We start from the raw sequence: 55,595 nt of genomic DNA on the forward strand, positions 1-55,595 counted from the left end.
TCGCCGTCGCCGTCGGGGTCGCCCATCGCCAACCCGTAGCCTTTGGTGCCGAACGCCACTTGGAGGCCGACATCGGCGCCAACCGGGGTGAATTGGCCGTTCGCGTCCTGGAGGTAGATCTCGTGCTTCTCGGGCCCTTCCATCCCGATGATGAGGTCGAGGTCGTTGTCGTTATCGATGTCGGCCCATCCCACGTTCTGATGGAAGCCCGGGTCGGCAAGACCGGTGAGGAATCCGGCGTTGGAGAAGGTCGACCCGTTGTTCCGCAAAAAGCTGCCGGTATTCCCGGAGCTGTTGCTCTGGCCAACAAAGACGTCAACCAAGCCATCGCCGTCGTAGTCGGCCCAGCCAGCGCTCCACGAAGCGCTCAGGCCCCCGGGGAGCATGGTTGAGGAGACGTCGGTGAACGTGAACGATCCGGCGCCGCCGGCGTTAACGATGTTGTTACGTAGAATTCTTCGGTCGGACGACGACGAGCCCTGAAAATAGGCGTCGAGGTCGCCATCGTTGTCGATGTCGGCGAGCGAGACGCTACGGGCGGAGTAGTTTACCCCTCCGAGGATTGTCGACCCTTGCTCCGAGAAGGTGGCGCCGTTTCCGTCGGCGGCTAGGCAGCAACCGAGCGTGACGATTGCAATCGTCTTACCGAGGGGGAGAAGACTCGAACGAAGCATATCGTGGTCTCTTTTCCGGAGGCGCCGATAGTCGGTAGGTTCCAAACCAATCGTAGTTGCTCGTCCAGTGTGATTGGAAGGTCGGCGCACGCAGAGAAATCACGCCTAAGAGACAGGGGAATGGCCCAAAGCAGCCCGCGTCGCCCCCTTACCAAGCCCGAGTCGGCCCCGAGTCGGCCGACCCCCCTCGATAGCCGCCCCAATCCACAGCCGTCAGGAGGTCGCCACTCCTCAGGCGAACTGCCGCCGCGATTGCCGGCGCCGTCTTGAAATAGCGCAAGGATCAAGAACCTGCCGCTCTGGGCGGCGATCTGAAGCCCTAGGCCGTCGATTTCAGGGCCGATCTGCTACTCAACCGCAAAGGCGGCGTGAGCCGCCCGCCGCGACCGAGGCGGTCGACAAGGCTCGACGGTGACTTCCGGAGCCCAAGAACGACAAAAGCCTTGCATTGCAAGGCTTTTGGCAGCGACGCCGACGGGACTCGAACCCGCAACCACTGGATCGACAGTCCAGTACTCTAACCAATTGAGCTACGGCGCCTCACTCGGCGAAGGAGAGACCCGACTGACTGGCAGCCGGTTCGCTCAACCGAGACTCGTAATCTTATTCGGACTTGGCTGGCCGTCAATTGGGGGGCCAAGTTCCCGGCGATCGGCGCCTTTTTTCTCCGAGAAGAGCGGTCGGAGGGGTTACGCCGGCTGGGAGAGTCTCGGAGCGGCCCACGAGGCGGGTCGGGAGCCCTAATGCGGATTGCCGTGGCCTACGGTTGCCGTGGAAGCGACTACTTTTCCCTCCCCCCACCAATCGCACGGCGCCGCCATGCAAGACTGGCAGGATTACATCACCGGGTTCTTCGCCGGCAAGGCGGGGGATCTCTGGGTCTGGTTCGATTCGCTCAGCCGGCAAGAGTGGCTGATTGTGATGGCGGCTTGCTGTGCGTTTGGCTTCCTGTTCCTCAAGAGCGGGGGCCACCGCGGCCCCTGCTGAGACGCCTCACGCTGGCCGGCCCGGCCGAACCCCTTTCTCACCCGCTATGAACATCGTCTCGGTATGGGGCGGAGGCTTCGGCCTTCCCGAATCGGTCGCCCTCGGCGCGGTTGCGCTGATCGGCTACCTGTTCGGCCGGCGGACCCGCAGCGAGACGCCCGCCGACGCCAGTGACGAGGTGGTGCGGGCCTCCGAGATCGCCCGCCAGCTCGAGGCGGTTGCCGTGGCGTTGCGTAATGATCTCGCCATCCATCGCTCCGAAGTGGAGCGCTTCAAACGCGTCGTCCGCAACGCCGGGCAGACGCCCGACGACGGGGCGTGGATCGCCCTCCGCGACGAAGCCGACCGAGTGCTGGAGCCGACCCTGCGGCTGGTCTCCCGCGTCGCCTCGGCCTACGACCAGATCCGTCGCCAGTCGAGCGCCCTGGCGCGGTTCAGCGGCGGCCGGACCGATTCGCTGACCGGCCTCGGCAACAGCCGGGCGCTGAGCGAAATGCTCCGAATCGAGTTGGCCGGCCATTCCGCGACGGGCGGGCAGCTTTCGATCGCCATCCTCGGAGTTCACCAAGAGAAGGGAGCGACTCCCGAGAACCGGTCGGAACAGCAAGCCCGCTTGCTGCAGATGACCGAGCTCTTGCGGTCTCAGTTACGCGACGCCGACGTGATGGCCCGCTACGGGATCGACGAGTTGGTGGTCGTTATGCCGCACACCAAGCTGTACGGCGCCTGCATCTTCGGCCGCCGCGTCCGCAAGCTTCTCGGCGACGCCGGTATGACGATCAGTTGTGGACTGGCTCAGTCGGCGCCCGGCGATACCGCGGCCGCCTTTCTGGGGCGGGCCGACTCGGCCCTCTACAGCGCCCGGGCCAAAGGGCAGGGGGCCCAGTTTCTCCATACCGGCCAAGCCATCCGAGAAGACGCCCCGCAGACGGCGTCCGCATCGATCGAGTCTCCCGAAATCGCCGAGTCGGCCTTACAGACGCCCGCCCAGGAGGCGGAAGTCGCCGCGCTGAGTGATTACAGTTAGGCCACGGTCGTCTTTGCCCTCTCCCACCGCTTGCTCACCATGTCATTGCGTCGCATTCCTACGGCTCGTTGCCTGCTTGCGCTGGCGCTCGTCGCGACGGCTGCTCGGTCGGCCGAGCCGCAACAAGCGCGGCTAACGATCGACGAGGCCGTCTATAACGTGCCGCTCGGCAAGGCGTTCGCGGTGCGGATCGGCGGCGAGCGGGTGACCCTGCGGATTGATCCGCAGAGCGACAACGCGTTCGAGGCGGCCGGCGTGGCGTTCCGTTACCCGTCGAGCCTCAAAGCGAGTGACACCGCCGGCGGCGACGACGTGCAGGTCTGGACCCTCCAGGGGCTGTCGGCCGCCGTAATGCTGCAGAAGTACGCCGCGGGGCTCGACGCCAAGTCGCTCCGCGATGTGTTGGTCGAGAACCTCATCGAGCGGGAGGGGGTGTCGGACAAGCAACAGCGGGTCAAGTTGACCGGCGCCGAGCGCGGCTACGAGGGCGCCCAGCTCCGCTACCAAAAGCCGGCCCAAGGCAAGGCGCCCGCCACCGAGACGGTGCAGAACGTCTTTACGTTCGCCAATGCCGAGGGGATCTTCGCCCTGATGGTGCAAGACGTGCATGCCCCGGGCGAGGAGGAATCGGACGAGTACGCCGAAACGCTAAGGCTCCTGGGCGAGTCGCTGGTGACGGGCGAAGAGCCAGCGCCGCCAGAGGCGCCCGCCGAGCCGCCTCGTTAGAAACCCCGCGCCGACACCACAACCGTTGTGGGAGGGGCGGCAGCCCTGTAGGAGGGGTCTCCGACCCCGATAACGCGCAACCAACTCTACCGGCTTGGAGACCGAAATCGGGGTCGGAGACCCCTCCCACCGAGAGACAGGGAGGAGGTCGCCTCTTCCCAGCGAAAGGGAGAGGCGGAGTCGCTGCCTCAGCGGCGCTGCTTCGCCGCGGCGAGGAGCAAGGCCGCCATCGCGGCCACGAGCGTGGTTGGCTCGGGAATCGCTCGTTGCCCAGCACTACTCCCGGAGTTCGGAAACTGGCCGACGTTGAAGCCGTAATGTTCTCTGAAGAGGGCCATCGCGTCGCCCGCCATGCCGGCGTCGCGGAGGACGGTGTAGTCGGCCGCGTCGATGCGGCCGTCGCCGTTGAAGTCGCCTTCGGCGTAGTCGGTGAACCCAGGGACATAGAAAAGATTCTCTTGGAGCCCGGTGACGGCCGTGTTGGCTTCGATGATGTCGGCGAGCGTCACCGCGTCGAGGTCCACCAGTTCGGCGATCATTGGATCGAGCACGCCGTCGAAATACAGTCCCGCGGCGGCGCCGTTGTAGAACAGCCGGTCCCCTTTGCGGAGGCGTTCGAATTGGCTGTCAATGACGGCGTAGAAAAGCGGCCCGACGCTCGCGCCGGCGACATGATCCTCAGCAAGCCCGCCGACCCAAGCGTCGAGGTTGCCGAGGTTCCCCTCGTACAAATCCGACAGCGTCGCGGCGAGCAGAGGGTCGGAGGTGATGTCGGCAAACGACTGAAGGACTCCCGCCTGGTGGTTCGCCCGAAGCGTGCGGTAGTTGGGCAGCCCCGCGTCGCGGCCGCGTTGGATGTTGATCGCCGCCAGGTCGAGCCCGCCCGCACCGGGTGGGCCGAACAGGGCGTTCCGTAGGTCGTCGACGACGAGCGTATCGATTTCTTCCGAACGCTGTTTCGCGGCGCCGCGCAACAGGTCGTCGACCAGCGTGGGGTCGCCGTCGATCAGCGTCGGATTGTGGAACGCGTTGCGGAGAGGGAGGGCCGATGCGGCGCCGGTATCGTCGATCAAGGCGAGGTTGCTCGAGACCTGGCTATGCCCCAAGCGGAAGGCGGCGTTGGCGAACGCGTTGGTGACCGAAGCATCGACTCCCGTGTACAGATGCGTGCCGAGGACCTCCGTGCTGCGACCGCCGCCGATCAGCGACGGCAGGAACTCTCGATAGGTGATCGCCTGTAGCTCGGCTCCCACGAGCTTGCGGGCCAACTGGTAGCGTCCCTCGTCGTCGAGCGACGGCTGCTGGACGCCGATCGCGTCCACCAAGCGGTTGTGCTCCCGGGCGAACACGGTCTGAAGCGACGTCAGCAGCGGATTCTCATTCGCCCGGATGTCGCCGGCGAGAAACATCGAGGTCGATGGCAACGGGCCGTTGTTCTCGACTTCGAGGCCTGCGCTGTTGCGCGGCAGCAGGCCGTTCGCATCGAGCAGCAGCTTGCCGCCGGCGCCACGCAGGGCCGCGGCCCGCGCCGCATCGGCGCCATAGACAACCGAACCGTCGAGGTAGCTTGACGTGTAATTGATCGGCGTCCTCCCGCCGCCTCGACCACCGCTAGGGAGGGAGTCGGCGCGGGTGAATGGGATTGGGCCCGGCGCCAACGGGTCCGTTGGGTCATTGACGGCGATGGGGGCGGCGCCGTTCACCTCGGGGCCGGCCGAGGTCTTGATCAGCTCGATGTCGTGAGTCACGAACTGCCCCCACGCCCAGGCGTAGTCGCTGAGCCCGCGTAGGCTCTTCACGTCCGACGATTGCGAGAAGACCGCATTGCTGATGTCGCGGGCGTTGGCGCGTTGGTCGTCGGTGATCATCGCCCCGCCGGAGTTGAGAAACTCCGCGCCGTACCCGAAACGGATCAACCCCGTGCCGGCCGACCCACGCAGGGGGACGTTCACGTTGTTACCCGTGCCGTCGAACGAACGGTCCTCGGCAAGGACGGCCGACGTGGCGAAGGCGAGAACGCAGCAACCAAAGCGGGCGAGCATCGTGGGACCCCTGGGTCAAAACCACTAGACGAGACGGACGCGCTGGGCGCCGGCCACCTAAAGTAACGCCCTCCGGCGTGGTGCGCGAAGCATAAAACCGAAACTCCCCACCCGTCGCGACGCCGCACGCCGGAAGACCTTGAGTCATCGACGCCGCCCCAGGGCGAGCGGCGAGAGACATCTTCGGCTAAGAAACCACCATCGAGACCCCTCCCACAGGGAGGTCTGCCGCCCACCGGTCGGGAGCGGCGAATGGTCGGTGTCTGCTCAGCGGCGCCGCTTCGTTGTGGCAAGGAGCAGCGTCGCCAGCGTAGCCACGAGCGTGGTTGGCTCGGGGACGGAATGCGGGATCAGCGAGGCGATGATCTCGCCGTAGTGGGCCTGCCAGAGGGCGAGGTCGGCGTGGTTGACCCAGCCGTCGCCGTTGGCGTCGGCCAGACCGCCGGTGAACTGGCCGAGGTGGTCCCGCCACATCGTGTAGTCGGCGATATCGACGCGGCCATCGGCGTTGAAGTCCCCCTTCCAGCGGTACTGGTAGACCCCCAACAGCGCGTCGGCGTCGGCTTGGTCGATGCGGCCATCGGCGTTGAGGTCGCCATCGGCGTAGAACACGGCGCCGTCGTCGGCCGTGACGCCGAGGTTGCCGACGAGCCGCTGGTAATCGACTTGATCGACGTCGCCATCGAAGTCGATGTCGCCCTCGGGCGTGTTGCGATCGAGCACGGCGCGCCACGCCTCGATTTGGCCGTTGGAGTTGCGCCCGTTGCCGATGATCGTCGTGCCGTCATCGCTGATGCCGGTTGCCTCGTCGAGTTGCCAGCCGGAGAGGTCGAGCCCGTAGTCGAGCCGTAGCACGTCGGCGAGCTCACGCATGCCGCGGGCTTCGTCCCAGATGAAGGGAGTCTCGATTGTCGAGAAGGGGCAAAACTCGTTGAAGCCGCAGGTCACGGTCGCCTCGCCGATCACGGTGCTTCCATCGCCCGAGACCCCCATCGCCTCGGCGCCGATGAAGGAACGGAAGCTTGTGGTTTTGAGCTCTCCGAGGTCGATCCAGCCGGTTTCTTCACGCCAGAGGATGGCTGTCTTGCTTTCTGAATAGAATGACGGTGGGTAATAGACGTCCCGTGAGTAGCTGTCGGTCGCGGCGTAAAGAACAAAGGGGCTCGTCGTCTCAACGCCCACCACCGTCCGCCCATCGGCCGAGAGGGCGTTGGCGGTCGTCGTCCGTAACGGTTGGAAGATTGGCGGATTCGGGAAATACGGGGATAGGTGAACGTCGTCGGTGGCCGTATTGCCGGGTGCAGGAAGTGACGGCCAAGGACGTATACCGAGGCCAACCGGCTCGCCGTTACGCCACAGGACAGGCTGCTTTTGCAGAATCAAATTGGGTGAAACGAACACGGCGTTGGACGATGTATTGCCAAGGACCACGTCACCGCTTGAGGAGACATCCACCGATTCTGACCAGCTATTTCCGAGGGGCAGGTCGAGTTCCTCGACCCCACTCGCTCTCGTGTATTGATATGCCTGATTGAAGCCGCCAACCGGATAGAACGGAAGGATGGTGAGGGGCGTCAATGGAGTGGGGCCGACATCGTCTGCTGAGACGTTGGTAGTGACATCGGACTGGTTGCTGACGGCAACGATCTGGATTGTCATCTCCGTCGTGCCGACCACCACCCGGCCGTCGCCCGAAATCGCCGCCGCCGTACGACTGCCGTTAGCCGGCGCCGGGATCAATTCCCTCCCCGCCAGCGACCAGCGGAACGCCGGGTTGTCGGCGAATGTTGATCCAGGCGTAGTGATGTTCCCCGCGACGTAGACGCCATCGGCGGAGATGGTGGTCGCCACGGTGTCGCCGGTCACGCCGTTGGGGAGCATGTTGTAGGCCGTCCGGCCGGTCCACGGCGACCAGACGAAGCCCCGGCTACCGCCCGTGCTATCGACGTTGGCGCCGACCACGACGCGGCCGTTCGCCGAGAGGTCGTACGCCTGGCTCGACCCGCCGGCGATGGCCCCGAGGCCATGGAACTCGCCACGGAAGGGGTGCGTCGCCCAGCTCAGTCGGTCTCGGGAATCGGCCAGCGCCCGGGCCGTGGTGTCACGCACCGAATCGGGCACAACGGCCGGCAGATCGACCGCCGGAATCGGACCCCCTGCGACGGCGCTGGCGCCCATGAGGAGCGGCAGCAGCCATCCGAGGCGGGGTTGATCGAACATGCCGGGGATCCTTGCGGAGCGAGCGATTTACTGACAGGCGAGGGCTTTCCTACCCCCAGGGCCGAACAGTCGGTCGAATGTCACGGTCTTGTCTACTAGCAGGAAGCGCTAATCGGGGCCACACGGCGGTTCGTCGATCGACGCTCGTTCGCCTATAACGGTAGTCGCTACTCCCTCACATCGAGCTCCTTATCGAGGGCCCCGCCCATGTTCGGTTTCTTCAGCGCGTCGCCCGCCGCAAAGAAGGCGAAACTTGAGAAGCGCTACATAGCTCTGCTTGCCGAGGCCCACCGCCTCAGCACGATCGATCGGCTCAAGAGTGACTTGGTGACGGCCGAAGCGGAGGAGGTGCGGCAACAGATTGAAGCGATCGAGGCGTCTGAAGCGGGCTAGGTTGTGTCGGCATCCCCATGGCGACGAGGTCGCCCGTTTCTCCTCTCGCTTTAGGGGGAAACAGGCTAGGCGAGGGTGCTGAAGCCGATTACCCGTGACGCCCCCCAAAAAAAGGAGTGGGTGAGAGGCAATCGCTACCGCAGCTCAGCGGCGCTGCTTCGCTGCGGCGAGGAGAACCATCGCCAGCGCGGCGACGAGCGTGGTGGGCTCGGGGACCGAGAGAAGTGAGATCGTCGCGATTACTTGGCCGAAGTTGGCCCGCCAAGCGAGCAGGTCGGCGTGGTTGACCCAGCCATCGCCGTTGGCGTCGGCGAGGCCGCCGGTGAACTGGCCGAGGTGGTCCCGCCACATTGTGTAGTCAGAGGCATCGACGCGGCCGTCGGCGTTGAAGTCCCCCTTCCAGCGATGCTGGTAGACCCCCAACAGTGTGTCGGCGTCGGCTTGATCGATGCGGCCATCGGCGTTGAGGTCCCCATCGGCGTAGAACACGGCGCCGTCGTCGGCCGTGACGCCAAGGTTGCCGACGAGCCGCTGGTAATCGACTTGGTCGACGTCGCCATCGAAGTCGATATCGCCCTCGGGCGTGTTGCGATCGAGCACGGCCCGCCACGCCTCGATTTGGCCGTTGCGATTACGCCCGTTGCCGATGATCGTCGTGCCGTCATCGCTGATGCCGGTCGCGTCGCTGAGCTGCCAGCCCGAGAGGTCGAGCCCGTAGTCGAGCCGTAGCACATCGGCGAGCTCACGCATGCCGCGGGCTTCGTCCCAGAGGAAGGGGATGACACCCACCGCCCCGAATCCGTAGAGCACATCGTCTATGAACAATCCCTTTACAATTTGGCTGAAGCCGATAACTGAGTTTCCGTCTCCCGAGACACCGGTGGCTTCGGCTTGAATCGAGAATCGATCGTCGGTGGTTTGGAGGTTTCCCAGATGCATCCATCCAGTTGCTTCACGCCACAGCACTGCGAGCGGTTGTGCGAAGATGCCGCTCCCGTCGTCGTAACCATCGACTCCTACAACCGTTGATCCATCGGCTGAAATGGCGTTGCCGACGGTATAGCGCTTGCTACTATCAGCTAGGCCATAATTACCGAGGCCTTGAAGGCCGCCATTGGTAGTCCAGAGGAAAGGTTCACTGCCGTAGTCTTCGGATGAGTCGAAACCATTGATAAGGACCGTCCCGCCATCGCTCGTGACCTCCACCGCGGTGGAGTTAACGTAGTAACCTTGGCTACCGCTTGGCAGCACGCCTGGCTCCTCCATTCCTCCGGTGCGGTTGTGGCGGAAAGCCCAGTTCCGCTTCTTTGCGAGAGGGAGTGAGGTAACGTGGCCTTCATCGTGCAGGTCGCTCAAGAAGGACGGATCGGGACCGTAATCGGAAGGCACATAAGGAGTACGGTACGTCCCAGCAAGGACACTGCCGTTGCGTGATAAGGCAGCTGGATAGATGTCCTTTGATTCAACGGAGACGGAGTTCTCCGGACCTGCAAGAGACCAGCGGAAAGCAGGATCGCCGTATTTGATGTCAACTTCGCCCGCGACATAGACGCCGTCGGCGGAGATACTGGTCGGCGTCGCATTGCCAGTCACGCCGCTGGGCAGCATGTTGTAGAACGCCTTGCCGGTGGCGGGGGACCAGACGAACGGTCGATTGCTATTTGTTGGTCCGCCCCGGTCGTAACCAATAACCACGCGCCCGTCGCCCGAGAGGTCAACGGCATAGCTGGGACCAGTGGGATTGACCCCCAGGCCATGGAACTCACCCCGGAACGGGTGCAGCGCCCTGCCGAGCGTGTCGCGACCTAAGGCGAGCGACCTCGCTACTCGGTCACGGACGGCGTCCGGGGTTTGCGCCGGCAGGTTCACCGCCGGGATGTCGATCGCCGCCGCTGTCGTGACGATGCCGGCAAAGAGGCACAGCGCGATCCCAGCGGTTGTTTTCCGTGAAGCCATAACGAGTCTCTCCCAGTTGCGTCCGAGCAAGCCGCCAAATCATGCCCCGATCGGGCCGTGACGCCAACCGCAGTTCCGGGGGGCGACTGTTGGCGAGCCGGCGATGTCAGTCGTCGGTGGGAACCACGATTGGCCCTCCACCGACCACTGACGTGGCCGGCTCGCCGAATGCTGAGGAGGAGTCTGGACGCCCCTATACTTGAGCTAGCCGCGGGTGGCGCCGGGTACCCGATTCACCCGCGGCTAGCGCCGACGGCTCGAGGGATCGGCTAGAACAGCCGTGGAGGGGCTTCGTCGCTCTCGTCCGGCGGGGGCGAGTGGCCGAGGTGCTCGTACGCCTTGGCCGTCAGCTTGCGGCCCCGTGGGGTGCGGACCACCAGCTCGCTACGCAGGAGGAAGGGCTCGATCTCGTCGGTGAGCGTGTCGACCGCCAGGTTGAGCGTGTGGGCGATCGCCTCGACGCCGGCCGGGCCGCCGCCGAAGACGCGCAAGATCGTCGTCAGGTACTTGCGGTCCTGCGGGTCGAGTCCCTTCTGATCGACACCGAGCATGCTCAGGGCGTCATCGGTGACGACCAGGGTCCCCTCGCCGTCGGCGCGGCTTTGGGCGTAGTCGCGGACCCAGCGGAGGCGGTTGTTGGCGATGCGCGGCGTCCCGCGGCTGGCGGTGGCGATCTTTTCCGCCGCTGCTTCGACGATCGGCAGGCCGAGCTTCTTGGCGTTGATCGTGACGATGCGCGTCAACTCGCTGATCGAGTAGAAGTCGAGGTGTTCCCGTACAGGGAAGCGGTCCCGCAACGGCGCCGACAGCAGGCCGCTGCGCGTCGTGGCGCCGATGATCGTCATCGGCCGCAGCTTCATGTTGACGGTCCGGGCGTTGACGCCTTCGCCGAGGGTGATGTCGACCCGGAAATCTTCCATCGCCGGGTACATGAACTCCTCGACCGCCTTGGGGAGCCGGTGGATCTCGTCGATGAAGAGGACCGACCCTTCCTCGGCGTTCGTCAGGTACGGCAGCAGGTCTTTGGGGGCGGCGAGCGCCGCGCCGCTGGCGATCTGCAGGCTGACGTCGAGCTCCCGGGGGATGCAGGTGGCGAACGTCGTCTTGCCCAAGCCCGGCGGGCCGTCGAGCAGGACGTGGCCGAGCGGTTCGCGTCGTTTGGCGGCCGCCTCGACGGCGATGCCGATCCGCTCACAGACGTCGCGTTGGCCGATGATGTCGCGCAGGTACTTGGGCCGCAGGGCGACGTCGTCAGCAAAGTTGCCGGGCAGGTCGGTCATTGGCTTGCCGCTGGGGGCGGCGTGGTCGTTGGCGAGCCGCGTCGTCTCGGCGCGGTTAGCGGCCCCGGCGGAATCGGCCGCGGTAAGGATCGTTTCGCGGGCCATCGAGCGCCCTCCGTGGTGCGTGTCCTAGAGGTGAACAGCCTAACAGAGAGACGCCGGCGGGCGGAGGGCAGACGGGGAGGCTCTCGGCCGCCCGAGCGCCGCGGGCGCCAGCGTGCCCTGGTGCGGGTCGGCGGAAGGGGGCTAGCCCCGGGGGGCCGGCCAAGCCAGCCGGTGTCGGGAGGCGACGGCGATCGCCCAGGTCGCCATGGCGAGCGTAGCCGCCGAGGGCTCGGGGACCGTCTGAGCGGGCCCACCGAGGGTCGCGCCGTAATTTTGCTGCCACAGGTTGCGATGGCGGCTGTTGATTGGCAAGCCGGCGCCGCGGTCGTTCGGCAGCACCACGTTGACGCGGACGTTGTCTCGCCAGACCGTGTAATCGGCGGCATCGACGACGCCATCGTCATTGAAGTCGCCCGCCAGGCTGAGTGGCGAACTGAGGCCGGTGTGCAAGAAGGCCCGGGCGACCGAAGCCATGTCGTTGAGATGCCACTCGCTCAAGGCGCCGACCTGGGCGCCCTCACGTCCCCAGAACTTGCCATAACGCCCGTTGGGGTCCTGCTTGTTGGCGTGGAGCCATTCCATCGCGTCGCCGACGGCGTCGATCCAGCGGGAGTTGTCGTCGTGCTCGTAAAGATCAACCAGCGCGTCGGCGAGCTCGAACGCCCAGTAGCCCTCGTCGTTGAGCGAGCCATTGGCGCCACTGAAGTAGCGGTTGACCGAAGCGTTGGCGATGCGCTGGGCTTCGGTAAGCCGCGACAGATCGCCCGTGGCGTCGTAGGCGGCGAGGTTCGCCGAGATGCCGAAGCCGGCGAAGTTCACCAACGGGTAGTCGCCTACCGTTCCCGCCTTCGGGCCGGTGAGGAAGAGTTTCTCGTAGAAGGTCCCCTCGGATAGTTGCGTGGTGTTCTCCGCCCAGGCGAGCCGCTGCTCGGCGTCTTCCCGATAGGCGACGTCGCCGGTCTCCTCGTAGAGCATGAAGCCGGCGCGAGCGCCCTGCAGCACCGCGGCGGAGTCGATGAAGCTGTTGTCGCCGACGCGCCAGTAGCTGCCGCCGGGGTGGCCGGGGACGGCGCCTTCCAAGAGGAAGTCGTAGACGTCTGCGGCGCGGTCGAGGTAGATCGCCTCGCCGGTGATACGGTGGGCTTCCATCAACGCGACAGCGAGGTGGGCGTTGTCGTCGTAGTACCGGTCGCCCACGCCGCGGCAACAATCGTAGCCACCCAGCGGCGACCAGTATTGATCGACCAGCTGATTGGAGAAGGCTCGCAGCCGCGGTGCGTAGTAGTCGGGATCGACGCGGGCCAGGTCGTTCAGCACCCGGAACTCGGTGCTCAGAGGCCAAACGAAAGCGGCCCCACCGGCGCCCCCCGACTGCCCCCCAGAAAGGTTCGCCGTCTCGGCGTAGAGATGGCTCCGCGGCAGGCCGAGCGACGCTTTGATCTCGTCCTGCGTCTCAATGCCCCAGGCGACGAGTTGGGCGCGATCAAACGCTTGCGCCGAAGCCATTCCGGCGAGCCAACACGCCAGGATAAGAGAGCCCAGAGGAGGCAAAGAGATCTTTCGCAACAAGGTATCCGCCTCATTCGAGCAGCCTGGGAGGGCGGGAGCGTTCCGGAACTCCCGAGGGGTTCATCGTACCAGCGCGAAGTGGTCGAGTCGCTTTCCCACGTGGAGAAGCGGGACCGAATCGGTCACGATCGGGGAAAACGCCGGCACGTTTTCGCCCGGTCTGAGCCGCCCAGGAAACGCTAGAACGATACCGCCCGATTGGCCTACGGAACTACCGAGCCGGCAGATCAGCGAGGAACGCCCGCAGGTCGTCGTAGTAGGACGGCGGCTGCGGCTGCCGGTGCGAGAGGTCTGGCAGCTCGATGAATCGTTTGAATCCGGGCGCGGTCTCAAACAGCCGCTGGCCTTGCTCGAAGGGGACCACCTCATCGGCCGTGCCATGACTGATCAGCACCGGCCCGTCGTAGCGGGCGATCCGGCCTAGCGAGTCGTAGCGGTTCTGCATCACCAGTCGCACCGGCAGCCAGGGGTAATGGATCGCCGCGGCTGCCGGTAGCGTCGTGAAGCCGCTCTGTACGACGAGTGCTGCGGCGCCCTGCTCGGCGACGATCGCCGTGGCGACCCCGCCGCCGATCGACCGGCCGACGACCAGCGTCTGGGCGGGCGTGCGGCCGGTGCGTTCGGCGAGCCAGCGCTGCGCCGCCATGCCGTCGGCGATGACGCCCGCCTCGAAGGGCTTGCCCTCGCTCTTGCCATAGCCGCGGTAGTCGAAGACCAGCACCGCCGCGTCGAGTTGGTCTCGCAGCAGCCGGGCCAGTGACGGCAGGGAAGAGACGTCGACGCCGTTTCCGTGGCAGTAGAGCAGGGCGTGCGACGCTTCTTCGTGAGGGAAGAACCAGCCGTGGACGCGCGTCGCCGCAGCGCCTTTGAGCGGCGGCACGTCGATCCAAGCCTCTTCGAAGTCGCCCCCCTCGGGGGACCACTCGCCCGCAGCCGGTGGCGGGGCCGGATAGACCAACCACCTTTCAAGAAACGACATCAGCAGCACAATCGAGAGGTAACCAACCGCCGTCCAACGGAGTCCCGTCAGCAAGAGCCCTTTCATGCGACGGCGGTGCGGAGAATCAATGCGGGGAATCAAGGCAGAGCGGATCGCTCGGAAGGGGAGATGTTGCGGGACCTCACTCGATTGGTGCGGCGCCGTACTCACCACCGCCGGGCTCGCCGCGGAACTCGCCTTCCGACTCGCCGGGGGGAACACCCGCTTCAAGACCGGGCGGCCGCGCCGCGACGGTCGTTCCGATCGACGTCGCCGCCGAGACCCCGCCGCGCAGGTCGGCCATCAGCTGCTGTAGGCATTGTTGGGCGACCCAGCGGCGGTCGTCAGGGCTGAGCTTCGCCAGCGGGTACTCGTACCGCTTGCCTTGGATCCAAAGCAGGGCCGCCTTCCCCTTCGCCCCGCCATACAGAGCGGTGATCTTCCGGCCCCGGGCGTCGGTCCACTCACGCTCGGGGGCGTTCTCTGGCGGTTCGGCGGCTTTCGCTTCGCGGCGTTTCGCGGCGAACCCATCGGGTAGGTCGCGCTCCAAGTGGGTGTGGTACGCCTCGACGTGCTGCCAGTCGGCCGGCGAGAGCTTGGCAAACGGGACGACGACGGGGTCACCGGCGCCGCTGACGCTGACTCCGTCTTCCCGCACGAGTTCGAAGCGGCCGCGCACCGGCTCGCCGCCGGTCGCCCACTCCCGTGGCCCGCTCAGCTCTTTGTAGCGCTCGACCCACTGCTGGTCCGCCTCGCTGAGGCGGTTCAGGGGCGCCGGGACGAGCTTCTTGTCCTCGCCACGCAGGTAGACAGTTGGCCCCCGCAGCCGGACAAAGTCGGCTTCGAGGGTCTGGCCCTCGTCGTTGGTCCAGGTCCGTCCGAAGGCAGGCCCCCCGGCGACCAACAGGGCGAGCGGCAGCAGTCGAGTCAGCTTCATGGCGAGGGGCCTTACGCGATCGGGCGAAGAGCGGCGTTCCGGGCCCTGAGTCTATTCGCTCGACCCGCCCCCCGCCAAACTCCGTCACCGATAACTTCTCGGCAAGGGTTACCGAGTGGTTTGTGGGAGGGGTCTCCGACCCCGATTACCCGCCGCTATCCACAGCGGCTAGGAGGCCGCTATCGGGGTCGGAGACCCCTCCCACAGGAATAAGAACTGGCGCCGGCTAACCGTCAGTCGTTGCGTTGCTCGTAAACGGCGTGCAGCAGCGCCTCGACGTCTTTGAACTTCTTCTTGCCGCCGGTCACGACGCCGTCGATCAGCCGGCGGGCGTCGGCGTCGCTGTGGCCGAGGGTCCGGAGAATCTCGAACGCCTCGCTCAAGAGGTCGTTGGTGACGTCGCCGAGCGGTTTCTCCTTGCGGCCGACCAGCAGCGCGAACTTGGCTGCTTTGCGACGCAGCTTGGCGATGATCCGCTCGGCGGTCGCCGGGCCGATGCCGGGGAGGGTCGCCAGCCCCTTGGCGTCTTGCTCTTCAATCATGACGGCGAGCTCCTCGACGGGCCGCACCATCGCCCGCAGCGCCTTGCGGACGCCGACGCCATCGACGCTGCAGAACATGTCGAAGAACTCCCGCTCAACCGCGGCGGTGAAGCCGACCAGACGCGGCGTCAGCTTGCCGCGGGTCGGGTCACCTTCGAGGTACTCAATCGTGTGGAGCGACGCCTCCTCGCCGATAGCGCCCGACAGCCGCCGACGGGCAAACTCGGGGATCAGCACTTCGTACTCGAAGGGCCCGGCGGCCAGCGTGGCGGCGTCGCCAGCGGCATGGACAACACGGCCGGTGATTTTGGTGATCATGGTGGAGCGGTCAGCGGTCAGCATTCAGCGGTCAGCTCTTGAGCCCCCAGACGTTAGTCGGGGGAGGGCGCGAAGGAAAGAGCCGACCATCGTGACCACTCCCTAAAAGTGTTTCGGCAGTCACGCATTGTTACCGAGCTCAGTTACCGTCGGGTTCCACTTGCTCCAAAAAAAGATGACTTGGGTCCAAAGGCTGCAGGCGATTAGACCATGGATCACCGTCATAGCGGTCTCGCCGTGGCACGCTTTGATCCAAGCGCTATATGTCATAATGCCCGCCAAGCCGACAGGCATTAAACGATTGGCCCAGATCGAAGCGCGGGCGGACAGATCCCGGTTCGAGAAGCCGTAGGCGAAGGCGACAATCCAAGCGATGGCTCCGATCGTTCCCACAACGCAGCTCACGAAGGAAATCAGTGAGAAAATAGCGTTGAAGATTTGATGCTCCCGACGTTAATTCCAGAGCATGCTACCGCGCCGTAGAGCGTTCACGCCACTAAGAGAGCTGACCGCTGACAGCTGACCGCTTCCCGCTCAAATGCCAATGCGTCACCGCGATCGCCAGGGCGTCGGCCACGTCGGGCGGCTCGGGCGGCGTCGCCAGGCCCAGTTCGCGTTGGATCGCCAGCTGCATCTGCGCCTTCGGCGCCCGGCCGGCGCCGGTGAGGATCCGCTTGATTTGGGTGGCCGCATAGTGCGTCACCGGCAGCCCCGCCTGGTTGGCAGCCAGGACAATAACGCCGCGGGCGTGCCCCATCAGGATCGACGTCTTGACCCGTTCGTAGTGCGAGTAGAGCTCCTCGATCGCGACCATCTCGGGTGAGAGCGAAGCGATCACCTCGGCGACGCCGGCGTGGATCTCGCCGACGCGGTGGGCGAGCGACTTCCCCTTCGTCCCCCGGACGACGCCCGCCTCGACCAGCCGCACCCCGTCACGGCTGGCGTCGATGACGCCATAACCGGTGATGTTCAGGCCGGGGTCGATGCCGAGGATCCGCATGCCGCCTTTTCGTGATTTAGAAGAAAGACTAGCCGCCGATGAACGCAGATAAACGCCGATGTCTTTTCGGTTCAGCGAACCGTATCAGCTATGCCAACCGAATCGCATCCGCGTTCATCGGCGTCTATCGGCGGTACCTCTTTCTTAACTAGAAACGCTCCACTCGGCGCCGCCGGCGCGGTCTTCGATCGTCACGCCGATTGCGGCCAGCTGATCACGCAGTGCGTCGGCGGTGGCGAAGTCCTTCGCGGCGCGGCTGGTGGCTCGCAAGCCGATCAGCATTTGCATTACCGCCTCGACGGCGCCCTCGCCGCCGCCGGTCCACTCGGCGCCGCTGGGGCGGTCTTCGATCGTCACGCCGGCCGGCTTGAGGCCGTCGCGAATCGCATCGGCGATGGCGAAGTTCTTTGCGGCGCGGGCGTCGGCGCGGAGGGCGATCACGACGGGCATCAATTTATCGAGCAGGTCGTCGCTGCCGGCTGCCGACATCGGGGGCTGGCGGAAGATGCCGAGGATGCCGCCCAGTTCCTTGATGGTCGTCATCAAGAGCTCGAGCGTCGCCACGTCCGCCGGGTCGGCCGACTCTTCGAGCTTGCGGTCTTCGCAGTACTTGTTGGTGAGCCGCGCCAGCTCGAACAACTCGGCGATCGCGCCGCCCGTGTTGAAGTCGTCGTCCATCGCCGTGAGGAACTTTTCACGGTGCGCCTCGGCGGCGTTGAGGGTCGGGTCGTCGCCCAGTGCGATCGAGCTCGCCCCGCGGCTCGTGGGGGGGGTGAGGCCGTAGAAGTCCGCCTTTGTGATCCGGGCGAAGCGCTTGAACAGCCGGTAGAAGGTCTCTAGCCCGACGGCGGCTTCCTCGATCGCCTCTTCGCTAAAGAGGACGGTGCTGCGGTAATGGGTGCGTAGCAGGAAGAAGCGGATCCGCTCGCCCCCTTGCTTCGCGATGAGATCGGCCAAGCCGCCAGCGCCCTTGCTGCGACTCATCTTGCCGCCCGCGTCGTCGGCCGGGGCTTCTTTGGCGTCGCGTTCGGCGCGGCCGCCGATCTTGCCGGCCGCGGCGTCTTTGCGCAGGAGGCCGTTGTGAGCCCAGTACTTCACCATCGGCTTGCCATGGCGGCACTCCGATTGGGCGATCTCGTTTTCGTGGTGGGGAAAGACGAGGTCGAGGCCGCCGCCGTGGATGTCGAAGGTCTCGCCCAGCAGCTTCTTGCTCATCGCCGAGCACTCGATGTGCCAACCGGGACGTCCCTTACCCCACGGCGAGTCCCAAGACGGCTCGCCCGCCTTGGCGTTCTTCCAGAGCGCGAAGTCCGCGGCCGAGCGCTTGCGGTCCGCCGCGCCGCCGCCATCGCCCTGCATCGCCTCGACGGTGCGATTGGAAAGTTTGCCGTAGCCAGAGTCCTTCGCCACGTCGAAGTAGACGTCGCCCTGTGACTCGTAGGCGAAGCCCTCGTCGACGAGCCCCGCGATGAAGTCGATGATTTCGCCCATGCACTCGGTGGCCTTGGGGAAGTCGTCGATCTCGGTGACGCCCAGCGCCGCCAAGTTATCGTCGTAATCCTTGATGTTGAGGTCCGCGACCTCGGCCATCGTGATGCCTTGCTCGGCCGCGGCCTTGATGAGCTTGTCATCGACGTCGGTGATGTTCACCACCCAGTGGACGTCGTAGCCGCAGTAGGTGAGGTAACGCTTGATCGTGTCGAACAGCACCGGCCCGACCATGTGGCCGATGTGCGCCTTGCCGTAGACCGTCGGCCCGCACAGGTAGATGCCGACCTTCCCCTGGGTGACGGTCTCAAACGGCTCTTTCTTCTTCGAGAGCGTGTTGTAGATCGTCAGCGTCGGGTGGGGGCCGGCGCTGGCAGCGGGATCGAATAAGGCGGCGGTCGAAGCGGCAGGCATGGGGGATTGCGGATTTCGGAATTCGGATTGCGGATTCAAGTCGACGAGAGCCGCGTCGTCCCCGACCGCGGCCCCTCTGTATTTCTGAGCAAACCGTAAGGGTACGGGTTTTGGGGTGGTGGGGGGAAGATCGGCTGTGCTGACGAGAGAAATTGCTTTCCGTCGCACCGCTCGGTAACTTCATGGACTTCAACCCTCCGACAAGGCAATTAGTGATGCAAGAGGCTGATTTCGATTCCACCCAGCCGGCGACGACAAGGGCGACGACTGCGGAGTTTGCTTACATGCATCCGCTCCAGGCGGGGAAGGTAGTAGGGCTGATCTATGCGTTTCTTGCACTGATTTTTGTGCCCTTCTTGATCCTCATTATTCTGGGCAAAGGAGGGCCAGATGCCGTCGGCGAGATTATTGGTGCGGCCGCGATGATGCTCATTTATCCCCTCGTTGGATTCTTGGGCGGCGTCGTCATTGCCAGCCTGTATAACTTCGCCGCTAAGCAAATCGGCGGGTTTCGTATCGACCTCAAATAGCGATCGATGGCGAATAATCGCCAGATATCCGCACGGCATCAGCACTACCCTGAGTCTCCGGCGCAAGCCGGGGGAGTTGTGCGACTAAAGCTCCTCCGGCTTGCGCCGGAGGCTCAGGCGACAACGTAAGCGACAGCTCAGGCCATTATTCGGCTTCGCAGACCAGCGCCACGCACCGGGCGTCGATCGCTTCTTCGCGGCCGACCGCTCCGACCCCCTCGCCGGTCTTCGCCTTGACGCCGACCTGGGCGACGGTGACCTCTAGAATGGCCGCGATGGCGTGCCGCATCGCGTCCTTGTAGGGCGACAGCTTCGGCTGCTGCACCAAGACGACGCAGTCGAGGTTCACCAGCTCGTAGCCGGCCGCCCGCACCCGCTCCATCGCAAAGTGCAGGAAGTCAGCGCTATCGCGGCGGTGGTTCTCGGGGCCCGTGTTGGGAAAGAGCTCGCCGATGTCGCGGTCGCCGATGGCGCCGAGCAGGGCGTCGGTGATGGCGTGCAGCAGCACGTCGGCGTCGGAGTGGCCAACCATGCCGCGGTCGTGCGGCACGAAGACGCCCCCCAGCCGCAGCGGCCCCGAGCCGGGCTCGCCGAGGCGGTGGCGGTCTTCACCGAGGCCGATTCTTTGGTTCATCGTGTTTTACCGCGGAGTTCGCGGAGGGCGCGGAGATAAGAAAAAAGGAAGTGCAGGGGCTGAGCCCTCGCACTTCCTTTTGTTCTTTGCGATCTCCGCGTTCTCCGCGGTGAAAAAAACTAGCTAGCGACCGCCATCGACTCGGCGGCCTTGGCGAGGGCGTCGGCCTTGTCGGTCTTCTCCCAGCTGAATTCGCCGTTCGGGCCGGGTTCGCGGCCGAAGTGGCCGTGGGCGGCCGTGATGGCCATCACCGGCTTGGTCAGGCCGAGTTCTTGGATCAGGCCACGCGGCGTCAGCTTGAAGTGGTCGCGGATCAGCTTGATCATCGAGTCGTCGTCGATCTTGCCGGTCCCGAACGTGTTGACGTTCACGCTCACGGGCTCGGCGACGCCGATCGCGTAAGCGAGCTGCACCTCGACCTCGTCGGCCAGCCCGGCGGCGACGAGGTTCTTCGCCACGTAGCGGGCCATGTAAGCGGCCGAGCGGTCGACCTTCGAGGGGTCCTTGCCGCTGAAGGCGCCGCCGCCGTGACGGCCGCGGCCGCCGTAGGTGTCGACGATGATCTTGCGACCGGTGAGGCCGGTGTCGCCGTGCGGCCCGCCGATCACGAACTTGCCGGTCGGGTTGATGTGGTAGGTGATCTCGCCGTCGATGAATTCGGCGGGCAGGCAGGGCTTCACCGCCTTCTCGATGATCTCTTGCTTGGCCTCTTCGGTGATCTTCGTGCCGCAGGGGGCGAGGATCGACTCGTCGTGCTGCGTGCTGACCACCACCGTGTCGATGCGGATCGGCTTGTTGTCCGGGCCGTACTCGACGGTGACCTGGCTCTTGCTGTCGGGACGGAGCCAGCTGATCTCGCCCGACTCACGCAGCTTCGCCAGCTTCTCGACGATGCGGTGCGACAGGTGGATCGGCAGCGGCATCAAGACGTCGGTCTCGTTGCAGGCGTAGCCGAACATCAGCCCCTGGTCGCCGGCGCCTTGCTCGCCCTCGACGTCCGACGCCTTGTCGACGCCTTGGGCGATGTCGGCCGACTGCTCGTGGATCGCGTTGAGGACGCCACAGGCGTCGTAGCTAAACCCGATGTCCGAGTGGATGTAGCCGATCTTCTTGATCGTTTCGCGGACGATCTTCTGCACGTCCACGTAATGGCTGGTGCGGACCTCGCCGGCGACGACCACTTGGCCGGTCGTGACGAGCGTCTCGACCGCGACGCGGGCGTCGCCCGGGTTCGGGTCGTTGCGCAAGATATCGTCGACGATCGCGTCGGAGATCTGGTCGGACACCTTGTCGGGGTGCCCCATGCTGACCGATTCGCTAGTAAAGAGGTAGTTGCCAGACGCCACGGTGATCTCCTGTCGGAACGCTACGCGGTGGTGGCGGCCGGCTTCGCGGCCGCACGGATGCGGGGGTAGCTCAGCATCTTAACGCCCCCACGGGGCGGGTCGCAACGGTTCGCGTCGGGCGATGACGGGAGAATCGCGGAGGAATCCCGCACCTTTGCGCCGCGGCAGGTTCCGCCGAAACTAAGGCCGCAGCTCCCCGGCCGCTTGCCGTCGCGGTATTCCACGCCCCTCACCTCGGTCTATCCGATGCCCTCCCCCGCCAAACTCACCGACCTGCTCACCCCCCATGGGCAGCACCACGCCGTCAAGTTTTGGGACTCGCTGACCGCCGCCGATCAGGGGCGCCTGGCCCATGAGCTCGAAGCGATCGACTATGACGAGCTAGCTGCCCTCTACGCTGGGGACGTCGATCAGCCCGATTGGCACGAGCTGGCCCGCCGGGCCGAGCCCCCCGTGGCGATGCGGCTCGCCGACCGCCGCTCGGGGCAGGGGGGCGGGCTCGGCGTCACCCCGTCCGATGCCAAGCAACTCGGCAAGGCGGCCCTCGACGCCGGCAAGGTTGGCGTCTTGCTGGTCGCCGGCGGCCAGGGGAGCCGCCTCGGCTTCGAGAAGCCCAAGGGGATGTACCCGATTGGTCCCGTCAGCGACGCGACCCTCTTTCAAATTCACCTGGAGAAGGCGGTCGCCCTGGCGAAGCGGCACGCCACTCACCCAGGCAAGGGGGGTGTCCCCGTCTATCTGATGACGAGCCCCGTCACGCACGACGACACCGTCGAATTCCTTGCCGAGCACAAGAACTTCGGCCTCGCCGACGACGACCTCTTCATCTTCTGCCAGGGGACGATGCCCGCGGTCGACATGGCGACCGGCAAGCTGCTGCTCGCCGACAAAGGAAAGCTGTTCCTCAGCCCCGACGGCCACGGCGGCACGATCGCCGCGTTGGCCTCCTTCAAGAAGAACGGCGAAGGCGCGATCGACCACATGCGCCGCCGCGGCGTCGAGAACCTGTTCTACCTGCAGGTCGACAACCCGCTCGTGCCGATCGGCGACGCCGAGCTCCTCGGTTACCACCTCGGCACGAAGAGCGAGCTTACGAGCGTCGCTGTCGCCAAGCAGGAACCCAAGGACAAACTCGGCAACTTCGTGATGGTCGACGGCAAACTCTGCGTCATCGAGTACAGCGACTTCCCCGACGACGTCGCGGAGGTGACCGACGCCGACGGCGGCCTCAAGTACTGGGCCGGCAGCATCGCGGTGCACGTCTTCGGCGTGGCGTTCCTCGAGCGGATGCTCGCCCTCAAGGACGCGCTGCCGTTCCACGTCGCCAAGAAGAAGGTGCCGCACCTGAACGAGTCGGGCGAACTGGTCGAGCCGACAGAGAACAACGCCCTGAAGTTCGAGCGATTCATCTTCGACCTGTTGCCGCAGGCGGAGCGGCCGATCGTGGTCGAGTACGGCGAGGAAGAGATCTTCGCACCGCTCAAGAACGCCCCCGGCGCGCCGAAGGACACGCCGGAGTACGTGCAGCGCTTTCTCACCAACCAACATCGCGGCTGGCTCGAAGCGGCCGGCGCGAAGGTCTCGTCGGATGCGGTGGTAGAGATCAGCCCGCTCTGGGCCCTCGACGCCGAAGGCACGGCGGAGCGCGTATCGGAGAAGCCGCTGGCGATTGAGAAGGACACCTATTTGCGCGACTAAGGGCAGGTAAGAGCCACGGATGACACGGATCGCACCGATAACTTATTATCCGTGCCCATCCGTGTAATCAGTGGTCGCTTCTCCTTGCTTAGCGGCTAGGATGACGCGGACTTCTTCGAGAAGTTCAGCGGGCAACTTTGGCCCGCGTCCCCACCCGGGGCGGAGACGTGGCGCGTTGGCCGCGAGTTCGAGCTGGATACGGCGTGCGCTTGTCAAGCTGTAGGCGCCAATGCTCCACCGAAACAGATGGTGGTTCCACAGAATCCCGCCGGGTCCGATAGCGACTTGAGAGCTGAATGGGATCGTCATCGCCCAAATCCCGATCATCACGGCAAGTGACGCCGGCGTTGGCGCTTCCCTCCAAGCCGCGACGTGAGCCATGACGGCGTAGGCCACAGCCATCTGGGTTCCGAGATAGCGGCAATCATCGGAGCGGAAGACGATTAACGGTTCGCCTAGACGACGCCAACTGAAGTAGTGCCTGACGGGCTCCTGTAGCACCACCGCGAACAGCAGAATCCACAGCCACCAAGGCATGGGCGTCTGATCGATTCCCGTACGGAGCGCGACCGACAGCGCATAGGCGTAACCTGCGGCGATGGCGCTGCCCCACAGCAGGTCGCGAAGCGTAAATCGCATGGGTCAGTCAGGTTGGAGCGGTTCTTTCTCGCCGTCAGCCGTTAGGCGGCGATCGATGGCGAAGGACGGTCGAGGCGATCGCATAGCCACAGGCCATGCCCAAGCCGACATCAACGCGAACCTCGGTGTTAATGGTTACGAGGACGCATGCTACCGTTAGAACGCCTAGCGTGACGTACTCGAGGATCGGCCACTCTGCTGGGGGCGGCGAGTCGTTCGGTAGTGCGTTGGCGTCCTTTGCCTCTAGCCATTTCGGAAATAGGTGAAATGAAATAGCCATCAGAGCGCAGAGGACGACCGTAGGGAGGTAGACCGGTCTACCGTCTCGTACTTGGTTGATTGCGGCGACGGTCCCCAGAGTAATCGCAACGATGCACAGCAGGGCCAGCAGGTCCGAGATGCCGAATCGCATGGGTCAACCAGGTTGGAGCGGTTCTTTCTCGCCGTCAGCCGATCTGCGTTCATCGGCGTCCATCGGCGGTTCTGAACCGCGTCGGCTGAATTCGGTCAGGATTTCGTGGAGTTCGCTGAGACGTGATTCGGCGATGGGGAAACGGACGCCGGCGCTTCCCCAATGCAGGTCGTCGAGGATCGCGGCGTTGACGAACCATTGATCGCCTTCCACGCCGATCGACGCGCCGACTCGCTCCCAAGGGTGACAGGTCCCCAAGAACCAAACGCCACGCTCGGTGATCGCGCTGTAAGACAAAGCGAGGGGCGCAATGGTCGCTACGGCGACGACTTGGTGAGCAAGGTGGAAAAGCCCAATTGGGGGTGAGTTGATATGACGGATGAACTCAAAGAACAAGAGACCATGGAAAGCGACGCAAACCAGTATGATTCCCCGATAATTCACCGGCCGCAAAGTCCAGGCGATCGTCTCGCCACGCCGGGACCAAAACCCGAACAGCAGGTACAAGATCGCGACAACCGTCGGGAGGTAGGCAATCCACTCGAAGTAGTTTTCAGGGTACAGGTCCACACCGGCTAAGGCGTAAGACGCCATAATCGCCAGATGGCAAGCGACGATCCCCGTCGTTATCAACAGGTCCTGAATGCCGAATCGCATGAGGGGTTCTCGTCACGATTGATAGAAGCTGTTGCAGTGTAACCACCCATCCCTCCTTTGTGTCCTTCGTGCCTTCGTGGTTCACTCGTAGGACCGCCGCGGGCGAGACGCCGCGGCTTACTTTCTTGTCGCAGCCGACCGCCAAACGCTGAACGCCCACTCCCGCCATGCTCGAAGTCGAACTCAAGTTTCCCCTCAACGACGCCGCCGTGTTGCGCGAGCGGCTGGCGGCGCTCGGCGCGGCGGAGCATCCCGCCGTCACGCAGTCGGATGCTTACTACAACCATCCGGCGCGGGATTTCGCGCAGACCGACGAGGCGTTGCGCATCCGCACCGTTGGGGACGACTCGGTCGTTACCTACAAAGGCCCGAAGCAGGGGGGCGGCGCCAAGACGCGGTTCGAGTTGGAACTGCCGCTCGCCGACGCGACGGCCGATGGCTGGGGCGAGGTGCTGACGCGGCTCGGCTTTCGCTCCGTCGCGACGGTTCGCAAGAGCCGGACGCCGTTTACGCTCCAGCGCGATGGCCGGTCGTTTGAGCTGACGATCGACGAGGTCGAAGGGCTCGGAGTCTTTTCCGAGGTCGAGACGATCGCCGATGAGGCCGACCGTGACGCGGCGGAACAGGCCGTGCAAGGGCTCGCCGCCGAGTTGGAGTTGAGCGACGCCGAACCGCGGAGCTATCTCGAAATGCTGCTCAACGCAGGCGGCTAGCGGGCCGCGGCGGTGGTCCGGCGCCAGGGCGAGGCCTACAGTGGGGATTCCCGCCTCCGATTCGCCCGCCTTCGGACCGTTATGTCTCGTGTCGTCCCGCCACCGCCCACTGCGCCCGCACCGATTGGCCAATCGCCATCGGCGCCGGCCGGCTCCGACGAGCATGGCGGCGTCCCGGGGAGCGAATCGCGCAACTTCTTCTTGCTGGTCGCCCACCAGGTCTTCTTCCGCGTCGGTTGGGTCTTCAAGACCGAGAGCATCGTGATGCCTTACTTCCTCGACGTGATCGGGGGGGGCCCGGTGCTGCGGAGTTGGCTGATGGTGCTCAACCGGATCGGCGCCAGCGTGCCGCCAACGCTCTACGCGCGGCGGCTGAAGCTGATGCGGCAGAAACGCTGGAGCCTGATGGCGACGACCATCGGGTCGGGCGTGCCCTTCGCCGCGATGAGCGTGTTGTGGGCGTCGGGCGCGTGGCGCGAAGCGGACGGCGGCGTCGCTTGGTGGACCAAGTGGTACTTCCTAGCGATGTACGCTTGGTTCTTCGTCGTGACGGGGCTCAATCAACTGTCGATCCAGACGGTGCAGGGCAAGCTGGTCCGCGCCGAACGCCGCGGCCGGCTCTTCACGACGGGCGTGCTCTTCGGTTGTCCGCTGGCGATCTTGGCGGTCGTCATGCTGATGCCGCGTTGGCTGGCGCTGCCCGACGGCGGGTTCGCCTGGATCTTCGCGGCGCCGGGCGTGGCGTTCTTGCTTTCGGGCCTGATGATGCTCGGAGTGCGCGAGACCGATGACGACTTTACCGAAGTCCACGAGGCCGGCTGGCGTCGCTTCCGCCGCGCGGCGTGGCTGGCGTTCGAGGAGCCGAAGCTCCGCGGTGTCGCGATCGCCGCGGCGCTCTACAGCTCGGCGTTCGCGTTGTTCCCCCATTATGCGACTCTGGCGCGCGAGGCGGCCGGCGCGGGGTTCGATATCCAGTCGCTGGTGACGTGGACCGTCACCCAGCACTCGGCCGTCGCGGTGGTGAGCCTGCTGGCGGGGCCGATCGCCGACCGCTTCGGCGCGCGCCATGCGGTGCAGATGACGATGCTCGGCGCCGCTTTGGCGCCGATCACCGCGATTGTCCTGGCGACGACCGGCGACGCCGGCGGCGGCCAGCTCTTCTGGCTCGTGTTTCTGCCGCTCGGCTTCACGCCGGTCACCAACAAGATGCTGCTGAACTACACGCTCGAGCTGGTCGACCGCGAGCACCACACGCTCTACACCAGCGCGGTCGGGCTCTGCCTCGCCGTGCCGGTGATCGGCGGCTCGCTGTTGGCGGGCGTGCTCATCGGTTGGCTCGGCGTCGTCCCGGTCTTCACGATGGGGGCGGTCGTCATGCTGCTGGCGTTCGCCCAGACGCTGCGGCTCGCCGAGCCGCGCCGGCAGTCGGTTTGAACCACGACGGGCACGAAGAACACGACGGCCAACTCGGCGGGGCTTACCGCTACGGTTTGCGCTTGTCGGACCGGCCGTCGTGTTCTTCGTGCCCGTCGTGGTTCTTCCGCTTTTCTCTCAAGTCCAAAAGGTTGGCCACCGTGGGCGTGTCAGCCTTACAAGCCGTTTGTAAGTTGCGCCAACGCCGTAGCGGGTCGCGCTGCGACGAATCGGGCCGTTAGCCGTGTTTCGAGCCGGATTGGCGAGTTTGGCGCCCCGGTTGCTCTATGAGTGTTCGGCGACACGCGGTCGCCAGTAAGCCCCACAGCCGACGACGCGGCGCCGGCGCCCCTCGAACGAAAGGAGTCGTTCCTCATCATAAAACCGACCAAAACTTGTTTGCTCTGGCCCGGCGCCTGATCGCCCGCCGGATTTCTTTCAACTTTTCGCCTCCTCGACGGGCGCCTCGTTCCTCACGGAGCGGGGCGCCCGTCGCTTATTTACGGGGCCCCAAACCCGTCGAGAACTGGCGCAGCGTCACCCGCACCGATCTGGAATACTCCCGCCGCGCTTGCGCTCTTTACGCAAACCCCCAACGGCGACGCGGCGATGGCAAAAACGATCTTCTTCTCGGTCGGCGAACCCAGTGGCGACCTCCATGGCGCCAACCTGATCCGTACGCTCGCGGCCGGGTCGGGCGAACCGATCCGCGCCGTCGGCTTCGGCGGACCGCGGATGGCGGCGGAGGGCGCCGAGCTGCTGTTCGACCTCACGCAGCTTGCCGTGATGGGCTTCATCGAGGTCTTCTGGAAGCTGCCGCAGTTCTTGCGACTTGCCGCCCAGGCCGACCGCTACTTTGCCGAGCACCGGCCCGACGCGGTGGTGCTGATCGACTTCCCCGGCTTCAACTGGCACATCGCCAAGGCGGCCAAGAAGCACGGCGTGCCGGTCTTCTACTATGGGACGCCCCAGGTGTGGGGCTGGGCCGCGTGGCGGGTAAAGAAACTGCGGAGCTACGTCGACCACGCGCTGTGCAAGTTGCCGTTTGAAGAGGCGTGGCTGCGCGAGCGAGGCGTCAATGCGACCTTTGTCGGCCACCCCTACTTCGACGAACTGCACACGCGGAAGCTCGATAACGAGTTTGTCGCCGCCCATGCCGACCCGAAACGGCCGCTGGTGACGCTGTTGCCGGGGTCGCGAACCCAAGAGGTGCGGGCCAACTTCCGTTGGCAGCTCGCGGCGATGAAGAAGATCCGCCAGCGCGTCCCGTCGGCCCGGTTCGCCGTCGCGGCCTTCAAAGAGAAGCACGTCGCGATGGCCGAAGCGGCGATCCACGAAGCGGGCTTCGTCAAAGGCGAGGCGCCGGCGATCCATGTGGGGCGGACGCCCGAACTGATCGAAGCGGCGACCTGTTGCCTGGCGGTGTCGGGGTCGGTGTCGCTCGAACTTCTGCACCACACGAAGCCGACCGTGATCCTCTACCACGTCTCGCCGTTCGCTTACTGGCTGCAAAGCGTCTTCCGCCGTGTGCCGTACATCACGCTGGTGAACCTGCTGACGGCGCCAGAGCTGTTTCCCGAGAAGGTCGGCGTCTACGACCGCCACGCCGCGCGCGACGCCCACGTGCTGATGCCGGAGTACCTGACCTGCGTCGATCGCTCGGACGAACTCGCCGAGCACGCCATCGAATGGCTGACCAACCGGGCCAAGCGGACCGAGGTGGTGACCCGCATGGCCGAATTGAAGGCGCAGGTCGACGTGGCCGGCGCTTCGGAGCGGGCGGCGGAGTACGTTAGGCGAGAGCTGGGCGTCGACGCCGCGACGCCCCGTTCGCAAGCCGCGTAATGCCGTCCCTGTAGGCTCCGATCCGCCCATGCTGTTCACCAACGCCGCGCCGACGCCGTACGATCTCCGCTTCCCGCTCCTGGGCTTTCCGGTCCGGATTACGCCGAGTTTCTGGGTCGTTGCGCTGCTCCTCGGCGCCAACCAGCCGTTGGAGCACGCCGTGGTGTGGGTCGCGGCGGTGCTTGTTTCGATCCTTGTCCATGAGTTAGGCCACGCCCTTTTGCAGCGCGCGTTTGGCGGCCGGGCGGAGATCGTTCTTTATGCGTTCGGCGGCTACGCTTCGGCGGTTGGCGTGCGTGACTCGTGGTGGCGGAACGTTTTGGTGTCGCTTGCCGGACCTTTTGCCGGATTTTTTTTCGCCGGAATTGTCTACGGCGTGATGCGATGGGTCGGCCCTCCCGACGCGCCGCTTGGCCGCGCGCTGGTTGGCGACTTGCTGTGGATCAATGTCGCATGGGGCGTGTTGAACCTCGCGCCGATCTGGCCACTCGATGGCGGGCGCGTCGCGCGCGAAGTGCTGACGTTGGTCATGAAGCCGTCGACCGGAATCGTCGCGTCGCTCGGTCTTTCTGCGGTTTTTGCCGCGTGTTTAGCGGCTTGGTGCTATTCGGCTACCCGTTCGCTTTGGAACACCGCGCTGTTCGCGATGCTCGCCTACCAGAGCTACGAAGCGATGCAGCAGTACCGCGCGTCGCGTGGCTCTTGGTAACGACGCGCGTCGCGCTGCGCGCTCGTTGCGATCGCCAACGTTGTTTGTCGCGCCGGTCCGCGCCGTTCGGCCGACGTTGATTCCGCGCTACGATTCTCGAAAAACCTGTTGCAGTGATTGAAGTAATGCTTACAGTAGCAACGCAGGTGTAGCCGATAAGGTCAACGCGAACCTGTTGAACTACCGCGGTGTTGTCTTCAACGCCAACTCCGCGGACAGCCTCAACGAGTTAGCTGATCGTTGTCGCCGAGTCGGTGACTCGCCGAGGGACGCCAGTCGTCATGCGGCGAGTCGTCGTCAAAGCAGAACGGTTTGTCGTTGTCGGTTACGGAAGAGTCGCTGCGGAAGAGCGGCTCGTTTCAAAAGCGGGTGATGAGGGTTGCCCAAACTAACGCCAAGCAGCCGCTCGATCACCGCGACTCGTTTTGAGGAGGAAGAACGTGGCTAAGAAGAAGAAGACGGCCAAGAAGAAGACGGCCAAAAAGAAGGTTGCGAAGAAGAAGAGCGCCAAGAAGGTAGCGAAGAAGAAAGGCGCCAAGAAGAAGGTCGCCAAGAAGAAGGCGAAGAAGAAAGTAGCCAAGAAGAAGGCCAAAAAGAAGGTCGCCAAGAAGAAGGCTAAAAAGAAAGTAGCCAAGAAGAAGGGGACCAAGAAGAAGGTCGCCAAGAAGAAGGCTAAGAAGAAAGTAGCCAAGAAGAAGACCAAGAAGAAAAAGACCAAGAAGGCTTGATCGGCGTTGCCGACCATCCCTTGGAAGAACAACGAAAGCCGCGTGTCCCCTCCCGGGACACGCGGCTTTTTTACTGGAATCGCCGGGGTTTTCGCGGCTGGACCCTTGCCGACGCCGGCGCGCGTTCGGCCTCACAACTCGACGAGCGTCACAATACGGAACCGTCCTACAGGACCGGGAGCGACGGCATGGCCGGTTGCCCGGCGCGTGACGCCACGATCTGGCGCACCACGCCGCGGGTGATCTCCATCAGCGGCGCCGCCATCGCGGGGTCGTCGTACAGTCCCGCCATCTGGCCGTCGTCGCCGCGCTTGCGGAGGTCAACATTGATCGGCGCCGCTCCGAGGAATGGCGCGCCCAACTCTTTGGCTTTCCGCTGGGCGCCTCCCGTTCCGAAGATGGCGTGCTGCGAGCCGCAGTCGGGGCAGACGAACGTGCTCATGTTCTCGACGACGCCCAGGAGCGGGATCTTCACCTTGCGGAACATCGCAATCGCCTTGACCGCGTCCAGCAGCGCGACGTCTTGCGGCGTGCAGACCACCACCGCGCCGGTAAGCGGCAGCAGTTGCGAAAGCGTCAACGCGACGTCGCCGGTGCCGGGCGGCATGTCGATGATCAGGTAGTCGAGGTCGCCCCAGTCGGTGTCGCGGAGCATCTGCGTCACGGCGCCGTGCAGCATTGGGCCACGCCAAACGACGGCTTCTTCGGCGGGGACCATGAAGCCCATGCTCATGACGCGGAGGCCGGCGGCTTCGATCGGCTGCAGCCGTTGATCGATGGCGGTCGGTCGCTCGTTGACGCCGAGCAAGTGGGGCACGCTCGGGCCATAGACGTCGGCGTCCATCAGGCCGACTTTGCAGCCGGCGTTGCGGAGGCCGAACGCGATCGAGGCGGCGATGGTGCTCTTGCCGACGCCTCCCTTGCCGCTGCCAACGGCGATGACGCTTTTCGCCGTGACGCCGATCTGCCCCAGCTTCTCAGCCGGTCGGTCGTGCGTCGTCGCTTCGACGACACACGCTAACGGTTCGACGCCGGCGTCGGCGGCGATCTTCGCACGCAGCGCGTCGAGGGTTTCGTCCCGCAGCGGCGCTGACCACGTGGTCAGTCCGATCTCGACACGCACGCCGTCGCCGTCGGCTTCAACGGCGCGAACCTGGCCCATCGCCCCCAACGGGCGGCCGGTCTCGGGGTCGGGAAAGGCATCAACAACGGCGCGGACGGCTTCGACGGCAGGCATCATAGCTCTTGAGAGAGGTGGTCATTGGGTACGCCCTCCCGGGGCTTCCCGGGAGTCACGGCGGGCGGATCGACGCGCCCAAACGCCCCACTTGGCGTGGTTTCGCATGTCATCGACCGGCGTAAGTCCCCCTAGTGTAGAGGCTTGCCGCCAGCTGCGTACCCGCCCCGCCGCGAGCGGGTTGTCGGGGTGTTGCCGGTTTTTCGCTCAATGCCGGCTGTGCCGACGGCCGATCTTTCCCCTTAGCCGGAGCCGCACGCGGTGCGTGGCGGACCGAATCGCGCGACGCCACACGCCGTCGCTACCGGGGGGGGAACCGACAGATGATCCGCAAATTCATTTGCGCGGCCGTAGTGACGGCCGCCATGGCGACGGGCTTAGCTGACCGCGCCGAAGCCCAGAACGCTTACGGCCGGGCCTTTAGCGGCACGTATACCGAGACCGACTGGGACCGCTTTTACCATTACCCGTACGTCTACTACCCCCAGAACTACTGGGGGAGTGAGTACTACCGGTCGGCCGACAGCCTGTACCACCGGTATCCGCCCGAGATGCGGATCCCGGTCTACAACAAGCGTTGGCACAACTACTACCCGAGCCCGCGCAAGTTCCACAGCGGGCACCACTTCCTTCTCGACGTGTTCTGAGAACGGGAAGCGGACGGCATAAAACGAAAGAGCCCCGGCCCGGCAGGGTCGGGGCTCTTCGTTTTGCTTTCAGAGTAAGCGCTAGCGGGCGGCATCGACCGTGGCGAGAAGCTCTTGGGCTTTGCCGGCTGATTCAGTCGAGGGGTAGTCCTCGACAACCCGCTTGAGGAGGCCCTTCGCGCGGTTCATCGCGCCCGAGCCGCCACGCGACGCGGTCGCCATCGCCTTGTCGAGCAAACGAGAGGCGGCGAGCTGGTCCTTCACCGCGTCCGATTTGGCAAGCTCTTTGGCCTTGGTTTTGGCGCGTTCGACGAGGTCGAACTCGTAGCCGGCGAATTGATGGCCGATCCCTTCGAGGCCCTTGTAAGCGGCCCACTCGTCGCCCTCGGAGAGCGACTCTTGGGCGGACTCCGCGGCTTCGGTCACCTCCGCTTGGACCGCCTCGAGCAGGCGATCGCCGCCCGCTTTGAGGTCGTCGTCTTTCGAGTCGGCCGCCTGATAGACAGGTCGCGCGGCCGCCGCGAAGTCGCCGAGCTCAATAGCGCGCCAAGCCGAGAGGAGCTTCGGCGGAACGGTCTTAGGGTCGACGCGCCACTCGGCGCCACGGAGAGCCGATTCGGCGGTTCCCGCGAAGTCGGCGCCCTGGCCGTTGCCCATCGAGCCGTCGCCGGCGACGTAGCGGACGGCGAAGACCTCCCCTTGGAGCGACAGCTTGGGGACGCCCATCGCCGTCTCGAGCGACCGGTCGTAGTCGTGGATGATCGGCCAGCCGACGCGGTTCTGCGCCAGGTAACGCTTGAGCACGCGTGGGTCGGAGCCGGAGTTGACGCCGATGAAGAGGACCGGTTTGCCCTCGTACTGCTTCGACAACCCCTGCAGGTTGGGCCAGTTCGCGGCGCACCGCGGGCACTCTTCTTCGAAGAAGTAGAAGACAACCCCTTTGCCGGCGAGCGACTCCATCGACAGCGGCGGCGAGTTGTGCCAAAGCCGTGGGTCGGAGGGGAGCGTGAATTTTTGCTCGGGACGCTCGGCGCCCGATCCGGTTTGCCCCGGCGCGGGGTCGGCGGAGCAACAAGCCAGCAGCGCTACGGCGGCGACGAGCCGTCGCTCTCGAAGAAAAGCCATGCCTCGTTCTCCCGATTGCGAGTTGGAGAAGCGGGGCGGGCGCTGCGAGTTCCGGCGCAACGCCCTCCCCCCCGTAGGTCATTCTATTCACAACGCTAGGTCAGCGAGCAACGGGCCGATGAGACGTCAGACAGGATTGCGCCCTTCGACGAGCTCGGCTTCCCACTCGTCCATCAGCGGCCAGCTGGTCGCACAGGTGCCGAAGTCGGCGAGCTTCTGGTACCCCTCCAAACGATCGATGGTCGCTTGGATGTGGGCGTTGTCTTTGCGGAAGACCGGCCCGTGGCTCGGGAGCATCCACTCGATGTCGCTGTCGCGGATCCGGGTGAGCGACTGGATAAAGTCGGGGATGCTGCTGCCGTGGTGGGCGTCGATCACGCCGACCGAGCCGTCACGGAACAGGTTGTCACCCGAGAACAACAAGTCACCCAGGCGGAAGGCGAGCTGGCCGTCGGTGTGGCCGGGCGTGTGCCAGACCTCGAGTTCGAGCCCGCCGACGCGGATGACATCGCCGTCTTTGACGAGCCGTTCGCATTTGACCGGCGGCATCGGCAGGTCGATCCCCTGCGCGCCGATGTGGGCGAAGGTGGCGATGCGGTCGCCCGCCTCGAGCTTGTTCGCCGCCACCGGGTGGCAGGTGACCTCGGTGCGGAGGATCTGTTTCGCCTTGGCGAGTCCCTGGATGTGATCGACGTCGGCGTGCGACGCGATCAGGGTCGCGCACTTGCTGAACGGGAAGTCGAGCTGGCGGATCAGCTCGAGCACCTCATCGACGGCGTCTTCGTACCCGATGTCGATCAACGTCCAGTCGTCGCCGTCATAGATCAAGTAAACGCTGCAAGTCACCCGGCGGCGCGCCTGGTGATTGAGCTCGATGACGTGCGGAAATATCGGCGTACGCTGCAGCATGTGGAAGGGGCGTGGGCTGGATTAACGGCGGCAGGAGTTCGGTGAATGATACGGGCGAGCGGTTTCCCCTCGCAACCAACCGCGGCGGATTGGCCGGCCGATTCAGTCCCCGAGGATCGCCGCGAGCCCCTCACGGTAGCTGGGATAGGAAGGTTTTACCCCTAATCGCCCCGTCAGAACCGTGTTGCGGACCCGCTTGTCGGCGGCGGCTCGGGCCGCCCGGGGTGAGTCGGCGGCGGGGGCGACGAAGGTCGGCGGCGGCGCGTTGAGCAACCGGGCCGCCTCGGCGTAGTAGTCACGACGTACGGCGGGCTGCCCGTCGCAGACGCACACCAACGCGGGTGGCGCGGCGTGGTCGGCCGCGGCCAGGACCGCCGACGCGCCGTCGTCGACATGGATGAGATTCAGCCAGCCCGTCTGCGGCGCCGCGATTGGCTCTCCGGCCCGGAGGGCGGCCGCGTAGGGGAGCCGGTCCGGGCCGTAGATTCCCGCCAGCCGCAGGATCACCGAGCGATCGCCCCAGGGGCTGGCGGCGAGGACTTGCTCGGCGGCCAGCGAAGCCCGGCCGCCATCGCGCGACGGGGCAGGGGGGGTCGTCTCGTCGATCCAGTCGCCGCCGGCGTCGCCGTACACGCCCGTCGTGCTGATGTAGACAACGCGCTCGGTCGCGCTCGACGCCGCCGCCAGCACGTTCTGCAGCCCCTCGGCGTAGACCTCGTGGATCGTCGGGTCGGCCGACCGATCGTAGCCAACGGCGTAGAGAAGCGTCTCGGCGTCGGGGAGGCGCACGAGGGTCGCCGGCTGCGTGACATCCCCAACAAAGGCCTCCAGGCCGTCCGCCCGGAAGGCGGTCGCCCGCGCGGGATGGCGTGTCACGGCAACGACGCGATCGCCGCGCTCCAACCAGCGCTGAGCGGCGCGCCTTCCGAGGTAGCCACAGCCGAAAATGAGTCGGGTCGCCACGGTGTTGGAGCCTCGCAGGCAAGGGGGGAGGGAGCCCACGCCAGCGTATCCGGCCCGGTCGGCATCCGATACACTCGGGCGATATCGCCGGCGGACCGGCCGCCCGAGACCCGTTCTTAGGATAAGACGCCCTCCATGAGCGACGCCCCCGACAGGGCTGCCCCCGGTTTGGTCCAACTTGGCTGGCTCGAATGGGTCGCCTTGCCCCGGCTGGGCATCCCGCTACTGCGTGCAAAAGTCGACACCGGCGCCAAGACCTCTTCGCTCCATGCCGAAGAGCTGCAGATCATCGGCGAAGCCGGCCAGCACGTCGCCCGCTTCATCGTCCGCACCCGCAAGAAGGTTTACCAATGCGAGTGCCCCGTGAAAGACGAGCGGCACGTGAAGAGCTCTTCGGGCCACGAGGAGCTCCGTGTCGTGATCGAGACAACATGCGTCCTTGATGGCCGTCGTTGGCCGATCGAGTTGACGCTCACCGACCGGACCGCGATGCGGTACCCGATGCTGCTCGGGCGCCGGGCGATGGAGGGCCGATTCGTCGTCGACCCGGGCCAGTCCCACCTGGGCGGCAAGCCCAAGCTCAAGCGCAAGCCACGGAGCTAGGCGTCTCGCTTCGCTCTCGAAATACCCACGGAACCCTGCATGAAGCTCGCGATCCTCTCCCGTAACCGCACCTGCTATAGCAGCCGACGCCTGCGCGAGGCCGCCGAAGGACGCGGGCACGAGGTCCGGGTGCTCGACACGCTGAAGTTCTCGATCGACATCACGAAGGGCGAGCCCAAGCTCTTCTTCCGCTCGAAGGAGCTCAGCGAATACGACGCCGTGCTGCCACGGATCGGCGCCTCGATCACCTACTACGGCACGGCCGTCGTCCGCCAGTTCGAGCAGATGGATGTCTTCTGCGGCAACTCGTCGGCGGGGATCGCCAATTCGCGCGACAAGCTGCGCTGCCTGCAGATCCTCAGCCGGCACCACATCGGCATGCCGCCCACGACGTTTGTCCGCGACCGCAAGGACATCTTGCCGGCGATCGAGCGCGTCGGCGGCGCGCCGGTCGTCATCAAACTGATCGAAGGGACGCAGGGCGTCGGCGTGATCCTCGCCGAGTCGGTCAAGATCGCCGAGGCGATCATCGAGACGCTGCAGAGCACCAACCAGAACGTGCTGGTGCAGAAGTTCGTCGCCGAGAGCCGCGGCCGCGACGTGCGGGCCTTTGTGGTCGGCGACCAGGTCGTCGCGGCGATGCGCCGCGTCGCCGTCGGCAGCGAGTTCCGCAGCAACGTCCACCGCGGCGGCTCAACCGAACCGGTCGACCTGCCCGATGACGCCAAGCAACTGGCGGTCCGCGCGGCCCAGATCATGGGGCTCCGTATCGCGGGGGTCGACATGCTCGAGGCGAACGACGGCCCGCAGGTGATGGAGGTGAACTCATCGCCGGGCTTCGAGGGGATCGAGCGCTGCACGCAACTCGACATCGCCGGCGCGGTGATCGACTACATGGCCGCGCAGGTCGATTTCCCCGAGGTCGATATCCGCCAACGCCTGACGGTCAGCCGCGGCTACGGCGTCACTGAGATTCACATCCCCGAGGGCTCCGACTACGTCGGCAAGACGATCGACGAGTCGGGCCTCCCCGACCGCGACATCAACGTCCTGACGCTCTACCGCGACACCAGCGTGATCCCGAACCCACGGCTCAAGCGGACCCTCGAGGCGGGCGACCGCCTGCTCTGCTTCGGCAAGCTCGACGCGATGCGCGAGCTGGTCCCCGAGAAGGTCCGCAAGAAACGCCGGCCGAAGGTGAAGGGTCTGCCGGAAGAGGCGACTGAGACGCCGGCGGTAGTGTAGGGTCCGCTGTGCCGGCCGTGCGATGCGGCTGAGTCATACAGCAAACATGCCCACGCTTAGGCGTGGGCATGGCGCCGGGCGTTTCGCTTCACAATGGCATGAGCACAGCCCCGGAGGGGCGGCAGCACGTAGCCAGGGGCGCCAACCCCTGGCTAGGGCCGTTCAAGCCAATCTCCGGCCCTTCGCCTCCGCGTCGGGTGTCGGCAACTTCACGTCCCACGCAAGCGATAATCGCTCCATTAGGTGGATCACCCAATAGCTCAAATCGATCTCCCACCAACGCAGGCCATGCCGCGCCGACGTTGGAAAGGCGTGGTGCGTATTGTGCCAGCCTTCGCCCATCGCGAGGACGCCGAACAGCGCGTTGTTGCGGCTCTCATCGTCGCTTTTGTACGGCTGACTCCCCCACAGGTGGCACGCCGAGTTGACGCTCCACGTCACATGGTGGACCAAAAAGATCCGCACGAGCCCGCCCCAGATCAGGCCACTGAGCGCGCCCATCCAGCTCTGCGAAAGCAATCCGCCAACCACCGCTGGCAACACAAGACCCAGCGCCACCCACAGCGGGAAGAGCGCGCTGATGACCCGGAACGTGCGGCTCTTGCGGAGGTCTTGCGAATAGCGCGCGAGGTTCGGCGGATCGGCTTCGAAGAACCAGCCGATCTGCGCGTGCCACAAACCCTTCATGAGGCCGACAAAGCCGGCGCCGCCGTGCTGCGGCGAGTGCGGATCCTCGGGCGTGTCGCTGTGTTGATGATGCCACCGGTGCATGCCGACCCATCGCAGCAGCGGCCCCTGCAGCGCCATCGAACCCATGATGGCAAACACGACCTTGACCCACAGGTACGTCTCAAACGACCGGTGCACGAACAGCCGGTGGAAGCCGATCGTGACCCCCATCGCCGTCAACACGTACATCCCAACGAGCACCGCCAAATCGCTCCACCGAAAGCCCCACTCCCAAACATAGAGCGGCGTCACCAACACGGCCGCCAAGGGGACAACGATGGCAATCATCGTCGCGACGCGCTTGCCCAGCGAAGCGGGTATCCGTGGCGGTTCGATCGTCGGAGCGGCGACGGGCGCCGCCGTCGATTGAGTGGTGCCGGCGTCAAGCAGGGAGGATTGGTGACTGATGATCAGATCTCGCGAGCAAGTGTCGAAGCGGTCCAGGTGTCGAAGCGGTCGCCGTGCGACCAATCGTCGGCGTCGATTGGCAGGACCCGCTCCAACTCGATGCGTCAATCGGCAGAGACCCGCCCGCATGGCAGGCCACGGAGCCTGTCAGAAATGCGGCAAAGCCGAAAGGGGAGGGGGCACTTATCGTGCCGAAGGCGAGTGCGGCCGCCCCGTCACCAACTCACTGACGTGAACGTTACGGTCTTGACCGAGCTTTTCCCACACCTCGGAGACCCGCAGCTCGCGATGCCGCCGCATGATCACGGCAACGTAGAGACGCACCCACCATTCGTCGTGCTCGGACAGGTTGGTTAATTGTTCTTTTGCTTCTTGGGCGGGCCCTTCGAGCTGCTCGTCGAACTTGTATTTCTTGAGCCACACGGCGTGGCTGACAAGATGTTCCGCCAGCAGGATTTCCTTTTTCAGTTTTTTATCTCGTTGCCGTGGAAGGACGGCTGGCAGGTCCTGCACGGGCTGAAATTCTGTGAAGGGCCTGTTTCGAACTTTGGCTTCAGCGATCTCTTGTTCGGTCGCGCCCTCCAGCAGTTGGTAGGGGATGATGCGGTCTTCGCCCTTCTTTCGACGCTCTTCTCGTTGCGCTTCGTCCCAGGTACGCCTCTCGATCATCATGGCGACGAGATTGCCGACTTCCGCAGCCTGGTTGTAAGCGAGCAGAGCACGCCCCGGGGATCGCTTGAAAAGATAGAGCGTGAAGACGGAGGGGACTTCTTCGTTTCGGGAAAGTACGTCGCGGACATAGTCAGCGACCTCATCGAAAGGTCCATTATGCTGCGTGCGCGTGTAGCCGTCGAACCACTCGTCGGCAAAGTCACGTAACCCTTTGTTCTCCGACTCCAAATGAGGCGCGAGAACGCGGATGAAGACGCCGGGCGGGATGTCGAGTTTGCCAAGGACGAGCAGCAAGCAAATGCCCTGCTCCCCTTGGGCCTCTTCCATGGTGGCGGCGGCTATCGCGAACTGCTTGACGAGGTAATCCTCGCGGTCCTCACGGTCGACTGCTTTCAACGCATCGATCGTCTGAGTCACGACAAGCTCGCTGGGTGAGTCCAGAGCAACCCTAAATTGAGCCTGGATTGCTGGATCAGCTTGAGCGAGCAGTTGCTCCACGCCCGTCTCTTGCGCGGCGCAAGCGGTCCATGGCGTAAGACATGCGATAAAGATGAAGACGAATCTCATCTTCGGCGCCTCGCTAATGACGGTGCCCAGATTAACAATGATAGAGTTCTACCACGTTTGTAGGGTCCGCTGTGCGGACCGTGCGATGGGCTGGCATCTGTGCTAACACATCGGATGGGTCGTGCCCATCCGCCGCCCTTCCATCTTATTGATCGCCTAGGCAAGTCCGCGCAGAATATCTAGAGCCAGTTTCAGAACATCGATTTGCTAGCTGAACCGAGTTGATTGATTGGTCGTAGGAGTCTTCGAAAGGAGACCCCTGATGACCGATCGATCCCGCCTTGGTGCGGGGTCCAGGATGGAGCCCGACTCTCGATTCTTCCGCCCGCAGCTCAGCGACGAGCAGTGGGCGCTTGTCAGCGACCTCTTCAAGCCGCCCAGACCGAACCCCAAGGGAGGCCGGCCCCGCGCCGACGCGCGGGCATGTCTGGAGGGCGTGCTGTGGGTGCTGCGTAGCGGCGCGCGGTGGAAAGACCTTCCGCCTTGGTTCCCTTCGTACCCGACCTGTTGGCGCCGGTTCGTCGAGTGGACGACCGACGGCACGCTGAACAAAGTCCACCAGCGGTTGGTCCGCTTGCTAGACAAAGCCGGCAAGATCAATTGGGAAGAAGGCTTCGCCGACGGCACGTTTGCCCCGGCAAAAAAAGGGGTACCGGCGTCGGCCTGACCAAACGTGGGAAGGGGACCAAGATCATGGTCCTCACCGACGCCCAGGGCCTTCCGCTGGGGACCGAGGTCGAGGCGGCCAATGTGGCCGAGGTGAATCTCATCGAGCCCCTGCTGGACGAGGCGGTGACCAGCCACGTCCCGTCGCGGCTGATCTACGATAAGGCGGCCGACTGCGATGCGTTGCGCGACCGGCTCGCTGAGCGGGGCGTCGATCTGATCTGCCCCCATCGCAAGAACCGCGTCCGCAAGAAGAAGCAGGACGGGCGGAAGTTGCGTCGCTACCGGCGACGGTGGACCGTCGAACGCAGCATCGCCTGGCTCCACGCTTTCAAGCGGCTGGTTGTCCGCAACGAGTTCTACGCCCATCTCTACCACGGCTTCATTAAGCTCGCCTGCATGATCGTCTGCTTCAGACGGTTATGAAACTGGCTCTAGTCTAAGACAACTGGTGATTTTGCAACTTCAGAACTGAGCAGTCGCATTTTGTGGTGCTGTATTAGTGGCAAAGCGATAATAAAGATTCTGGAAACTCGTTTATCTGTGTATTCACACTTCTTGCCAAACGCTGCCAGCTGCCGCCACCCCGTTTGCACTCGCAAAAGTGCGTGAGCTTGCGAGCGCTTGCGTAGAAAAGAGGGTACTCTTACCTCTTTTGGCCGTGTGATACGCTTCGCAGACATGCTCCAGCAAAGCAGTTTGGACTGCTAGGGAGAGTGGCTCATAACCTCGAGGTCGTCGGGGGTCTCCTTTCGGAGACTCCTACGACCAACCCGTCAACACGGTTCAGCTAGCAAATCAAAGTTCTGAAACTGGCTCTAGCCTGTTCTTCGGGGCGTCATCGGCTAGAAAGTTAGGAATCGTATCCGGCGTCCTCCTCGGTCGACTCAAGAACTCGACAGGCCATTCAGCATGACGCGGCTCGGTCACGTGCCGGTAGACACCCGGCTCCGGTTCATCGAGATGTTCGCGTTGAAGAACCAGCGCTAACGGCTCCTCTGCTCCTTCGACCGATTGACAAAACTCTATCGCTTCTTCGTAGGTGGCGAACGGGTAATAGTAGTCCTCGCCATCGCATTCGTCGGGCGCGCCTCTTTCGGGATGCATCCAGACTCGGTATTCGAGCAATTCATCCCAAACATAGCCGCCGCCCGCTCCCGCTCTTGCGGGGTAATCACCAACCTTGTCAAAATCGACAGGAAGAGGATACGCACTCGTCATTCAATTCATTCTGGTTCTCAGGAGGCCCCGACTGTCACTAGTCATGGCCACGCTTACGTGTCCGCGAGCGGTACACCAAGCTAGTTCTAGCGTATTCCCTCCGCGCAGGCGTGGGAATAGAGCCCGGCTAAAGCTAGTCGTGTCGTGCTGGAGAGTGCGCCGGAGGCGTCTCCCGACGCCGATTATGCGCACCATGCCGCAGCGGCTTGGAGACCGTCATCGGGGTCGGGAGACCCCTCCCACAGGCATGAGGTTCCTTCAACTGATCGACCCCGGGTCGTCCTGCCCCTTCGCCCCGCTCTCAAGATAAGCCGTCAGCATGATCTGTGCGGCGAGTGCGTCGAGCCTCGCCTTGCGGCGTTTGCTGGTGAGGTTCGCCGCCTGCAGAATCTCTTCGGCCTGGGACGACGTGTAGCGCTCGTCGTAGAACTCTGTCGGCACGCCGGTCTTTTCGGTGAGCCAGTCGCCGAACCGCCGCGCTTCGAGTGACTTCTGGCTCTCGCCGCCGTGGAGGTGGACCGGCAGGCCGACGACCCAGCGTACTAGGCGTTCTTCGCGGGCGAGTGTCGCAAAGTACTCGGCGTCGAGCCGTTCGTTGCGCCGCGTGTAGTTCTCGTGCGGCGACGCCATGCCGACCTCCAGGTCGCCGATCGCCACGCCGATGCGGACCGTGCCGTAATCGACGCCGCCGATGCGACCGCGTTGTGGTTGAAGGTCGGTCATACGAAATGGGTGAGCCGACGGCGCTAGCCGCGGGTTACGCCGGGTACCAGGGTTCACCCGCGGCTAGCGCCGTCGGCTCACGGTTTTAAAGGTACTCGTCCCAGCCGAGCCCCTCGAGCTCCTTGACGATCTTCCGGATGCTTTCTTCGTCGTGCTTGTTGGCGACGAGCGTGGCGTTGGGGGTGTGGACCACGATCAGGTCCTCGCAGCCGAGGGTCACGACGAGGTGGTCGGGCGTGCTGCGGACGATCGATCCGGTTGTTTTCAGGCCGAGGTGCTTGCCGACGATGGTGTTGCCCGCGTCGTCGACGCCGAGGCGGCGCGGCAGCGACTGCCAGCCGCCGAGGTCGTCCCACTCGAAGGGCGCCTCGATGACGGCGACGTTGGTCGCGTGCTCCATCACGGCGTAGTCGATTGAGACGCCGTCGATCGCAGCGAACTCCTTCTCGAAGACGGCGGGGCCGTCGGGAGTGTCCCAAGCGTCGACGATTTTCTCGAGGTGAGCGAGCGTCTCGGGCTGTCGCTCACGCAGCGCGTCGAGGATGGTCGAGGCCCGCCAGCAGAAGATGCCGCTGTTCCAGTAGTAGTCACCCGAGGCGAGGAACTCGGCGGCGGTCGCCGCGTCGGGCTTTTCGCGGAAGCGGGCGACCTGGAACGCCGGCGCGTCGCCGCAGGCGTCGGCGAGCGGCTTGTCGCGTTGGATGTAACCAAAAATCTCGGCCGGGTAGGTCGGCTTGATGCCGAAGGTGACGATCCGCGAGGGATCGGCGTTCACCAGCGCCTCGGCCTGCTTGACCGCGGTCTGAAAAACCTCCGGCGACGCGATCACGTGGTCGGCCGGCATGACGATCATCACGCCGTCAGGGTCTTTGCGGGCCTGGGTTACCAACAGCGCCGCCAACCCGATGCAGGGCGCGGTGTCGCGCTTGCACGGTTCGCCAACGATCGCCGCCGCGGCGAGTTCGGGAAGCTGCTTCGCCACTTCGGCGACGAGCCGCTGGTTGGTGACCACCATCCGCCGCTCGGGCGGGACGACGTCGCCCAGCCGCTGCGCCGTTTGGCGGATCATCGTTTCGTCTCCCACGAGCGAGAGCATCTGCTTGGGCGTGTCGCGGCGGCTCGCGGGCCAGAAGCGGGTGCCGGAGCCGCCGGCCATGATGATCGCGTGGAGCATGGGAGGGAGGATTGCGGAATTCGGATTGCGGATTGCGGAAGGAACGGCGGCCGTCACGTGCGTCACGAGGCGCGGTTGGGCGCGGCGTGTCGACCGGGCAAGCATCCTAGCCGCTCGAGCCTTCGCCGCCGACCGGCGCCCCTAAGGCCTCACGCAGCGATCGAACCGCCGCGGCGGGATCACTGGCCCCGGTCACTGCGGCGCCGACCGCGACCCGACGGAGCCCCGCCGCGACCACTTCTGAAATGTTTTCTGCCGTGATCCCGCCGATCGCGAAGGCCGGCAGCGTGATCTCTGCCGCTACCTGGCGGACAAAATCGATCCCGGGGAAGTCGGCGAACGACTTGGTGGTGGACGGGAACGTCGGCCCCACCCCTAGGTAGTCGGCGCCGGCGAGCCTCGCGGCGCGGGCTTGTTCGATGCGATGGGTCGAGACGCCAACCAGGCGGCCCGGCCCGACGACACTCCGTGCGTCGGCGACCGTAAGTTCGTCCTGGCCGATGTGGACGCCGTCCGCCCCGGCGGCGACGGCGATGTCGGCCCGGTCGTTGACAATCGAAACGACGCCGTGGCGTCGACAGACCGCCGCCATGATGCGCGCCCGCTCGACGAGCCGGCGGTCGTCGAGTCGCTTGTCCCGCAGTTGCAGCACCTGGACGCCCGCCGCGCACAGCGATTCGGTGAGCTGCTCGAACGCCTCGTCGGATGGCCCCGCCTCGATCAGGACGTAAAGCCTCGCGTCGCCGAGCCGATTGCGACCCCGCTCGGTCGTCCCAAGCCCCGCCGCGAGCGTGTAGGCGTCGTAACGGAGCCTTTCGAAGGCCGCTCCGAGGGCCGGGTCGATCGTCTTGCCGTACTCTTCCAGCGACCGCAGCGCTTCTTGTAGCCGGCCGAGGCTCGCGTTGCAGACATCCGCGGCGTCGGCTCGTTGTGATTCGCTTGCCGTCGTAATCGCCGTCCCGACATCGCCCGGCGTGTTGCGGCAAGCTAACCGATCCGCCATCGGCAGGGTGGCGCCCGCTGCCGCGATCCCGTGTCGCAACTCCTTGCCGAGTCGCGACAGGTGGGCGTCATCCAAGACGAACCGCGCGTAGTCCTCGACGACTCGAGCGCCTTCGCTCGCCCGATTGAGCGACGCATCCATCAGGCGGATGACGTGGGGGTCTGGGGGGCTTGTGTCGGGCATGGAGTTCGCGCCGAGACGCTGAGACGCGGTGGAAAGGTGGAGGGCACGATGACTCGCCAACCTCGTGGAAGAAAGAAGTCTCACGCAAAGACGCCAAGGCGCGAAGGAAGCGCGGCTCAGTCGATACGGATTCTCGTTTCTTTGCGTCCCCCGCGTCGCTGTGCGGGATCATCCCCTCGCCTGCCAGAATGGCGGGTGGTCGTTCGCTTTTCTGAGGGCAACCCGACTCGGAAGGATTTTTTTTTCGGCAGGCCGACGGCGGCGCCAGCGGTGGGAAGTTTTTGACGTAAATCACGTTGCTGGCACGGTTTGTCTTGTTGGCGATCGGGGGGACCGATACACTCCGCGCCGTCGTCAGGACGGGCGTCGCCGGCTTATTCGTTGCGTTGCGCCCCGCGATTTGCGTGTTTGAATCCCCGTCGCCGGCTTCCCTGAGCCGTGTGACCCCGCAAAAGGTCGGTTTTTTGCCCCGTCGCAAGCCCCGCCGCCACCTCCACTGGGCCGCCTACCTGTGGCCCGGGTTGCCGCATCTGTGGGTGCGTGGGTCGCTGGCTGGGCTGACGCTGGCGCTGGCCTTTTCGGTGTTATTGAACGTTCTGGTTCTCGCGACGCTCGTCTGGCCCGCGTGGCTTGAATCACGGCTTAAGTTTGCATGTGCGGCGACGGCTGTCGTGCTGTGGTTCGCCGCGTTGTGGGAGACGCGTGGCGAGCTGCGTCGGCTCGCCGCCGAGCGGGACGCCGCCGACAGCGACGAGCCCGCCGTTCCGCTCCCGTCCGAAATTACTGTTAACGACCAACTCCTCACCGAGGCGCAAACCAACTACCTGCGGGGCGACTGGCTCGCGGCGGAGCGGCTGCTCCGGCAAGCGATTCGCCGCGACCGCGACGATTTCGAGGCCCGTTTCTGGCTGGTGAGCGTCCTGCGAAGCGCCGGACGGCTCCGCCATGCTGAGCGGCTGCTGCGGCGGGTCGAGCGGCTCGACGCGGCCGCGGCCTGGCGCCACGAGATCGCCGACGAACGCCGCCGGCTCACCGCCGCCGCCCCGACCCAGCCTCAGCAAATCGACGACGAACCAACGATCCTGCCGATCGCCACCGCCCGTGAGGACGGGGGCCGGCAGTCAAGACGCCACGCGGCCTGAGAAAACGACGCCTTGGAGTGTTTCCGACCAAAGGCCTACAATCAGGCGTACCACAGACAGCACCCTACGAAACGACCCGCAGCGATCCCGGCACGGACATCAGCCCGCCGAGCTAACCGATCAATCCAGTGAGCCGCCGGGCTCGCTTCCGCAACGGAGCAGACCATGTACGAACGCTTCACCGACCGCGCCCGCAAGGTGATGCAGCTGGCCAATCAAGAGGCCCAGCGCTTCAATCACGAATACATCGGCACCGAGCACGTGCTCCTCGGCCTCATCAAGGAGGGGAGCGGCGTCGCAGCCAATGTGCTGAAGAATCTCGACGTCGATCTCCGCAAGATCCGTCTGGAGGTAGAGAAGCTCGTCCAATCGGGGCCCGATATGGTCACGATGGGCAAGCTCCCGCAGACGCCGCGCGCCAAGAAGGTCATCGAGTACTCGATGGAAGAGGCCCGCAACCTCAACCACAACTACGTCGGCACCGAGCACATCCTGCTCGGCCTGTTGCGTGAGCAAGAGGGCGTCGCCGCTCAGGTTCTGATGAACCTCGGCTTGAAGCTCGACGAAGTCCGCGACGAGGTGCTCAACCTCCTCGGCCACGGCATCGAGGGCCAAGAGCCCGAGCGCGGCGGCCGCGCCGGCGCCGAGGCCCCCGGTGAAGAGGACGAAGAAGCCGCCGAGGGCCGCAGCGGCCGCAAGGGCTCGCGTAGCAAGACCCCGGCGCTCGACAGCTTCGGCCGCGACCTCACCGAGCTCGCCAAGCAGGGCAAGCTCGACCCGGTCATCGGCCGCGAGAAAGAGATTGAGCGCGCGATCCAGGTCCTCTGCCGCCGCACCAAGAACAACCCCGTCCTGCTGGGCGAGGCGGGCGTCGGCAAGACGGCGATCGTCGAGGGCTTCGCCCAACGCGTCATCGACGGCAACGTCCCCGAGCTGCTGCTCGACCGCCGCATCGTTGTGCTTGACCTGGCGATGATGGTCGCCGGCACCAAGTACCGCGGCCAGTTCGAAGAGCGGATCAAGGCCGTGATGAACGAGGTCCGTCGAGCCAAGAACACGATCCTGTTCATCGACGAGCTCCACACGCTGGTCGGCGCCGGCGGGGCCGAAGGGGCGATCGACGCCTCGAACGTCCTGAAGCCGGCCCTCGCCCGCGGCGAGATCCAGTGCATCGGCGCCACGACCCTCGACGAGTACCGCAAGTACATCGAGAAGGACTCGGCCCTCGCCCGCCGGTTCCAGGAAGTGATGGTCGAGCCGACCACGCCAGACGACACCAAGGAAATCCTCCGCGGCCTCCGCGAGCGTTACGAGGACCACCACCGCGTCCAGATCACCGACGACGCAATCGATGCGGCCGTCGATTTCTCGGACCGCTACATCACCGGCCGGTGCCTGCCGGACAAGGCGATCGACGTCATCGACGAGGCGGGCGCGCGGGTGCGTCTGAAGACGATGTCGAAGCCGCCAAACTTGAAAGAGATCGACGAGGAGGTCGAGGCCCTCAACCGCGACAAGGAAGAGGCCGTCGCCAACCAGGACTTCGAGAAGGCCGCCGCGCTCCGCGACCAGGCCGACAAGCTCAAGAAGAAGAAGGCCCAGATCACCAAGGACTGGCGCGAGAAGTCGCGTGAGAACGGCGGCGTCGTCGACGAAGACATCATCGCCGAGGTGGTCTCGAAGATGACCGGCATCCCGCTGACGCGGATGAGCACCGAGGACTCGCTCCGCCTGATGCGGATGGAGGACGAGCTGCACAAGAAGGTCATCAGCCAGGACGAAGCCATCAAGGCGATCGCCAAGGCGGTCCGTCGCAGCCGCAGCGGTCTGCAGGACCCCAAGCGTCCGACCGGCACCTTCGTTTTCGCCGGCCCGACGGGCGTCGGCAAGACGCTGCTCGCCAAGGCGCTCGCTGAGTTCATGTTCGGCGACGCCGACGCGCTGATCCAGATCGACATGTCCGAGTACATGGAGAAGCACAACGTCAGCCGACTGATCGGCGCCCCTCCCGGGTACGTCGGTTACGAGGAAGGCGGCCAGCTCACCGAGCAGATCCGCCGCCGGCCGTACGCGGTGGTGCTGCTCGACGAGATCGAGAAGGCGCACCCCGAGGTCTTCAACATGCTCCTCCAGCTGATGGAGGAGGGTCGCCTGACCGACTCGTTCGGCCGCAACGTCGACTTCCGCAACACGATCGTCATCATGACGACCAACGCGGGCGCCGACGCCATCAAGAACGAGTCCGCCTTCGGCTTCCAGAAGCCGGACGAGGACGCCAGCTACGACGCGATGAAGGCCCGCGTGATGGACGAGATCGAGAAGGTCTTCCGTCCCGAGTTCATCAACCGCGTCAACGACGTGATCGTCTTCCGTCACCTGACCGAGGAGAACCTCAAGCACGTCGTCGAGCTCGAGGTCGCCAAGGTCCGCGAGCGGCTGGCCGACAAGGGCCTCGTGCTCAACCTCTCGGACGAAGCGAAGGCGTTCCTGGTCAAGAAGGGCTCGAACACCGACTACGGCGCCCGGCCGTTGCGTCGTGCGATTGAGTCGTTCGTCGAGGACCCGCTGGCCGAAGAACTGCTCAAGGGCGAGTTCGCCGGCAAGGACACGATCCGCGTCGAGGTGAAGACCGTCGGCGAGAAGAAGCAGCTCGTGTTCGAAGGCCTGCAGACCAAGGAATCGGAGCCCGAACCCGTCGCCGCGGGCGTGGGCGGCGAAGAGACCACCGAGGAGTAAGAGCCGCTGGCTCTCAGAAGCGAAAACCATCGAGGCGGGCCGCGGCGACGCGGCCCGCCTTTTTCTGTGATGTGGCTTTCGCGGCTACGGCTTCTCAGCCAGCAGCGTTTGGATCGCCGCTTCGAGGTCGCCCTTATAGATCGCCGCCACTCGCATCTTCCCCTGGCGGTCGATTAAGAAGCACGTCGGCCAGTTGCGGACTGCGAACGCCTTCTCAGTTTGTTCGTCCTTGTCTACGGCGATCGGCCAGTTGAGTCGGTTGGACTCGACATACTCCTCGGCTTTGTCGGCGTCCTTCGTCGAGTGGACGCCGATGACCACCAAGCCACGATCCGCGTACTCGTCGTGCAATCGACGTATCTCGGGCAACAATTGAATGCAGGGGCCACACCACGTCCCCCAAAAATCGACGAGCACGACTTTGCCACGGAAATCTTCGAGCGCATCTGCTTCGCCGGAGTTGAGCCACTGGGTGGCGGCAATCTCGGGCGCGGGTTTCCCTTCAAGGGAGTCGAGTTCGTCACGCTCGCCCACGTCGTAATTCCTCCAGAAACCGTCGGCGCCAGAGTGGGCCCGGGAGACCGGCGCCGACTCAAGTTGGAATGGTCTTCGCTGCGCCGAACGCAGGGTCTTCGACAGCTTGGGCAGTCGCTGGAGAGCGTCGTCGGTAATGTCCGGCGAGGCGATCGTCAGTCGCTCTAGCGCCGGGGCGCTCGCCAACGGCTTCAGCCCGTCATCGGTGGCGAGGCACGATAGGTTGAGAGCGCGTAGACGCGGCAACTGTGCGAGCACCTCGATGCTCTCGTCTGTTGTCACTGTGCTCGTTAGCTCGACGTACTCCAGCGCATTCAGATCGCGTAGATGAGAAACGTCCTCGTCGGTGAGGGGGCGGCTGGCGGATGACTGGAAGCCCGACTCGATCCGCAATTGCTTCAGCTTCGTGAACTCGGAGAACTCCGCGAAGTCCTCCGGCGACAGAGCCGGGCAGAAGCAAAGCCACAGTTCTTCTTCGAGCGAACAGAGGCCGTCGATTCCCTTCCAGGTGGGTTCGCCATCAACACGGGCGTCGATGTTCATCAGACCCACTCGCTTCAAGACGGGCATTGTGGCGAGCGTGTCGACGCAGCGCGTCGTCAATTTTCCTCCGGTGAGTTGAATCCGCTCCAGCGCTTTTAACCCGGCAAGCTTCTCGAAACCCTCATCGCTGACAGCCGTGTACTGAAGCCTCAAGTCTTTCAAGCCAGGCATCGCAGCAAGGACCGGCATCGAAGCGTCGGTGATCCCTTGGTCTTTCAAACCGATGGATTCAAGGTGTAGTAAGGCGCCGAGGGATTGGACACCCGCATCCGTGAGGGCAATGTCTCCTGATAATTGCCGCAATTCTTTAAGTTGAGACATGCTCTTCGCGGATTCGTCTCCTACCTCGATTCCATAGCAGCGCAGGTTCTCAAGTGCCTTGAAGTTGGCGACGTGACGTACCCCTTTGGCCGTTACCTTGGTGTGGTCGATCACTAGGCGCCGCATGGCGGGAAGTCCTTCGCTCAGCCGGCGCAGTCCATCGTCGGTGATCTCGGAGCCGCTTAGATCGAGGTGTTCTAGGCTTGCCTGAGTCAGCAAGGCTTCAACGACGGCATCCGTGATCGCAGGGCACGGTTCCTCGCCACGGAACTCGGGGTTGCCCGCCAGGACGCTGAGCGCCTTCAAGCCCACTCGCTCGCACAACGCCCCTACCCCCATGTCGGTGATCGCGGTCTGGCCGAGGTACACCGCCTTCAGTGACTTGCTCTTAGCCAGAGCGATTAGCCCTTTGTCTGTCACCTGCGTCGCGTACAGCAAGACCGATTCGAGTTGGGGCAGGGAGGCGAGGTTGGCCATGCCCTCGTCGCCGATCGCAGTGTTTGCGACTTGGAGATACTGCAACGCGGTGAGTTGGCGCAGCGACGCCAAGCCCTTGGAAGTGACCTTCGCTCCGCCTATCTCCAACCCTCGCAAGCCCGTAAGCCGCGACAGCCGGCGAACGTCGTCATCGTTCAAAGGGAGCCCGTAGGCGTTCAACACCGCGATGGCGTCGGCGGGAAGCCGATCGACCCACGCAAGGTCGGCGGCGCCGGCTTGCGACAGCTTCAACCGGACGACATGCCCCTCCGGGACCTCCACCTCGCCAGCGGCTGGCACCGGCGCCGACCATCCCTTGTACAACGCGCCGCCGTAGAGGTCGTAGCCGAACCCGCCTTCAGGCGCCGGTTGGGTCTCCACTTGTCCGACAGTTGACTCCGGGAAGGACAACGTCACCGCGCCGGTGGACGCCGGCGCCATCCACAGCGTGCCCGCCATCACGAGGACCATGAGCCTTGCCATCGCCGTTCCCCAGTTCCGGTTCTTGTCGCCGCGGTCACCAGCGGCTTGCCGACGCCAGAATACCCGGGCGGTGCCGATTCACGAAAAAGAAAAGCAGAGGTTGAGGACTCATCGGGGCTGGTTGCGCCGACGCGGCCCACCTTTTTTTGTTCCGCATCGTGAGGACGTGGGGTTAGAATCGCCGCGCCTCGATCCGATAGGACGCCCCCAGCGTGGATTACGACGACCCGCCCAGCGACGCACCGCCCAAGCTTCGGCGTCAACGACGGTCGTGGTGGGAGTGGAATCTCATCACGCTCGCTGCCTCGCTGTTCGTGCTGCTGTGGCTGCGAGAGTTGATTTCTATCTCGCCGTCCCGACTGTGGGAATTGCTAGCGACGATCTTCTTCATTTGGTGGCTGGCGCCGGCGGTGGTGCTGCATGGCTGGCCGTGGCCGCTGGCCTATTTCATGGAGTTTCGCGTCGAGGACGGGCTCCCTAACCGGGTCACGAGGAGGTTTCGCGCATCTCGTGCGTGTCGCTTGATGGCGTGTGTGATGCTTGTTGGCGCGGTAGTTAATGGTGGCTACGTGCTTTGGGCGCTCGCGGAGAGCGGCATGTTCCGTCGCGGATTTTCCCAGAGTCTTTCCTCGCCTCGTTTCTATTCCTTCATGGCGTCCTCGCTCTGGAGCGTTGTCCAATCGATCGGCTTCGCGGTAGGACTGGGGACCCTGGCGGCGATCGTGGACTCGATGGAACGACAGGCAGTCGAACGCGGCAGGCCGCCCCAAGACCAGAAGCCATAGATCGCCGTGCTAGCGGCCCGCAAGGTTTGCTCAAGCGGCGCAACCGTTAGAGTCGATTGGTTCTGATGGCGGTGCGCCCTGCGCCGCCGGTCGGTTCTCTTCGATCCACGCCGGTGCTGTCATGGCTTCGCCTAACTCCGCTACGCATTCGGGCCTTGGCCTCACTAACGGCGTCGCTTGGGTCGGCGGCGCCGTGATCGACGCGACGGCTTCTTTCGGCGCGATGTCGATCTTCTTCGTCCAAACGCTTTCGTGGCTGGTCCGGCGCTGGCCGAGCCGCCCGCTCTTGGTGGCGAGTCTCTACCAGATTGGGGTCCGCAGCGTCCCGGTGATCTGCCTGACGGGCGGCTTCATCGGCATGGTGCTCGCGGTGCAGTCGTACTACCAGTTCCGGACGTTCGGCATGGAGTCACGCCTCGGCGTGATGATCAACCTGTCGATGTACCGCGAGCTGGGGCCGGTGCTGGCCGCGACGATGCTCGCCGGCCGGGTAGGCAGCGCCATCGCCGCGGAGCTTGGCACCATGAAGGTGACCGAACAGATCGACGCGCTGGCGTCGATGGGCGCCAGCCCGATCCAGCACCTCGTGGCGCCGCGGTTCTTGGCCTGCCTGACGATGATCCCGCTGCTGACGATCGCGGCGGTGGCGATGGGCGTCCTCGGCGGCGCCTTCTACTGCATCTATGTTTTCGGGGTCGACCCATACTTCTACCTACAGAACGCCCAGCAAGGGACCAGCTCTTGGGACATTGTCTACGGCGTCATCAAGAGCTTCTTCTTCGGCGGGGCGATCGCGATCATTAGCTGCTACCGCGGCTTCCATTCGAGCGCCGGCGCCGAAGGGGTCGGGCGGGCGGCGACGATCTCGTTCGTTCAGTCGTTCGTAACGATCCTCGTGCTCGACCTGTTCTTGAGCATCGGCCTCGACCGGCTCCATGACGCGCTGTGGGGACAGGGGGCCGTGGTATGAACGCTCCCGCTCCCGCCAAGGACGCCAAGAAGGCGCTGGTCGCTATCGAGCGGCTGAGCGTCCGCTTCGGGACGCAAACCGTCCTGCGGGACCTGTCGCTCTCGGTGCCGCGCGGCCAGACGCTGGCGATCATCGGCGAGAGCGGCTGCGGCAAGACGGTGCTGCTGAAGTCGCTGATCGGATTGATTCAGCCGACCAGCGGCCGGGTGCTGTTCGACGGCGAGCCACTTGGCGGGATGAGCGACCGCCAGCTCACCGCGGCGCGGACACGTTACGGCTTCGTCTTCCAACAGGCGGCGCTCTTCGACTCGTCGACCATCGAAGAAAACGTGACGTTCCCGGTGCTCGAGCACCGGCGGGCGAAACCCGCGGAGGCGCGGCGGATGGCGGTCGATCGGCTCCGGCAGGTCGGGCTGCCCGAGTCGGTCCTCACCAAAAAACCGGCTGAATTGTCGGGCGGCATGCGGAAACGGGTGGGCCTCGCCCGGGCGCTGATGATGGACCCCGACGTGTTGCTCTACGACGAGCCGACGACCGGTCTCGACCCGATCATGAGCGACGTCGTCAACGAGCTCATCCTGCGCACCACCGAGCTGGGGGGCGACGACAACCCCGTGACGAGCATCGTCGTGACCCACGACATGCACAGCGCCGTCAAGGTGGCCGACCGCATCGTCATGCTCTATCCGGTCGCTCGCTTAAAGCCTGACGAACCGCAGATCGTCTACGACGGTCCGGCGAACAAGATCGAAAAATCGAGCGACCCCCGCGTCACGCAGTTCGTGCACGGCGAGGCGCGCGACCGGCTCGAAGAACTCCAGATCGCCTGAAAACCGACCAGGCGGCGTTCACTCCGCCTTCCTTCCCCCATCGAATCAGAGCTATGTCCGAACGAGGCCAAGAGATTCGTGTCGGCATCGTGACACTCGTCATCGCCGGCGTCGCGGGGGTCCTGGCGACCGTCGGCGCCGGCGTGTCGCTCCCTTTCGGCGCGACGCCCTACTCGATCAAGATCCGCACCGACCGGGCGCCGGGAGTCGGGCTCAATACGCCGGTCCGCAAGGATGGCGTCGTTATCGGTCGGGTCACCGACGCCGCCTTCTTGCCCGAGGGGGGGGTCCTGATCACGGCCGATATCCAGCCGGGCTCGCCGATCTACCAGACCGACATTTGCCGTATACGACCTTCGTCGCTGTTTGGCGATGCGGTGATCAACTTCGCCTACGCCGGCGACGGCGCCAAACCGGAGCGGCTCGAGGCGGGCTCCCTGGTGACCGCCGCGGCGCTGCCCGATCCGATTGAGGCGCTCACCAGCTTGCAGGTCGACGTCGGCCCTACGATCGAGTCGATCGGCCGCGCCGCCAACTCGATCGAAGAGCTCACCACCCGGGTGAATCGCGCCCTGGGGGACGACTTTGGAGGCGAACGGATGACGAGCCTGCTGGACGACATGACCGTCTCGATGCGTGAGTTCCAAGAAACCATGCAGGTCATGGAGCGGACGATGACCCAGGTCGAAACGCTCGTTTCTGACCCGCGCCTGCAGCAGGGCGTGCAAGAAATCCCCGCGTTGCTCACCGACGCGCGGGCTACGGTCCAAAAGGCGACCCAGACGCTCGAGTCCTTCGGCGCGGTCGTCTCCAGCGCCGAGACGAACCTGCGGAACCTAGAAGGCTTTACGGAGCCGCTCGGCGCCCAAGGCCCCGAGTTGTCGCAGAAGCTCGTGTCGGCGATCGACAATCTCGACAAGACGCTCGCCGACGCGTCGCGCTTCGTTGGCGCGGCGACCGCCAGCCGGGGGACGCTCAATCGGCTGCTCAACGACCCCGAGCTTTATGACGAGGTGCAGCGGGTGATCGCCAACGCCAACGTGGTGCTCTTCCACATGGACGAACGGCTCAAGCAGGTCCGGCCAATCCTCGACGACGCACGCGTATTCACCGACAAGATCGCCCGCGAGCCGGGGCGCATTATTGGCGGCGCCCTGAACCAAGGGCCGGGACTGAAGTAGCGACTAGCTGCTACGTGTCCCGGCGAGACCGGATCCTTCTTTGATCCAATCCAACTCTCCCCTTGTAGGAGGGGTCTCCGACCCCGATTGCGGCGTCCTGTCCGGCACGGCTTGGAACGCGTCATCGGGGTCGGAGACCCCTCCCACAAACTTAGAGGGGTCCCACAAAGCTATACGGGGAGACCTCTCCCGAGGTGGGGGAGGAGCTCGCCTAGTACCGAAAGCCGTTTGGCGCCGGGGTGGAACCGGGCTGCGGCGATAACGGGGCGGGCGGACTGCGAATCACCGGAGGCGGGTCGATCGGTCCGGTGGGCGGGGTGAACCCGCCGAACGGGTCGACCGCCGAGGCGGGGACCACCGGCGCGGCGCCGACTGGCGTCACCTGTCGTCGCAGGTCCTCGCCACGGGCGATGATCTGCTCGGCCGGCTCCAGGCGCGCCCGCTGTAGGTTGAAGCTCACGGTGCGGGCGTCTTCGAGCCGGGCGGGGACGAGGTTTTCGCTGACGAAATCGATCCCCGGCAACTCGTACCACGGAGGGGGGAGCGGCTGGTTGACCGTCAGGGTCTCGAATCCCGGCATCGAGAGCCGGATCTCGCGGGTCCCGTAGTAGACGTAGTCGACCGAGCAGGGCGTCGAGCCGATACGTTGGTTGTCGACATGGACCACGGCCCCCGGCGGGTTGCTGCGGACGGTCAATCGCCGGCGGACGCAGCCCGACGCCGTCAACACCGTCAGCAGCACCACGAGGGCGGCTTGGTAGCGGCGACGGCGGTCGGGGGGCTGGGGCACGTCGGTCGGGGCAGGGCGGATTTCGGGAAGTAAGGGCGGAATTAGGGGCGGCGGAGCATAGCGGCGGGCCCCCGATGGCTCCAGGCCAACACGGGTCAACCGCTGTCACCTGTCGGCGGCTCGGGCTACGATGCAAAGACAGGAAAAATGGATGGCCGATTTGCAATCACCAGCACCCCCGTTCGTCGTCCGGGCCGTTTCGCGGACCGATGTCGGGATGCGTCGAGCGACCAACCAAGACGCGGTGGCGATTTCGCCCCACTCGGCTGAGGGGCGGATCGATGGCGACGCCTTTCTGATGGTCGCCGACGGCATGGGGGCCCATGCGGCGGGAGAACTCGCTAGCAAGCTGGCTACCGACACGATCCCGCTCACCTACTTCAAATCGGGAGGAGAGGCTCCCCCGACCGCACTCCGTCGGGCGATCCGCCAGGCGAACGATAAGATCCATCAGAAGGGGGCTTCCGCCGCCGAGTTTTATGGCATGGGGACCACCTGCAGCTGCCTGGTGCTGACGCAGGGGGCGGCCCTCGTGGGCCACGTCGGCGACAGCCGCGTTTATCGCCTCCGCGACGGCGTCTTCGAGCAGCTGACCTTCGATCACAGCCTCGTCTGGGAGATGGCGGCCGCCAGCAAGGTCTCGGCCGACCGCGTCCCTTCGTGCATCCCGAAGAACGTCATCACCCGGTCGCTCGGGCCGCACAAGACGGTGATCGTCGACCTCGAGGGCCCGCACGCCCTGCAGCA

At 64.9% G+C, this 55,595-nt stretch carries 51 protein-coding genes and 1 tRNA gene (2 of these 52 cut by a window edge); 23 read left to right on the top strand and 29 right to left on the bottom strand.

What is annotated here, in order from left to right; translation table 11 throughout:
• Together Pla108_RS02340 and Pla108_RS02345 are read right to left on the bottom strand one after the other, a co-directional pair.
• On the bottom strand, positions 1-674 hold the beginning of the coding sequence (locus tag Pla108_RS02340; protein ID WP_146442405.1) for a CRTAC1 family protein. It extends 1,111 nt beyond the left edge of the window; the window shows 674 of its 1,785 coding nt (coding positions 1-674); its start codon is at positions 672-674; its stop codon lies beyond the left edge, outside the window.
• A 466-nt stretch (positions 675-1,140) separates the two neighbouring features.
• A tRNA-Asp gene (locus Pla108_RS02345) sits at positions 1,141-1,214 on the bottom strand.
• Between the two features lie 279 nt (positions 1,215-1,493).
• On the opposite strand from Pla108_RS02345, the gene Pla108_RS20775 reads away from it, so the two are divergent.
• Genes Pla108_RS20775 through Pla108_RS02355 form a run of 3 tightly spaced genes read left to right on the top strand, consistent with a single transcriptional unit; the run spans position 1,494 to position 3,414 of the window.
• Entirely contained in the window at positions 1,494-1,661 is a 168-nt protein-coding gene (locus Pla108_RS20775; protein WP_197526183.1) for a hypothetical protein, read from the top strand.
• A gap of 46 nt (positions 1,662-1,707) precedes the next feature.
• Complete coding sequence (locus Pla108_RS02350) at positions 1,708-2,688, top strand: GGDEF domain-containing protein (RefSeq protein WP_146442408.1); 981 nt, start codon at positions 1,708-1,710, stop codon at positions 2,686-2,688.
• A 39-nt stretch (positions 2,689-2,727) separates the two neighbouring features.
• Entirely contained in the window at positions 2,728-3,414 is a 687-nt protein-coding gene (locus tag Pla108_RS02355; protein WP_146442411.1) for a hypothetical protein, read from the top strand.
• A 188-nt stretch (positions 3,415-3,602) separates the two neighbouring features.
• Here Pla108_RS02355 and Pla108_RS02360 read toward each other — a convergent pair whose 3' ends face one another.
• Together Pla108_RS02360 and Pla108_RS02365 are read right to left on the bottom strand one after the other, a co-directional pair.
• Positions 3,603-5,456 (bottom strand): peroxidase family protein, encoded by a 1,854-nt coding sequence (locus tag Pla108_RS02360; protein ID WP_146442413.1) that lies wholly within the window; start codon positions 5,454-5,456, stop codon positions 3,603-3,605.
• 267 nt (positions 5,457-5,723) lie between these two features.
• Positions 5,724-7,676 carry a dockerin type I domain-containing protein gene (locus Pla108_RS02365; RefSeq protein WP_146442415.1) on the bottom strand — a complete coding sequence of 651 codons (1,953 nt, stop codon included), beginning with the start codon at positions 7,674-7,676 and terminating at the stop codon, positions 5,724-5,726.
• 207 nt (positions 7,677-7,883) lie between these two features.
• Here Pla108_RS02365 and Pla108_RS02370 point away from each other — a divergent pair, with 207 nt between their 5' ends.
• Complete coding sequence (locus Pla108_RS02370; protein WP_146442419.1) at positions 7,884-8,069, top strand: Lacal_2735 family protein; 186 nt, start codon at positions 7,884-7,886, stop codon at positions 8,067-8,069.
• 144 nt (positions 8,070-8,213) lie between these two features.
• On the opposite strand, the gene Pla108_RS02375 is transcribed toward Pla108_RS02370, so the two are convergent.
• The 8 genes from Pla108_RS02375 to cysS all read right to left on the bottom strand — a co-directional run bounded on the left by Pla108_RS02375 (position 8,214) and on the right by cysS (position 18,657).
• A complete protein-coding gene (locus Pla108_RS02375) occupies positions 8,214-10,025 on the bottom strand; it encodes a dockerin type I domain-containing protein (protein WP_146442422.1) in 1,812 nt (603 codons plus the stop codon).
• A 269-nt stretch (positions 10,026-10,294) separates the two neighbouring features.
• Positions 10,295-11,410: a Holliday junction branch migration DNA helicase RuvB gene (ruvB, locus tag Pla108_RS02380; RefSeq protein WP_146442426.1), complete on the bottom strand. Its 1,116-nt coding sequence runs from the start codon at positions 11,408-11,410 to the stop codon at positions 10,295-10,297.
• Positions 11,411-11,551: 141 nt separating this feature from the next.
• On the bottom strand, positions 11,552-12,916 hold the full coding sequence (locus tag Pla108_RS02385; RefSeq protein ID WP_146442430.1) for a glycoside hydrolase family 76 protein: 1,365 nt from the start codon (positions 12,914-12,916) through the stop codon (positions 11,552-11,554).
• A 274-nt stretch (positions 12,917-13,190) separates the two neighbouring features.
• A complete protein-coding gene (locus tag Pla108_RS02390; RefSeq protein ID WP_146442433.1) occupies positions 13,191-14,024 on the bottom strand; it encodes an alpha/beta hydrolase in 834 nt (277 codons plus the stop codon).
• Positions 14,025-14,100: 76 nt separating this feature from the next.
• Positions 14,101-14,895, bottom strand: a complete 795-nt coding sequence (locus Pla108_RS02395) for a hypothetical protein (protein WP_146442436.1) — start codon at positions 14,893-14,895, stop codon at positions 14,101-14,103.
• A gap of 233 nt (positions 14,896-15,128) precedes the next feature.
• The gene (gene ruvA, locus Pla108_RS02400) at positions 15,129-15,755 is read right to left on the bottom strand and encodes a Holliday junction branch migration protein RuvA (RefSeq protein WP_146442439.1); all 627 of its coding nucleotides are present in this window, start codon (positions 15,753-15,755) and stop codon (positions 15,129-15,131) included.
• A gap of 496 nt (positions 15,756-16,251) precedes the next feature.
• Positions 16,252-16,755, bottom strand: a complete 504-nt coding sequence (gene ruvC, locus Pla108_RS02405) for a crossover junction endodeoxyribonuclease RuvC (RefSeq protein WP_146442442.1) — start codon at positions 16,753-16,755, stop codon at positions 16,252-16,254.
• Positions 16,756-16,899: 144 nt separating this feature from the next.
• Positions 16,900-18,657, bottom strand: coding sequence for a cysteine--tRNA ligase (gene cysS / locus Pla108_RS02410; protein WP_146442445.1), 1,758 nt, complete (start codon positions 18,655-18,657; stop codon positions 16,900-16,902).
• A 152-nt stretch (positions 18,658-18,809) separates the two neighbouring features.
• Here cysS and Pla108_RS02415 point away from each other — a divergent pair, with 152 nt between their 5' ends.
• On the top strand, positions 18,810-19,187 hold the full coding sequence (locus Pla108_RS02415) for a hypothetical protein (RefSeq protein ID WP_146442448.1): 378 nt from the start codon (positions 18,810-18,812) through the stop codon (positions 19,185-19,187).
• 145 nt (positions 19,188-19,332) lie between these two features.
• Here Pla108_RS02415 and ispF read toward each other — a convergent pair whose 3' ends face one another.
• Entirely contained in the window at positions 19,333-19,821 is a 489-nt protein-coding gene (gene ispF / locus Pla108_RS02420; protein WP_146442450.1) for a 2-C-methyl-D-erythritol 2,4-cyclodiphosphate synthase, read from the bottom strand.
• A 119-nt stretch (positions 19,822-19,940) separates the two neighbouring features.
• Positions 19,941-21,167, bottom strand: coding sequence for a methionine adenosyltransferase (metK, locus tag Pla108_RS02425; RefSeq protein ID WP_197526184.1), 1,227 nt, complete (start codon positions 21,165-21,167; stop codon positions 19,941-19,943).
• 246 nt (positions 21,168-21,413) lie between these two features.
• On the opposite strand from metK, the gene Pla108_RS02430 reads away from it, so the two are divergent.
• A complete protein-coding gene (locus Pla108_RS02430) occupies positions 21,414-22,865 on the top strand; it encodes a UTP--glucose-1-phosphate uridylyltransferase (protein ID WP_146442455.1) in 1,452 nt (483 codons plus the stop codon).
• Between the two features lie 45 nt (positions 22,866-22,910).
• Here Pla108_RS02430 and Pla108_RS02435 read toward each other — a convergent pair whose 3' ends face one another.
• From Pla108_RS02435 to Pla108_RS02445, 3 genes are read right to left on the bottom strand one after another with little or no spacing between them, the layout of a single operon-like run.
• Positions 22,911-23,504 carry a hypothetical protein gene (locus tag Pla108_RS02435; protein ID WP_146442459.1) on the bottom strand — a complete coding sequence of 198 codons (594 nt, stop codon included), beginning with the start codon at positions 23,502-23,504 and terminating at the stop codon, positions 22,911-22,913.
• A gap of 34 nt (positions 23,505-23,538) precedes the next feature.
• Complete coding sequence (locus Pla108_RS02440) at positions 23,539-23,916, bottom strand: hypothetical protein (RefSeq protein ID WP_146442462.1); 378 nt, start codon at positions 23,914-23,916, stop codon at positions 23,539-23,541.
• A gap of 3 nt (positions 23,917-23,919) precedes the next feature.
• Positions 23,920-24,573 (bottom strand): hypothetical protein, encoded by a 654-nt coding sequence (locus tag Pla108_RS02445; RefSeq protein ID WP_146442465.1) that lies wholly within the window; start codon positions 24,571-24,573, stop codon positions 23,920-23,922.
• A gap of 167 nt (positions 24,574-24,740) precedes the next feature.
• Here Pla108_RS02445 and cyaB point away from each other — a divergent pair, with 167 nt between their 5' ends.
• The 5 genes from cyaB (at position 24,741) to Pla108_RS02470 (ending at position 29,981) form a co-directional block, all read left to right on the top strand.
• The gene (gene cyaB / locus Pla108_RS02450; RefSeq protein ID WP_146442468.1) at positions 24,741-25,286 is read left to right on the top strand and encodes a class IV adenylate cyclase; all 546 of its coding nucleotides are present in this window, start codon (positions 24,741-24,743) and stop codon (positions 25,284-25,286) included.
• Positions 25,287-25,367: 81 nt separating this feature from the next.
• On the top strand, positions 25,368-26,720 hold the full coding sequence (locus Pla108_RS02455; protein ID WP_146442471.1) for an MFS transporter: 1,353 nt from the start codon (positions 25,368-25,370) through the stop codon (positions 26,718-26,720).
• Positions 26,721-27,308: 588 nt separating this feature from the next.
• The gene (lpxB, locus tag Pla108_RS02460; protein ID WP_146442474.1) at positions 27,309-28,544 is read left to right on the top strand and encodes a lipid-A-disaccharide synthase; all 1,236 of its coding nucleotides are present in this window, start codon (positions 27,309-27,311) and stop codon (positions 28,542-28,544) included.
• 28 nt (positions 28,545-28,572) lie between these two features.
• Positions 28,573-29,253, top strand: a complete 681-nt coding sequence (locus Pla108_RS02465; RefSeq protein ID WP_146442478.1) for a metalloprotease — start codon at positions 28,573-28,575, stop codon at positions 29,251-29,253.
• Positions 29,254-29,693: 440 nt separating this feature from the next.
• Positions 29,694-29,981 carry a hypothetical protein gene (locus tag Pla108_RS02470; protein ID WP_197526382.1) on the top strand — a complete coding sequence of 96 codons (288 nt, stop codon included), beginning with the start codon at positions 29,694-29,696 and terminating at the stop codon, positions 29,979-29,981.
• Between the two features lie 166 nt (positions 29,982-30,147).
• Here Pla108_RS02470 and Pla108_RS02475 read toward each other — a convergent pair whose 3' ends face one another.
• A complete protein-coding gene (locus Pla108_RS02475) occupies positions 30,148-31,218 on the bottom strand; it encodes an Mrp/NBP35 family ATP-binding protein (protein WP_146444408.1) in 1,071 nt (356 codons plus the stop codon).
• 365 nt (positions 31,219-31,583) lie between these two features.
• Between Pla108_RS02475 and Pla108_RS02480 the strand changes: the two genes are divergently transcribed.
• Positions 31,584-31,865, top strand: coding sequence for a calmodulin-binding protein (locus Pla108_RS02480; RefSeq protein ID WP_231934342.1), 282 nt, complete (start codon positions 31,584-31,586; stop codon positions 31,863-31,865).
• A gap of 81 nt (positions 31,866-31,946) precedes the next feature.
• Here Pla108_RS02480 and Pla108_RS02485 read toward each other — a convergent pair whose 3' ends face one another.
• The 3 genes from Pla108_RS02485 to Pla108_RS02495 all read right to left on the bottom strand — a co-directional run bounded on the left by Pla108_RS02485 (position 31,947) and on the right by Pla108_RS02495 (position 34,901).
• On the bottom strand, positions 31,947-32,990 hold the full coding sequence (locus Pla108_RS02485) for a TlpA family protein disulfide reductase (protein WP_146442486.1): 1,044 nt from the start codon (positions 32,988-32,990) through the stop codon (positions 31,947-31,949).
• Between the two features lie 126 nt (positions 32,991-33,116).
• Complete coding sequence (locus Pla108_RS02490; RefSeq protein ID WP_146442489.1) at positions 33,117-33,899, bottom strand: MBL fold metallo-hydrolase; 783 nt, start codon at positions 33,897-33,899, stop codon at positions 33,117-33,119.
• 102 nt (positions 33,900-34,001) lie between these two features.
• Positions 34,002-34,901 carry an SDR family oxidoreductase gene (locus tag Pla108_RS02495; protein ID WP_315851599.1) on the bottom strand — a complete coding sequence of 300 codons (900 nt, stop codon included), beginning with the start codon at positions 34,899-34,901 and terminating at the stop codon, positions 34,002-34,004.
• 96 nt (positions 34,902-34,997) lie between these two features.
• Here Pla108_RS02495 and Pla108_RS02500 point away from each other — a divergent pair, with 96 nt between their 5' ends.
• Together Pla108_RS02500 and rimK are read left to right on the top strand one after the other, a co-directional pair.
• Entirely contained in the window at positions 34,998-35,465 is a 468-nt protein-coding gene (locus Pla108_RS02500; protein WP_146442494.1) for an ATP-dependent zinc protease family protein, read from the top strand.
• Between the two features lie 39 nt (positions 35,466-35,504).
• Positions 35,505-36,710, top strand: a complete 1,206-nt coding sequence (gene rimK / locus Pla108_RS02505) for a 30S ribosomal protein S6--L-glutamate ligase (protein WP_146442497.1) — start codon at positions 35,505-35,507, stop codon at positions 36,708-36,710.
• A 162-nt stretch (positions 36,711-36,872) separates the two neighbouring features.
• Here rimK and Pla108_RS02510 read toward each other — a convergent pair whose 3' ends face one another.
• Both Pla108_RS02510 and Pla108_RS02515 read right to left on the bottom strand, forming a co-directional pair.
• On the bottom strand, positions 36,873-37,727 hold the full coding sequence (locus tag Pla108_RS02510; RefSeq protein WP_146442500.1) for an acyl-CoA desaturase: 855 nt from the start codon (positions 37,725-37,727) through the stop codon (positions 36,873-36,875).
• Between the two features lie 303 nt (positions 37,728-38,030).
• Positions 38,031-39,086 carry a hypothetical protein gene (locus Pla108_RS02515; protein ID WP_146442503.1) on the bottom strand — a complete coding sequence of 352 codons (1,056 nt, stop codon included), beginning with the start codon at positions 39,084-39,086 and terminating at the stop codon, positions 38,031-38,033.
• Positions 39,087-39,348: 262 nt separating this feature from the next.
• On the opposite strand from Pla108_RS02515, the gene Pla108_RS02520 reads away from it, so the two are divergent.
• On the top strand, positions 39,349-39,753 hold the full coding sequence (locus Pla108_RS02520; protein WP_146442506.1) for a transposase: 405 nt from the start codon (positions 39,349-39,351) through the stop codon (positions 39,751-39,753).
• Positions 39,687-40,178 (top strand): IS5 family transposase, encoded by a 492-nt coding sequence (locus Pla108_RS02525; RefSeq protein ID WP_197526186.1) that lies wholly within the window; start codon positions 39,687-39,689, stop codon positions 40,176-40,178. Before Pla108_RS02520 ends, Pla108_RS02525 begins: the two co-directional genes overlap by 67 nt.
• 372 nt (positions 40,179-40,550) lie before the next feature.
• On the opposite strand, the gene Pla108_RS02530 is transcribed toward Pla108_RS02525, so the two are convergent.
• The 4 genes from Pla108_RS02530 to Pla108_RS02545 all read right to left on the bottom strand — a co-directional run bounded on the left by Pla108_RS02530 (position 40,551) and on the right by Pla108_RS02545 (position 44,056).
• Entirely contained in the window at positions 40,551-40,973 is a 423-nt protein-coding gene (locus Pla108_RS02530) for a GCN5 family acetyltransferase (protein ID WP_146442512.1), read from the bottom strand.
• Between the two features lie 258 nt (positions 40,974-41,231).
• Positions 41,232-41,696, bottom strand: coding sequence for a Holliday junction resolvase RuvX (gene ruvX, locus Pla108_RS02535; protein ID WP_146442515.1), 465 nt, complete (start codon positions 41,694-41,696; stop codon positions 41,232-41,234).
• An 85-nt stretch (positions 41,697-41,781) separates the two neighbouring features.
• Positions 41,782-42,870, bottom strand: a complete 1,089-nt coding sequence (locus Pla108_RS02540; protein ID WP_146442518.1) for a mannose-1-phosphate guanylyltransferase — start codon at positions 42,868-42,870, stop codon at positions 41,782-41,784.
• A gap of 106 nt (positions 42,871-42,976) precedes the next feature.
• Complete coding sequence (locus tag Pla108_RS02545) at positions 42,977-44,056, bottom strand: thiamine phosphate synthase (protein ID WP_146442521.1); 1,080 nt, start codon at positions 44,054-44,056, stop codon at positions 42,977-42,979.
• Positions 44,057-44,520: 464 nt separating this feature from the next.
• Between Pla108_RS02545 and Pla108_RS02550 the strand changes: the two genes are divergently transcribed.
• A complete protein-coding gene (locus Pla108_RS02550; protein ID WP_146442524.1) occupies positions 44,521-45,198 on the top strand; it encodes a tetratricopeptide repeat protein in 678 nt (225 codons plus the stop codon).
• Positions 45,199-45,363: 165 nt separating this feature from the next.
• A complete protein-coding gene (locus tag Pla108_RS02555; RefSeq protein WP_146442527.1) occupies positions 45,364-47,934 on the top strand; it encodes an ATP-dependent Clp protease ATP-binding subunit in 2,571 nt (856 codons plus the stop codon).
• A gap of 84 nt (positions 47,935-48,018) precedes the next feature.
• On the opposite strand, the gene Pla108_RS02560 is transcribed toward Pla108_RS02555, so the two are convergent.
• Positions 48,019-50,292, bottom strand: coding sequence for a redoxin domain-containing protein (locus Pla108_RS02560; protein WP_146442530.1), 2,274 nt, complete (start codon positions 50,290-50,292; stop codon positions 48,019-48,021).
• A gap of 212 nt (positions 50,293-50,504) precedes the next feature.
• Between Pla108_RS02560 and Pla108_RS02565 the strand changes: the two genes are divergently transcribed.
• The 4 genes from Pla108_RS02565 to Pla108_RS02580 all read left to right on the top strand — a co-directional run bounded on the left by Pla108_RS02565 (position 50,505) and on the right by Pla108_RS02580 (position 54,058).
• Positions 50,505-51,077 (top strand): hypothetical protein, encoded by a 573-nt coding sequence (locus tag Pla108_RS02565; protein WP_146442534.1) that lies wholly within the window; start codon positions 50,505-50,507, stop codon positions 51,075-51,077.
• Between the two features lie 121 nt (positions 51,078-51,198).
• Entirely contained in the window at positions 51,199-52,047 is an 849-nt protein-coding gene (locus tag Pla108_RS02570) for an MlaE family ABC transporter permease (RefSeq protein WP_146442537.1), read from the top strand.
• Positions 52,044-52,877: an ABC transporter ATP-binding protein gene (locus tag Pla108_RS02575; protein ID WP_146442540.1), complete on the top strand. Its 834-nt coding sequence runs from the start codon at positions 52,044-52,046 to the stop codon at positions 52,875-52,877. The genes Pla108_RS02570 and Pla108_RS02575 overlap by 4 nt, the downstream gene beginning before the upstream one ends.
• A 53-nt stretch (positions 52,878-52,930) precedes the next feature.
• On the top strand, positions 52,931-54,058 hold the full coding sequence (locus tag Pla108_RS02580) for an MlaD family protein (protein ID WP_146442543.1): 1,128 nt from the start codon (positions 52,931-52,933) through the stop codon (positions 54,056-54,058).
• Between the two features lie 211 nt (positions 54,059-54,269).
• On the opposite strand, the gene Pla108_RS02585 is transcribed toward Pla108_RS02580, so the two are convergent.
• The gene (locus Pla108_RS02585; protein WP_197526187.1) at positions 54,270-54,848 is read right to left on the bottom strand and encodes a PEGA domain-containing protein; all 579 of its coding nucleotides are present in this window, start codon (positions 54,846-54,848) and stop codon (positions 54,270-54,272) included.
• 151 nt (positions 54,849-54,999) lie between these two features.
• Between Pla108_RS02585 and Pla108_RS02590 the strand changes: the two genes are divergently transcribed.
• A protein-coding gene (locus Pla108_RS02590; RefSeq protein ID WP_197526188.1) for a PP2C family protein-serine/threonine phosphatase crosses the window boundary here: on the top strand, positions 55,000-55,595 show its start. It continues 754 nt past the right edge of the window; the window shows 596 of its 1,350 coding nt (coding positions 1-596); it begins with the start codon at positions 55,000-55,002; its stop codon lies beyond the right edge, outside the window.

This window comes from Botrimarina colliarenosi (genome assembly GCF_007859955.1).
Taxonomy (GTDB): domain Bacteria; phylum Planctomycetota; class Planctomycetia; order Pirellulales; family Lacipirellulaceae; genus Botrimarina; species Botrimarina colliarenosi.

Excerpts from the sequence above, each read along its gene's own strand:
- Pla108_RS20775 (WP_197526183.1), top strand. The coding sequence starts at position 1,494 with ATGCAAGACTGGCAGGATTACATCACCGGGTTCTTCGCCGGCAAGGCG.
- Pla108_RS02350 (WP_146442408.1), top strand. The coding sequence starts at position 1,708 with ATGAACATCGTCTCGGTATGGGGCGGAGGCTTCGGCCTTCCCGAATCG.
- Pla108_RS02355 (WP_146442411.1), top strand. The coding sequence starts at position 2,728 with ATGTCATTGCGTCGCATTCCTACGGCTCGTTGCCTGCTTGCGCTGGCG.
- Pla108_RS02360 (WP_146442413.1), bottom strand. The coding sequence starts at position 5,456 with ATGCTCGCCCGCTTTGGTTGCTGCGTTCTCGCCTTCGCCACGTCGGCC.
- Pla108_RS02365 (WP_146442415.1), bottom strand. The coding sequence starts at position 7,676 with ATGTTCGATCAACCCCGCCTCGGATGGCTGCTGCCGCTCCTCATGGGC.
- Pla108_RS02370 (WP_146442419.1), top strand. The coding sequence starts at position 7,884 with ATGTTCGGTTTCTTCAGCGCGTCGCCCGCCGCAAAGAAGGCGAAACTT.
- Pla108_RS02375 (WP_146442422.1), bottom strand. The coding sequence starts at position 10,025 with ATGGCTTCACGGAAAACAACCGCTGGGATCGCGCTGTGCCTCTTTGCC.
- ruvB (WP_146442426.1), bottom strand. The coding sequence starts at position 11,410 with ATGGCCCGCGAAACGATCCTTACCGCGGCCGATTCCGCCGGGGCCGCT.
- Pla108_RS02385 (WP_146442430.1), bottom strand. The coding sequence starts at position 12,916 with ATGGCTTCGGCGCAAGCGTTTGATCGCGCCCAACTCGTCGCCTGGGGC.
- Pla108_RS02390 (WP_146442433.1), bottom strand. The coding sequence starts at position 14,024 with ATGAAAGGGCTCTTGCTGACGGGACTCCGTTGGACGGCGGTTGGTTAC.
- Pla108_RS02395 (WP_146442436.1), bottom strand. The coding sequence starts at position 14,895 with ATGAAGCTGACTCGACTGCTGCCGCTCGCCCTGTTGGTCGCCGGGGGG.
- ruvA (WP_146442439.1), bottom strand. The coding sequence starts at position 15,755 with ATGATCACCAAAATCACCGGCCGTGTTGTCCATGCCGCTGGCGACGCC.
- ruvC (WP_146442442.1), bottom strand. The coding sequence starts at position 16,755 with ATGCGGATCCTCGGCATCGACCCCGGCCTGAACATCACCGGTTATGGC.
- cysS (WP_146442445.1), bottom strand. The coding sequence starts at position 18,657 with ATGCCTGCCGCTTCGACCGCCGCCTTATTCGATCCCGCTGCCAGCGCC.
- ispF (WP_146442450.1), bottom strand. The coding sequence starts at position 19,821 with ATGAACCAAAGAATCGGCCTCGGTGAAGACCGCCACCGCCTCGGCGAG.
- Pla108_RS02430 (WP_146442455.1), top strand. The coding sequence starts at position 21,414 with ATGCCCTCCCCCGCCAAACTCACCGACCTGCTCACCCCCCATGGGCAG.
- Pla108_RS02435 (WP_146442459.1), bottom strand. The coding sequence starts at position 23,504 with ATGCGATTTACGCTTCGCGACCTGCTGTGGGGCAGCGCCATCGCCGCA.
- Pla108_RS02440 (WP_146442462.1), bottom strand. The coding sequence starts at position 23,916 with ATGCGATTCGGCATCTCGGACCTGCTGGCCCTGCTGTGCATCGTTGCG.
- Pla108_RS02445 (WP_146442465.1), bottom strand. The coding sequence starts at position 24,573 with ATGCGATTCGGCATTCAGGACCTGTTGATAACGACGGGGATCGTCGCT.
- cyaB (WP_146442468.1), top strand. The coding sequence starts at position 24,741 with ATGCTCGAAGTCGAACTCAAGTTTCCCCTCAACGACGCCGCCGTGTTG.
- Pla108_RS02455 (WP_146442471.1), top strand. The coding sequence starts at position 25,368 with ATGTCTCGTGTCGTCCCGCCACCGCCCACTGCGCCCGCACCGATTGGC.
- lpxB (WP_146442474.1), top strand. The coding sequence starts at position 27,309 with ATGGCAAAAACGATCTTCTTCTCGGTCGGCGAACCCAGTGGCGACCTC.
- Pla108_RS02465 (WP_146442478.1), top strand. The coding sequence starts at position 28,573 with ATGCTGTTCACCAACGCCGCGCCGACGCCGTACGATCTCCGCTTCCCG.
- Pla108_RS02475 (WP_146444408.1), bottom strand. The coding sequence starts at position 31,218 with ATGCCTGCCGTCGAAGCCGTCCGCGCCGTTGTTGATGCCTTTCCCGAC.
- Pla108_RS02480 (WP_231934342.1), top strand. The coding sequence starts at position 31,584 with ATGGCGACGGGCTTAGCTGACCGCGCCGAAGCCCAGAACGCTTACGGC.
- Pla108_RS02485 (WP_146442486.1), bottom strand. The coding sequence starts at position 32,990 with ATGGCTTTTCTTCGAGAGCGACGGCTCGTCGCCGCCGTAGCGCTGCTG.
- Pla108_RS02490 (WP_146442489.1), bottom strand. The coding sequence starts at position 33,899 with ATGCTGCAGCGTACGCCGATATTTCCGCACGTCATCGAGCTCAATCAC.
- Pla108_RS02500 (WP_146442494.1), top strand. The coding sequence starts at position 34,998 with ATGAGCGACGCCCCCGACAGGGCTGCCCCCGGTTTGGTCCAACTTGGC.
- rimK (WP_146442497.1), top strand. The coding sequence starts at position 35,505 with ATGAAGCTCGCGATCCTCTCCCGTAACCGCACCTGCTATAGCAGCCGA.
- Pla108_RS02510 (WP_146442500.1), bottom strand. The coding sequence starts at position 37,727 with ATGATTGCCATCGTTGTCCCCTTGGCGGCCGTGTTGGTGACGCCGCTC.
- Pla108_RS02515 (WP_146442503.1), bottom strand. The coding sequence starts at position 39,086 with ATGAGATTCGTCTTCATCTTTATCGCATGTCTTACGCCATGGACCGCT.
- Pla108_RS02520 (WP_146442506.1), top strand. The coding sequence starts at position 39,349 with ATGACCGATCGATCCCGCCTTGGTGCGGGGTCCAGGATGGAGCCCGAC.
- Pla108_RS02530 (WP_146442512.1), bottom strand. The coding sequence starts at position 40,973 with ATGACGAGTGCGTATCCTCTTCCTGTCGATTTTGACAAGGTTGGTGAT.
- ruvX (WP_146442515.1), bottom strand. The coding sequence starts at position 41,696 with ATGACCGACCTTCAACCACAACGCGGTCGCATCGGCGGCGTCGATTAC.
- Pla108_RS02540 (WP_146442518.1), bottom strand. The coding sequence starts at position 42,870 with ATGCTCCACGCGATCATCATGGCCGGCGGCTCCGGCACCCGCTTCTGG.
- Pla108_RS02545 (WP_146442521.1), bottom strand. The coding sequence starts at position 44,056 with ATGCCCGACACAAGCCCCCCAGACCCCCACGTCATCCGCCTGATGGAT.
- Pla108_RS02555 (WP_146442527.1), top strand. The coding sequence starts at position 45,364 with ATGTACGAACGCTTCACCGACCGCGCCCGCAAGGTGATGCAGCTGGCC.
- Pla108_RS02560 (WP_146442530.1), bottom strand. The coding sequence starts at position 50,292 with ATGGCAAGGCTCATGGTCCTCGTGATGGCGGGCACGCTGTGGATGGCG.
- Pla108_RS02570 (WP_146442537.1), top strand. The coding sequence starts at position 51,199 with ATGGCTTCGCCTAACTCCGCTACGCATTCGGGCCTTGGCCTCACTAAC.
- Pla108_RS02575 (WP_146442540.1), top strand. The coding sequence starts at position 52,044 with ATGAACGCTCCCGCTCCCGCCAAGGACGCCAAGAAGGCGCTGGTCGCT.
- Pla108_RS02580 (WP_146442543.1), top strand. The coding sequence starts at position 52,931 with ATGTCCGAACGAGGCCAAGAGATTCGTGTCGGCATCGTGACACTCGTC.